39 protein-coding genes and 1 rRNA gene (1 of these 40 running past the window's edge) are annotated in these 57,671 nt (G+C 63.8%); 32 read left to right on the top strand and 8 right to left on the bottom strand.

All coding sequences use genetic code 11. The annotated features are described in order from the left end of the window. Both katE and HXS65_RS07840 read left to right on the top strand, forming a co-directional pair. A protein-coding gene (gene katE, locus HXS65_RS07845) for a catalase HPII (RefSeq protein WP_176493618.1) crosses the window boundary here: on the top strand, positions 1-1,336 show its 3' portion. 908 nt of this gene lie to the left of the window's left edge; the window shows 1,336 of its 2,244 coding nt (coding positions 909-2,244); its start codon lies off the left edge, out of view; it ends in the stop codon at positions 1,334-1,336. 450 nt (positions 1,337-1,786) lie between these two features. Then, positions 1,787-3,313 carry a catalase gene (locus HXS65_RS07840; protein WP_176493617.1) on the top strand — a complete coding sequence of 509 codons (1,527 nt, stop codon included), beginning with the start codon at positions 1,787-1,789 and terminating at the stop codon, positions 3,311-3,313. A 125-nt stretch (positions 3,314-3,438) separates the two neighbouring features. On the opposite strand, the gene HXS65_RS07835 is transcribed toward HXS65_RS07840, so the two are convergent. Further along, complete coding sequence (locus HXS65_RS07835; protein WP_176493616.1) at positions 3,439-5,613, bottom strand: S9 family peptidase; 2,175 nt, start codon at positions 5,611-5,613, stop codon at positions 3,439-3,441. A 242-nt stretch (positions 5,614-5,855) separates the two neighbouring features. Between HXS65_RS07835 and HXS65_RS07830 the strand changes: the two genes are divergently transcribed. The 3 genes from HXS65_RS07830 to HXS65_RS07820 all read left to right on the top strand — a co-directional run bounded on the left by HXS65_RS07830 (position 5,856) and on the right by HXS65_RS07820 (position 9,440). Next, the gene (locus HXS65_RS07830) at positions 5,856-6,374 is read left to right on the top strand and encodes a hypothetical protein (RefSeq protein ID WP_084209296.1); all 519 of its coding nucleotides are present in this window, start codon (positions 5,856-5,858) and stop codon (positions 6,372-6,374) included. Between the two features lie 266 nt (positions 6,375-6,640). Next, entirely contained in the window at positions 6,641-8,560 is a 1,920-nt protein-coding gene (locus HXS65_RS07825; RefSeq protein WP_176493615.1) for a vWA domain-containing protein, read from the top strand. Further along, positions 8,553-9,440 (top strand): class II glutamine amidotransferase, encoded by an 888-nt coding sequence (locus HXS65_RS07820; RefSeq protein ID WP_077379264.1) that lies wholly within the window; start codon positions 8,553-8,555, stop codon positions 9,438-9,440. The genes HXS65_RS07825 and HXS65_RS07820 overlap by 8 nt, the downstream gene beginning before the upstream one ends. A 120-nt stretch (positions 9,441-9,560) precedes the next feature. Here HXS65_RS07820 and cysK read toward each other — a convergent pair whose 3' ends face one another. Continuing rightward, positions 9,561-10,526, bottom strand: a complete 966-nt coding sequence (gene cysK, locus HXS65_RS07815) for a cysteine synthase A (RefSeq protein ID WP_077379423.1) — start codon at positions 10,524-10,526, stop codon at positions 9,561-9,563. Positions 10,527-10,996: 470 nt separating this feature from the next. Here cysK and HXS65_RS07810 point away from each other — a divergent pair, with 470 nt between their 5' ends. The 6 genes from HXS65_RS07810 (at position 10,997) to HXS65_RS07785 (ending at position 21,371) form a co-directional block, all read left to right on the top strand. Next, the gene (locus HXS65_RS07810) at positions 10,997-12,745 is read left to right on the top strand and encodes an AMP-binding protein (protein ID WP_077379266.1); all 1,749 of its coding nucleotides are present in this window, start codon (positions 10,997-10,999) and stop codon (positions 12,743-12,745) included. 221 nt (positions 12,746-12,966) lie between these two features. Then, positions 12,967-17,133, top strand: coding sequence for an ATP-dependent RNA helicase HrpA (gene hrpA, locus HXS65_RS07805; protein WP_176493614.1), 4,167 nt, complete (start codon positions 12,967-12,969; stop codon positions 17,131-17,133). Between the two features lie 289 nt (positions 17,134-17,422). Then, positions 17,423-18,667, top strand: a complete 1,245-nt coding sequence (locus HXS65_RS07800) for a beta-ketoacyl-ACP synthase III (RefSeq protein ID WP_176493613.1) — start codon at positions 17,423-17,425, stop codon at positions 18,665-18,667. A 142-nt stretch (positions 18,668-18,809) separates the two neighbouring features. Continuing rightward, positions 18,810-19,565 carry a VacJ family lipoprotein gene (locus HXS65_RS07795; RefSeq protein ID WP_240499592.1) on the top strand — a complete coding sequence of 252 codons (756 nt, stop codon included), beginning with the start codon at positions 18,810-18,812 and terminating at the stop codon, positions 19,563-19,565. Positions 19,566-19,672: 107 nt separating this feature from the next. Next, positions 19,673-20,824: a PP2C family protein-serine/threonine phosphatase gene (locus tag HXS65_RS07790; RefSeq protein ID WP_084209291.1), complete on the top strand. Its 1,152-nt coding sequence runs from the start codon at positions 19,673-19,675 to the stop codon at positions 20,822-20,824. Then, positions 20,817-21,371 (top strand): STAS domain-containing protein, encoded by a 555-nt coding sequence (locus HXS65_RS07785; RefSeq protein ID WP_084209290.1) that lies wholly within the window; start codon positions 20,817-20,819, stop codon positions 21,369-21,371. Before HXS65_RS07790 ends, HXS65_RS07785 begins: the two co-directional genes overlap by 8 nt. 116 nt (positions 21,372-21,487) lie before the next feature. Here the strand turns inward: HXS65_RS07785 and tal are convergent, their stop codons facing one another. Further along, complete coding sequence (gene tal, locus HXS65_RS07780) at positions 21,488-22,426, bottom strand: transaldolase (RefSeq protein WP_077379279.1); 939 nt, start codon at positions 22,424-22,426, stop codon at positions 21,488-21,490. A gap of 422 nt (positions 22,427-22,848) precedes the next feature. Here tal and HXS65_RS07775 point away from each other — a divergent pair, with 422 nt between their 5' ends. From HXS65_RS07775 to pstB, 5 genes are all read left to right on the top strand, one after another. Next, positions 22,849-24,066: a Bcr/CflA family multidrug efflux MFS transporter gene (locus HXS65_RS07775; RefSeq protein ID WP_176493612.1), complete on the top strand. Its 1,218-nt coding sequence runs from the start codon at positions 22,849-22,851 to the stop codon at positions 24,064-24,066. 124 nt (positions 24,067-24,190) lie between these two features. Then, the gene (locus tag HXS65_RS07770) at positions 24,191-25,207 is read left to right on the top strand and encodes a substrate-binding domain-containing protein (protein ID WP_176493611.1); all 1,017 of its coding nucleotides are present in this window, start codon (positions 24,191-24,193) and stop codon (positions 25,205-25,207) included. A 129-nt stretch (positions 25,208-25,336) separates the two neighbouring features. Further along, positions 25,337-26,593 (top strand): phosphate ABC transporter permease subunit PstC, encoded by a 1,257-nt coding sequence (gene pstC / locus HXS65_RS07765; RefSeq protein ID WP_176493610.1) that lies wholly within the window; start codon positions 25,337-25,339, stop codon positions 26,591-26,593. Between the two features lie 14 nt (positions 26,594-26,607). Next, positions 26,608-27,774: a phosphate ABC transporter permease PstA gene (gene pstA / locus HXS65_RS07760; RefSeq protein ID WP_077379289.1), complete on the top strand. Its 1,167-nt coding sequence runs from the start codon at positions 26,608-26,610 to the stop codon at positions 27,772-27,774. A gap of 113 nt (positions 27,775-27,887) precedes the next feature. After that, positions 27,888-28,691: a phosphate ABC transporter ATP-binding protein PstB gene (pstB, locus tag HXS65_RS07755; protein ID WP_077379425.1), complete on the top strand. Its 804-nt coding sequence runs from the start codon at positions 27,888-27,890 to the stop codon at positions 28,689-28,691. A 139-nt stretch (positions 28,692-28,830) separates the two neighbouring features. Here the strand turns inward: pstB and HXS65_RS07750 are convergent, their stop codons facing one another. Beyond that, positions 28,831-30,051, bottom strand: coding sequence for an acetyl-CoA C-acyltransferase (locus HXS65_RS07750; protein WP_084209289.1), 1,221 nt, complete (start codon positions 30,049-30,051; stop codon positions 28,831-28,833). A gap of 117 nt (positions 30,052-30,168) precedes the next feature. Here HXS65_RS07750 and HXS65_RS07745 point away from each other — a divergent pair, with 117 nt between their 5' ends. The 5 genes from HXS65_RS07745 (at position 30,169) to HXS65_RS07725 (ending at position 37,324) form a co-directional block, all read left to right on the top strand. Further along, a complete protein-coding gene (locus HXS65_RS07745) occupies positions 30,169-30,771 on the top strand; it encodes a TetR/AcrR family transcriptional regulator (RefSeq protein ID WP_054555392.1) in 603 nt (200 codons plus the stop codon). 285 nt (positions 30,772-31,056) lie between these two features. Beyond that, complete coding sequence (locus HXS65_RS07740) at positions 31,057-32,715, top strand: AMP-binding protein (protein WP_141392257.1); 1,659 nt, start codon at positions 31,057-31,059, stop codon at positions 32,713-32,715. A 100-nt stretch (positions 32,716-32,815) separates the two neighbouring features. Continuing rightward, the gene (locus tag HXS65_RS07735; RefSeq protein WP_176493609.1) at positions 32,816-33,580 is read left to right on the top strand and encodes an SDR family NAD(P)-dependent oxidoreductase; all 765 of its coding nucleotides are present in this window, start codon (positions 32,816-32,818) and stop codon (positions 33,578-33,580) included. Positions 33,581-33,903: 323 nt separating this feature from the next. Next, positions 33,904-35,715: an acyl-CoA dehydrogenase C-terminal domain-containing protein gene (locus tag HXS65_RS07730; RefSeq protein WP_176493608.1), complete on the top strand. Its 1,812-nt coding sequence runs from the start codon at positions 33,904-33,906 to the stop codon at positions 35,713-35,715. Between the two features lie 376 nt (positions 35,716-36,091). Continuing rightward, positions 36,092-37,324, top strand: a complete 1,233-nt coding sequence (locus HXS65_RS07725; RefSeq protein WP_254696415.1) for an AI-2E family transporter — start codon at positions 36,092-36,094, stop codon at positions 37,322-37,324. A gap of 158 nt (positions 37,325-37,482) precedes the next feature. Here HXS65_RS07725 and trxA read toward each other — a convergent pair whose 3' ends face one another. Together trxA and HXS65_RS07715 are read right to left on the bottom strand one after the other, a co-directional pair. Then, positions 37,483-37,806, bottom strand: coding sequence for a thioredoxin (gene trxA, locus HXS65_RS07720; RefSeq protein WP_043333971.1), 324 nt, complete (start codon positions 37,804-37,806; stop codon positions 37,483-37,485). A gap of 251 nt (positions 37,807-38,057) precedes the next feature. After that, a complete protein-coding gene (locus HXS65_RS07715) occupies positions 38,058-38,834 on the bottom strand; it encodes a sulfite exporter TauE/SafE family protein (protein WP_077379302.1) in 777 nt (258 codons plus the stop codon). 176 nt (positions 38,835-39,010) lie between these two features. Between HXS65_RS07715 and cysB the strand changes: the two genes are divergently transcribed. Next, positions 39,011-39,982, top strand: coding sequence for an HTH-type transcriptional regulator CysB (gene cysB, locus HXS65_RS07710; protein WP_077379304.1), 972 nt, complete (start codon positions 39,011-39,013; stop codon positions 39,980-39,982). 112 nt (positions 39,983-40,094) lie between these two features. On the opposite strand, the gene HXS65_RS07705 is transcribed toward cysB, so the two are convergent. Together HXS65_RS07705 and pabB are read right to left on the bottom strand one after the other, a co-directional pair. After that, positions 40,095-40,721, bottom strand: a complete 627-nt coding sequence (locus HXS65_RS07705; RefSeq protein WP_077379306.1) for a phosphoadenosine phosphosulfate reductase family protein — start codon at positions 40,719-40,721, stop codon at positions 40,095-40,097. A gap of 215 nt (positions 40,722-40,936) precedes the next feature. Continuing rightward, positions 40,937-42,388, bottom strand: coding sequence for an aminodeoxychorismate synthase component I (gene pabB / locus HXS65_RS07700; protein WP_176493607.1), 1,452 nt, complete (start codon positions 42,386-42,388; stop codon positions 40,937-40,939). Between the two features lie 241 nt (positions 42,389-42,629). On the opposite strand from pabB, the gene HXS65_RS07695 reads away from it, so the two are divergent. The 10 genes from HXS65_RS07695 to HXS65_RS07650 all read left to right on the top strand — a co-directional run bounded on the left by HXS65_RS07695 (position 42,630) and on the right by HXS65_RS07650 (position 57,621). Further along, positions 42,630-43,502: an alpha/beta fold hydrolase gene (locus HXS65_RS07695; RefSeq protein WP_176493606.1), complete on the top strand. Its 873-nt coding sequence runs from the start codon at positions 42,630-42,632 to the stop codon at positions 43,500-43,502. A 371-nt stretch (positions 43,503-43,873) separates the two neighbouring features. After that, the gene (locus tag HXS65_RS07690) at positions 43,874-44,653 is read left to right on the top strand and encodes a GntR family transcriptional regulator (protein WP_084209281.1); all 780 of its coding nucleotides are present in this window, start codon (positions 43,874-43,876) and stop codon (positions 44,651-44,653) included. A gap of 73 nt (positions 44,654-44,726) precedes the next feature. Next, positions 44,727-45,638 (top strand): methylisocitrate lyase, encoded by a 912-nt coding sequence (prpB, locus tag HXS65_RS07685; RefSeq protein ID WP_077379313.1) that lies wholly within the window; start codon positions 44,727-44,729, stop codon positions 45,636-45,638. Between the two features lie 182 nt (positions 45,639-45,820). Beyond that, positions 45,821-46,978: a 2-methylcitrate synthase gene (prpC, locus tag HXS65_RS07680; RefSeq protein WP_077379315.1), complete on the top strand. Its 1,158-nt coding sequence runs from the start codon at positions 45,821-45,823 to the stop codon at positions 46,976-46,978. 67 nt (positions 46,979-47,045) lie between these two features. After that, positions 47,046-49,748 (top strand): Fe/S-dependent 2-methylisocitrate dehydratase AcnD, encoded by a 2,703-nt coding sequence (gene acnD / locus HXS65_RS07675; RefSeq protein WP_176493738.1) that lies wholly within the window; start codon positions 47,046-47,048, stop codon positions 49,746-49,748. Then, positions 49,745-51,013 (top strand): 2-methylaconitate cis-trans isomerase PrpF, encoded by a 1,269-nt coding sequence (gene prpF / locus HXS65_RS07670; RefSeq protein ID WP_176493605.1) that lies wholly within the window; start codon positions 49,745-49,747, stop codon positions 51,011-51,013. The genes acnD and prpF overlap by 4 nt, the downstream gene beginning before the upstream one ends. Before the next feature lie 203 nt (positions 51,014-51,216). Continuing rightward, positions 51,217-52,836 (top strand): bifunctional 2-methylcitrate dehydratase/aconitate hydratase, encoded by a 1,620-nt coding sequence (locus HXS65_RS07665; protein ID WP_176493604.1) that lies wholly within the window; start codon positions 51,217-51,219, stop codon positions 52,834-52,836. 189 nt (positions 52,837-53,025) lie between these two features. Continuing rightward, the gene (locus HXS65_RS07660) at positions 53,026-53,619 is read left to right on the top strand and encodes a LemA family protein (RefSeq protein ID WP_176493603.1); all 594 of its coding nucleotides are present in this window, start codon (positions 53,026-53,028) and stop codon (positions 53,617-53,619) included. 70 nt (positions 53,620-53,689) lie between these two features. Further along, positions 53,690-55,585 (top strand): M48 family metallopeptidase, encoded by a 1,896-nt coding sequence (locus HXS65_RS07655; RefSeq protein ID WP_176493602.1) that lies wholly within the window; start codon positions 53,690-53,692, stop codon positions 55,583-55,585. A 495-nt stretch (positions 55,586-56,080) separates the two neighbouring features. Then, positions 56,081-57,621 (top strand): 16S ribosomal RNA (locus HXS65_RS07650). The last annotated feature ends 50 nt before the right edge of the window (positions 57,622-57,671 follow it).

Genomic DNA, 57,671 nt, shown 5'->3' with positions numbered 1-57,671 from the left:
GCTGTGGGGACGTGACCCGGACTTCAATCGCCGCATGATGTGGGATGACATCAAGAACGGTGCGCCGCTGGAGTGGGAACTGGGCATCCAGGTGGTGGAAGAGAAGGATGAACACAGCTTCGATTTCGATATCCTCGACCCGACCAAGCTGATCCCCGAATCGCTGGTGCCGGTGGTGCCGATCGGCAAGATGGTGCTGGATCGCAATCCGGACAACTACTTCGCCGAGACCGAGCAGGTGGCCTTCAATCCGGCCAACATCGTGCCGGGTATCGACTTCTCCAATGACCCGCTGCTGCAGGGGCGTCTGTTCTCCTATCTGGATACCCAGATGCTGCGTCTTGGTGGACCGAACTTCCACGAGATCCCCATCAATCAGCCGGTGTGTCCGTTCCACAACAACCAGCGCGATGCCCAGCATCGTCAGACCATCAACACCGGGCAGGCGTCCTACGAGCCGAACTCCATCGATGGTGGCTGGCCCTCCGAGACGCCGCCTGCGGATGAACATGGCGGCTACGAGCCACATCATGAGCGCATCGAGGCGCACAAGGTGCGTGCGCGCAGTGCCTCCTTCGGGGATCACTACTCCCAGGCCACCCTGTTCTGGAACAGCCAGACCGAGGTGGAGAAGGAGCACATCATCGCGGCCTACACCTTCGAGCTCTCCAAGGTCGAACGCCCGTGGATCCGAGAGCGGGTGATCACCGAGATCCTGCCCAACATCGATCTGGAGCTGGCGCGTCGTGTCGGTGAGAACCACGGTATCGAGGCGCCCACCACCCAGCCGGCGCCGAAAGGGGAGCTGGGCACCAGTCAGATCGAGAGCGACCCGGCGCTGAGCCTGATGGCGCGCATGCCCGACAGCATCGCGACCCGCAAGGTGGCGATTCTGGCGGCCGATGGCGTGACGATGGAAGATGTGCGCTCCATCCAGAAGCAGCTCAGCGATGAAGGTGCCGAAGGGCTGCTGATTGCGCCGAGCATGGCACCGATCAAGGCCAGCGATGGCAGCATGCTGGCGCCGGACGCGATGCTCAATGGTCTGCCGTCCGTGGCGGTGGATGGCGTGGTCGTGGCCGGTGGCGAGGGTAGCGTCAAGGCGCTGGCCGCATCAGGGCTCGGCCTCTACTACGTGCAGGAGGCTTACAAGCACCTCAAGCCCATCGTGGCGATCAGTGAAGGCAAGGAATTGCTGGCCGCCGCGCGCGTGCCGGTCGAGGAGGGCGTCATCCTGGTGGATGATGTGCTCGCCGCCAGCCTGCCACTGCGTGATGCCCTGATGGCTCACCGTGTGTGGTCGCGTGATGCGCGTGCCAATCAGATGCCAGCATGAGGCGCTGACGCCCCAAAAGGCATGATGTGACCCACCAAGCCCCCTGACCTTTGAAGGTCAGGGGGCTTTTTCATGGTCATGATGCAGTCATTTGTGGACGTGAAGATGGGGTGGCGGTGAAAGGTGTAAACAAGGTTGGTGATGCCGTTGAATTGAGTGCCGTCCTGCGGTTCACGCCGCTGAGAGTGGCTGATAGGCTCGGTGATAGGGGCTGATTATCGAAGGCATGCTGGTAATTGATTATCGCTAGAAGCACCAGGTGCGTAAGGTAAGCAGGCATCAAGGGGCCACAAGCCAGCACATGCCGGGCAGGCATCGGCCCCGACCCGATTCGACAATGGGCTGCAGGCTTTCACATCAAGCAGCGCATGAAAATGTGACATCAGCAGCATCTGGCCTTGCCAGTCGAGTTTGATAGCGCTTTTTTCTACCTGACAGGAGAACGTCAACATGTCCCAGACTCCACGCTATACCACTGGTAACGGCGCCCCGGTGCCTCACGATGACATCAGCCAGACAGCGGGCCCGAATGGCTCACTGACCTTCGACAACTGGCGTCTTTTCGAGAAGCTGGCGCACTTCAACCGTGAGCGCATTCCGGAGCGTGTCGTCCACGCCCGCGGCGTTGCCGCCTACGGCACCTTCACCCTGACCCGTGACCTGTCTGACCTGACCATTGCCCGCTTCCTGCAGGGCGTCGGCAAGCAGACCCCGATGCTGGCACGTTTCTCCACCGTGGCCGGTGGTCAGGACAGCGGCGACAACACTCGTGACGTGCGCGGCTTCTCCCTGAAGTTCTACACCGAGGAAGGCAACTGGGACATGGTCGGCAACAACACGCCGGTGTTCTTCATCCGCGAGCCATCCAAGTTCCCTGACTTCATCCACACCCAGAAGAAAGACCCGCGCACCAACATGGTCGACTGGCAGAACCGCTGGGAGTTCTGGGCCAACCATCCGCAGGCGCTGCATCAGGTCACCATCCTGATGTCCGACCGCGGTATCCCGAAGTCGTTGACCACCATGAACGGCTACAGCTCGCATACGCTGAGCCTGTGGAACGACAAGGGCGAGCGTGTCTGGGTCAAGTGGCACTTCAAGACCGACCAGGGCCACGAGACACTGACCGATGACGAAGCGGCACAGGTCGCACCGGACTTCCACCAGCACGACATGTTCACCCGCCTCGAGCGTGGCGAGCGTCCGAGCTGGACCGTCAACCTCCAGGTGATGACTGAGCAGCAGGCGCGCGACTACCACATCAACCCCTTCGATCTGACCAAGGTGTGGCCGCACGGTGACTTCCCGCTGATGGAAGTCGGCAAGATGGAACTCAATCGCAACCCGGAGAACTACTTCGCGGAGGTCGAGCAGTCCGTCTTCTCACCGTCCAACTTCGTGCCGGGTATCGGCGCCTCCCCGGACCGCGTGCTGCAGGCACGTCTGTGGGCCTACGCCGATGCACACCGCTATCGCGTCGGTGCCAACGCCGAGCAGCTGCCGGTCAACCGTCCGGTCTGCCCGGTCAACCACTACCAGCGTGATGGCGTGATGGCGGGCATGTGCCCGGTCACCGGTCACGGTGGCGGTCCGCTGGGCGGCCAGGTCGGCCAGGGCGTGCCGGGAGAGACGAAGGAAGGTGGCCAGTACTCGCGCACCAACTTCTACCCCAACGAGCGTGCCGAGCAGGGCGCCCCGGTGCCGGACGCCACTGTCGCCGAGCCGCCGATGCCGCTGGAGCAGAACGCCTGGATGGGCTATCACGACAACAGCGATGAGGACAACTACAGCCAGGCCGGCAATCTCTACCGCCTGTTCGATGAAGGTCAGAAGTCGCGCATCACGGACGTCATCGCCGGCACCATGGTGGGTGTCAGCCACGTCGTGCAGGACAAGATGATCGCGCACTTCCGCCAGGCGGATTCCGACTACGGCGAGCGTGTCGCGACCAAGCTGGCCAGACTCGATCCGCGCTGAGTCAGTCATGTTGCACCCTTCGTCAGGTCAGTCGTGACCCTTTGAGCTGACGAAAACCTCAAGGCCCCCGCCGGTTACCCGGCGGGGGCCTTGTCGTAGGTGAGTCGCAGAGCGCCGTGCGAGCGTCAGCCGTTGCTGCGGGCGGTCGTTTCGCTGCCTGCTTTCTCACACACGCCCAGTGCCCACAGCAGGAAGGCATCCTGCCGGGCGTTGTCACGCCAGGCCTTGAAGCGTCCCGAGGCACCGCCATGACCGGAACTCATGTCGGTGCGCAGCAGCACCGGATGCGGCGTGCAGTCCATCTGGCGCAGGCGGGCATACAGCTTGGCCGGTTCCCAATAGGGCACGCGGGTATCGTGCCAGCTGCCCTGCAGGAACAGCGGCGGGTAGGGTGCGGCGCTCAGGTTGTCCAGCGGGGAATAGGCGCGGATGCGACGCCGCGCCTCGCTCTCGTGCGGGTTGCCCCATTCGGTGTATTCCGCGGTGGTCAGCGGCAGCTCCGGATTTTCCATGGTGCGCAGCACGTCCACGAAGGGCACATCGAGCACCGCGGCGCAGAAGGCCTCGGGGCGCTTGTTGAGGCTGGCTCCGACCAGCAGGCCACCGGCGCTGGCACCGTAGGCGGCAATGCGCTCCGCGGCCCCGACGCCTTGCTCGACCAGCGCATCCCGTGCGGCGAGGAAGTCATTGAAGCTGTTTTCCTTGTGCTCCAGCTTGCCGGCCAGATACCAGGGCTCGCCACGATCCCCACCGCCGCGCACGTGGGCGACGGCAAAGGCAACACCACGGCTGAGAAGCTCCAGCCGCGCGATGGAGAACCAGGGGTCCAGTGTCTCGCCGTAGGCACCATAGCCATAGAGCAGTACCGGCAGCGGGGCGTGGGGGATACCCTCGCCATCACACAGGCCACGGCGCATCACCACCGAGACGGGCACCTGCTCGCCATCGTCGGAGGTGGCCCACAGACGACGGCTGATCAACTGCTCTGGCGCGAGATCGCCATGCACGGTCTGGCGCTTGAGCAAGGTGCGCTCACCCGTGTCAAGATCCAGCTCGATCCAGCTCGGCGGCGTGGTGAAGCTTTCCTCACGGATGCGCAGGCGGCGAGCGTCGAAGTGCGGGCAGTCGCCCAGCCCCTGGCTCAGCGGTTGCTCCGGCATCGCCAGGCGTTCGTCGCGGCAGATCGTTTGCGTAGGCGCCGTGTCCTCGAATTCGATCACGCGCAGCCAGGCCTGGGCCTGACGGTGATCGCGTTCATCGACCATCAGGCCCCAGGAAAACGCCTCCACGCCTTCCAGCGTCACGTCGTCGCGAGTGGTGATCAGCGGCTGCCAGTCGCCGGGGGCATGCTCGGCGGCGATATCCAGCTGGAAATGCGGCGCCTCCTTGTTGTGCAGCACATAGAAGTGGCCGGGGCGGTGATCGATGCCATATTCGACGCCGGTCTCGCGTGCGCGCACCAGCGTCATCTCGCCCAGTGGTGCCGCGGCCGGCAGCAGCCAGGATTCACTGGTGTCCTTGGACGCGGTTTCCAGTACCAGCCAGTCCCGTGAACGGGTCTTGCCCATGCCGACCCAGAATTCGCTGTCTTCCTCACGGTAGAGCAGCGTCTCGGCACGGCTCTCGATGTCCAGACACCAGATCTCGAAGGGGCGCTGGGTGCTGTCATAGCGCGTGAACAGCAGGTGCTGACCGTCCTCGGCCCACACCAGGTCCGGCCCGATATCCTCCAGCAGACATTCATCGTCCTGCCCTGCAGGCCGGGCCCGGCCAGGCTGGGCCTCGCCAGGCCGGGACTCGCCACGCACTGGCGTGCGCGCGTCGCGGTCAGCCGCGCTCAGTGTTGCAAGCCGCAGGCTGAACACCTCGTCGCCGCTGGTGTCCAGAGTCCATGCCAGTCGTTGCTCATCGGGCGAAATGGCCATGTCGCCCAGTTCGACGAAATCGTGATGGCGCGACAGGGCCTGCAGGTCCAGCAGACATTCATGGCGCGAGCGATCCGTGGGGTCCGCCTCCAACGGATGGCGCCACCAGACGGGATACTCCGCGTCAGCGGCGGTCTCGCTCCAGTAGACGTGATGGTCGAGGGCTTCCGGCAGACTGGAAACGGCGAGTTCGCGACGGGCCAGATGTCCGGTGTAGAGGGCGTCAGTCAGTGACTCGAGTGGCGTGAACCAGGTATCGCTCTCGGCATTGGCAGCCTCGAGAAAGGCCTTTACCTCTGGTGTGTCGCGCGCTTCAAGCCAGTGCCAGTGGGGGTCTTCGGCACGATAATGACGCTGGACGGGGCTGTCGGACATGGCTACCTCTTGAATGTCGTGTGCCCGAGTGTGTCGGGCGGGCTTGGAGTGTAACATTGAGCCTGTCCCACAGCGTTCGCAAGCCCTTGCCGCGAGCGGCATGTCGCGTCCCTGGTTGGCGATGAGCCGTGTCTGACGTCATGCGGTGAGCGGCCCCCCTGAGTGGGGAGGATGTGATGGCTGGCCTTATATCGAAGACCTGACACAGGTCTCGCCAGGAAGTTCTGACAGGAGTGAAGGGCATGTTGATTTCGGATTCTCTGCCGCAGATGTGGCTGATCTATCTTGGCCTGGCGGCAGTGGTCTTGGTGACCGGGTATCTGGCGGTTCGCGCCTTGCCGCGCTTCATACGCTGGATCGTGGTGGGAGCGGTGGCCGGCATGATCGCGGTGCCGACCGGTTTCCACGTGACGGCCAGCGTGCCGGAAGATTCCTATGGTGGTACGGCGCCAGCCATCGTGGCCTTCGCGGTGAGTCTGATCCAGAAGGATGGCAGCGGCATGGCCTCGGCCTTCGCCATGCTGGTACTGGGCATCGGAGCGGGCGTCGCGGCCGGTCTCGGCATCTGGTGGCTGGGACGTGGCCGTGAGCAGCGTCGGCGTGAAATGGCCCGCTCGCGTCAGCGTCGCGCGTCAAGTGCCGACGAAGAAGAGAACGACGACCTGCACGGAGAGGGCCTGCGTGCCGAGCGTCGTGACACGTCCGCCGGTGGCGCCACACGCTCGCGCGCCGCGCGGGATCGTCAGGAACCTTCTCTCTGATCAACGCTGCCCGGGCTTGCCCATGGGTGGAACAAGGATCTGCAATGGCTCGTGATGTGAATGCCTCGTCCCTCGCTCGTCCCGTCGTTCGGCGCGCCCGCCGGCGCCCGTCAGATCCCCGCGCGTGGCGCCGGGGGCTGGCCGGTCTGACCATCTCGCTGCTGAGCGCTTTCTCAGGGCTGGGGGCCACCGCGGCATGGGCCGAAGAGTCAGCCTCTGCCCCCAAGGTCGCGGCTTCAGCGAGCGGGAGACAGGAAGGCGCAGAGATGTCGCCCGGCGAGGTGTCGCCCAGCGAGGTGTCGCCCAGCGAGGTGTCACCCAGCGAAGTGTCGCCCAGCGAGGCGACAGCGCCGGGCAAGACACCGGATCTGCGCATGGCCATCGATGTCTCGGGCAGCATGAAGCACAACGACCCGGCCAATCTGCGCGCCAGTGCGCTGGATCTGCTGGTGACGCTGTTGCCGGAGCGCTCGCATGCCGGGGTATGGGGCTTCGGTGAGCAGGTGCAGTCACTGCTGGCGCTGGGGGCGGTGGATGCCGGCTGGAAGCGGTCTGCCCGCGGACTCGAGAGCCGTCTCGACGACTACGAGCAGTACACGGATCTGGAGGCGGGCCTGCGCGCCGCTGCTCAGGGAAATGATGCCGGCGTGGGTGGTGATGCACCGCGTCAGATCATCCTGCTCTCCGATGGCATGGTCGACCTGCGTGAGCCGAGCACCCGCAAGGCCGCCGCGGACAGCGCCTCGCGTCAGCGCATCACGGATGAGCTGACGCCGCAGCTTGCCGCCCACGACATCACGGTGCATACGGTGGCGCTGTCGCGCAATGCCGATGTGGATCTGCTTCAGCAGATCGCGGACGGTACCGGCGGCCTGGCGACGGTCGCCGAGAGCCCGGAAGACCTGTTGCGTGCCTTCCTCGCGGCGCTGGATCGCATCGTGCCCGGTGAGCAGGTACCGCTGAACGACAAGCGCTTCGTGATCGATGACAGCGTGCAGGAATTCACCGCCCTGGTCTTCCACGGCCCCGATGATCGCTCGCCGGTGCTGATTTCGCCGCAGGGCCAGCGTTACCGTCTCGCCGACCAGGCGTCACTGCCGGAAGGGGTGCGCTGGGAGCACCAGCCGCGTTATGACCTGATCACCGTGACGGATCCCCAGACCGGCAAGTGGCAGCTCGAGGGTGAGGTGGGGGCCGATAGCCGCATCACGATCGTCTCGGAACTGGCATTGGTCTCACGGCCCCTGCCTGCCACGCTCTATCGGGGTTTCGACTACTCGCTGACCGCATCGCTGGTCGATGGCGCGCGCGCCGTCAATGATGAGGACTTCCTGGCGACGCTGGATGGCAATGCACGTCTGGTGCCGGAGCAGGATGTGCAGGAGGGAGAAGGCGCGGCGGAGGATGTCACCACCGCGCAGCAGCGAGGCCTTGAGCGTGACGGCGCCGACTTCCATGTCGACATGCCGGCCCCCGACCAGCTCGGTGGCGCCCGCCTGACCCTGACCGTGATGGGCTATCGCGACAATGCCTCCTTCGCGCGCCAGCTCAGTCAGCGTACCAGCGTGGTGGACCCGCTGCTGGTCGAGCCCGTCGGCGCTGACCCGCGTACCGGCAAGTCGCCTGACGCGCTGGAAGTCAGTGCGCGTCATCCGCTGCTCAATACCGCCAACACGCGTCTGGTCGCGACGCTGCATGGGGAGGCCCTGAGCGTGGCGGAGGATGGCGAGCGGCAATGGCGCATCGACCTGCCGCCCCTGGACTCGGACGTCCAGGCGGATGTGCAGATCAGCGCGCGTCTCGCGCTCGACGGAGCTCCGCCGGTGCTGGACCTCGCGCCCTATACCCTCAATGCGGACGCGGCGCGTCGGGCGGCCAATCTGGATCGCACGCCCATCGAAGGGGAGCGCTTCGGTGAGATCGAGGGGCTGGATCAGGCCGGGGAAGATGCGCCGGAAGACCTCAACGCCCTGTTGATGAAGGGCCGTCTGCCCATCGACAAGGTACCGGCGTTGATCGGCCAGTGGTTCGAGGGCGCTTCCGACTTCGCGCGCCAGGAAGCCGGCTCTGCCCGGAGCCGCATGATCGCCTATGCCGTGGCCGGCGCATTCGGCCTGCTGATGCTGATCCTGCTGGTGCGCCGCATGACACGCAAACCGACCCGACGGGAGGAACCCCATGTGTGAGCTGCTTGGCATGAGTGCCAATGTTCCGACCGATATCTGCTTCAGCTTCGCGGGCTTTCTGCAACGCGGGGGTGGCACCGGCCCGCACCGCGATGGCTGGGGTATCGCCTTCTATGAAGAGGGTGGCTATCGCGAATTCCGTGACCCGCACCCTTCAGTGGATTCGCCCATCGCGCGGATGATTCTCGACTATCCCATCAAGTCACAGATGGTGATCAGTCATATCCGCCAGGCCAATGTCGGCCAGGTGACGTTGGCCAATACCCACCCGTTCACGCGGGAGCTGTGGGGGCGCCAGTGGTGCTATGCCCACAATGGGCAGCTGGCGGACTGGCAGACGCTTCCCTTGCCGTACTATCGCCCCGTGGGCAGCACGGACAGCGAGCACGCTGCCTGTTTCCTGCTCGGCGAGATCCGCCGTGCCTTCCCGGAACCGCCCTCTCGCTGTGAGGACCTGTGGCGTCACCTGCATGCCCAATGCGAGCGTCTGCGCGCGCTGGGGGTCTTCAATCTGCTGCTCTCCGATGGCGTGCATCTCTACGCCTACTGCTCCACCAAGCTTGCGCACATCACGCGCCGAGCGCCCTTCGGGCAGGCGAGCCTCACCGATTTCGAGATGAGCGTCGACTTCCAGCAGCACACCACCGATGCGGATGTGGTGTCGGTGATCGCCACCGACCCGCTGACCGACAACGAGCAATGGCAGCGGCTGCTGCCCGGGCAGCTGGTCGTGTTTCGGGAAGGTGAGCTGGTCGCCAGTCTTGGCGGTGAGTTGCCGCTGAGTCAGGAAGAGCAGGGGCAGGCCGAGAGCGGGGCGGTCGATCGCACCGCCACCGCGCGTCGCAAGCCGGACTGGCTGGCCTCGGACCTGAGTTGCTGATGCCTGAGCGCTAGAAAAGTCGTTCGATCGCCAGACACACGAAGGGCCGCAATCGCGGCCCTTCGTGTGTCTGGCTTCCCGGTCTTCACTGACGTTTGCGGTCAGCGGCAGGCATCAGATTCAGCCTTCGACATCATCGAACATGCCGGCGAACATCGGCGAGGACAGGTAGCGTTCGCCACTGTCCGGCAGGATGACGACGATGGACTTGTCGGCGTAGGCCGGGTCTTCGGCCAGGCGCAGTGCCGCGGTCATCGCCGCACCACAGGAGATGCCGCACATGATGCCTTCTTCCTGCATGATGCGACGTGCCATGGCCATGGCGTCTTCGCTGACCACCGACTCGACGCGGTCGATCAGCGTCAGATCCAGGTTATCGGGGATGAAGTTGGCACCGATCCCCTGGATCTTGTGTGGTGCCGGGGTGATGGGCTCGCCCTTGAGGCGCTGGGCAATGATGGCCGATTCCGCCGGCTCTACCGCCACGGCTTCCAGCGTCTGGCCACGCACCGTCTTGAAGTAGCGTGCGATACCGCTGATGGTACCGCCGGTGCCGACCCCCGCGACCAGCACGTCCATGTCGCCATCCAGCGCATCCCAGAGCTCAGGGCCGGTGGTTTCCTCATGGATGCGCGGGTTGGCCGGATTGGAGAACTGCTGCGGCAGGAAGTAGCGCTCCGGCTCGGCCTTCTTGAGTTCGCAGGCCTTGTCGATGGCGCCCTGCATGCCCTTGGCGGGGTCGGTCAGCACCAGATTGGCACCCAGTGACTTCAGCACCTTGCGGCGCTCCATGCTCATGGAGGACGGCATGGTCAGGGTGACGGGGTAGCCACGCGCCGCACCGACGAAGGCCAGCGCGATACCGGTATTGCCGGAGGTCGGCTCGACGATCTCCATGCCCGGCTTGAGCTCACCGCGCGCTTCCGCATCCCACACCATGCTGGCACCGATCCGGCATTTGACGGAGAAGGCCGGGTTGCGGGCTTCCACCTTGGCGTACAGGCGCGGGTGGCGGCTGAGGCGGTTGATCTTGACCAGCGGTGTATTGCCGATGGCCTGTGAGTTGTCCTGGTAGATCTTTGCCATGGGGAAATCTCTCTGATCGATGAACAGTGACATGAATGACGAGAAACAGACGCCGGGCATGCGGCTGCCACTGGCGTTCTGTGTGGATGGGCTTCAGAGTAAGAGGTAGCGCGTCGCGATTCAAAGGCCTTGAGAGCATAACGACATGTCAGCGTCGTCAGGGCCCCATGTGATGCATGCCGTCATGGCCGACAGCAGTCGATTTCCGCAATGTGAACGATGGTTTCAATCGATCGTTTTACAATCTCGAGGCGGCTGGTTAAGGTAGCCTGACAGCATGAGAGGGTGGGGTGGTGTGCCATCTCGGCATCCCCCGTCATTTCCTGTGTGTCCGTCCAGCTGCGGACACCACGTCCCGATAACAACAAGTGTTGCGATCACTCGCGAGGGCTGTCGTCAAGCAGCCGCCAGCGGTCTCCACCGCCTCTCGGGGAATGCACCAGACGAACGATGCCATGGAGCCAAGTGCCATGCGTGATGCCAATCCTGCCGCCCCTGCGGCAGCCCATGATCCGCACCAGTCAGGCTCGGCAGAGGCCGCCGATTCCCTGATTCTCAGCGGTGAGCCGTTGTCCGGTCTCGAGGAGTACCCCTCGATTCTGGAGGTCTTCGAGGCCAGCTGCGCCAACTATGCCGAGCGTCCGGCCTTCAGCTGCATGGACAAGACGCTGAGTTACGCCGATGTGGATCGCCTGTCGCGCGACTTCGCCGCCTGGCTTGAGCATGAGACCGGCCTTGAGCCCGGGGATCGCATCGCCATCCAGCTGCCGAACCTGCTGCAGTTCCCGGTGGCCGTGTTCGGGGCGCTGCGCGCCGGTCTGGTGGTGGTCAACACCAACCCGCTCTACACCGAGCGTGAGATGCAGCACCAGTTCCATGACTCCGGCGCACGCGCCATCGTGATTCTGGCCAACATGGCAGACAAGCTCGAGAAGGTGCTCAAGCGCACGTCCATCGAGGAGGTCATCATCACCGAGATCGGTGACCTGCATGATTTCCCCAAGCGCCCGTTGATCAACCTGGCCGTACGCTACGTCAAGAAGATGGTGCCGAAGTACCATCTGCCCGACGCCCACTCGCTGCGCAGCGTGCTCAAGCGCGGCGCGGGGCTCTCGCACACGCGTGTAACGCGAGAGGCTGACGACATCGCGGCACTCCAGTACACCGGCGGGACCACCGGGGTCGCCAAGGGCACCATGCTGACGCACCGCAATCTGGTAGCCAACATGCTGCAGGCGCGCGGTGTGATCAGTGATGTGCTCAATGAAGGCCAGGAGGTGCTGATCGCGCCGCTGCCGGTCTATCACATCTATACCTTCACGGTGAATTGCCTCTACAGCATGGAGAGCGGCAACCACAGCGTGCTGATCACCAATCCCCGTGACATCGATGGCTTCATCAAGACGCTGGCCAGGACACCGTTCACCGCCTTCGTCGGCCTCAATACGCTGTTCTCGGCGCTGTGCCAGCGCGATGATTTTAAGGCGCTGGACTTCTCGAGCCTCAAGCTGACCATCTCCGGCGGCATGGCCCTGACGCGCAGCGCGGCTGAACGCTGGGAAGCCGTCACCGGCTGCCCGATCGCCGAGGGCTACGGCATGACCGAGACCTCGCCCATCGTCAGCTTCAACCCCCCGCGTGAGCTGCAGCTGGGGACCATCGGCAAGCCGGTGCCCGGCACCGAACTCAAGGTGGTGGATGCCGAGGGCGTGACGCTGGGGCGTGACGCGCCGGGCGAGCTGTGCGTGCGCGGTCCCCAGGTGATGAAGGGCTATTGGCAGCGTGATGACGCCACGCGTGAGGCGATGGATGACGAGGGCTTCATCCGCACGGGCGATATCGCGGTCATCCAGCCGGATGGCTTCGTGCGCATCGTCGATCGCAAGAAGGACATGATCATCGTCTCCGGGTTCAACGTCTTCCCCAACGAGATCGAGGACGTGGTCAGCGGGCATCCGGATATCGTCGAGGCCGCGGCGGTCGGTGTGCCGGACGAGCAGAGCGGTGAGGCGATCAAGCTGTTTGTCGTGTCCAGCAACCCGGATCTGGATCGCGACAGCCTGCGCAGCTGGTGCAAGGAGCAGCTGACCGGCTACAAGGTGCCGCGTTTCGTCGAATTCCGCGATGAGCTGCCCAAGACCAACGTGGGCAAGGTGCTGCGCCGTGAACTGCGTGACAGCGACGACGAAGGAGGCAATACCCCGGTGCGCGAGACCTGAATCCCGGCGTTGAGACGGACCGCCGGCATGAGCGGGCGGCCACCAAGGTTGGGCGTGGCTACGCGCGGGGCTACAATGGACGGCCCGTCACTCGTTGGCGGGCCGTTTCGTCATTCAGGTCTCGTGGCTCGCTGCCCTGTGCAGTCGGGCGAGAGGCTGAGTTCCCGAGAGTATCCGGCTGCGCGCGTGGCGTGTGGTCGCTGGTTGAGAAGAGGCAGTCCTTGAGCGACACCGCTACCGCACCGTCCGAACATGCGCGTCTTGAAGCCCTTGCGGCTCGCCTCGAACGCGCCCTGAGCCGTGATCAGCGCGAGCTGGGCAAGCGCCTGGCTGGCCTGCGTCGGCGTCTCAAGGAAGGCAAGCCGGTCGATCGTGCCATCAACGATATCGAGAGCCGCCTCGAGGCGAGCATCGCCCAGCGTGCCGCGCGCGAGACGGCGCTGGCGCGCTGGCAGACACCGGCCGCACTCAACTATCCGCCGGAACTGCCGGTGGTGGAACGTCGCGAGGACATCCTCGCCGCGCTCGCCGAGCATCAGATCGTGGTGGTCGCCGGTGAGACCGGCTCGGGCAAGACCACCCAGCTGCCCAAGCTGTGTCTGGAGATGGGGCTGGGGCGCAATGGTCTGATCGGCCACACCCAGCCACGCCGTCTGGCGGCGCGCTCGGTGGCGGCGCGTCTGGCCGAGGAACTCGAGACGACCCTCGGCGAGACAGTCGGCTATCAGGTGCGCTTCAACGACACCACCGGCCCCTCGACGCTGATCAAGCTGATGACCGACGGTATCCTGCTGGCGGAAACCCAGCATGATCCGGACCTGAGCCGCTACGAGGCGATCATCATCGATGAGGCCCACGAGCGCAGTCTGAACATCGACTTCCTGCTCGGCTATCTCAAGCGCCTCACCGCGCGCCGTCCGGATCTCAAGATCATCATCACCTCGGCGACCATCGACGTGGAGCGCTTCAGTCAGCACTTCGCGGCCCAGGATGGCACGCCGGCACCCATCGTCTCGGTCAGCGGGCGCAACTTCCCGGTCGAGACCCAGTACCTGCCGCTGGTGCGCGATGCCGAGGATGAGGAAGACCTCAGCCTGCAGGAAGGCATCCTGCGCGCGGTGGAGGAGCTGTCGCTGATCGAGCGCGAGAAGGGCTGGATGCAGGGCCCGCGTGACGTGCTGATCTTCCTGCCCGGCGAGCGCGAGATCCGCGCCACCGCGGATACCCTGCGTCGCGCCCAGCTGCGCGATACCGAGGTATTGCCGCTGTACGCGCGGCTCTCGAACGAAGAGCAGAATCGCGTCTTCCAGCCGCATCGTGGCCGGCGCATCGTGCTGGCCACCAACGTCGCCGAGACCTCGCTGACCGTGCCGGGCATCCGCTACGTGATCGACCCGGGGCTGGTGCGCATCAGTCGTTACAGCTATCGCTCCAAGATCCAGCGACTGCCGGTGGAACCGATCAGTCAGGCCAGCGCCAATCAGCGCAAGGGCCGCTGCGGGCGTATCGCCGAAGGCCTGTGTATCCGTCTCTACAGCGAGGAGGATTTCCTCGCGCGCCCGGAATACACCGAGCCGGAAATTCAGCGCACCAATCTGGCCTCGGTCATTCTGTCGATGCTGTCGCTCAAGCTGGGCGACATCGAGAAGTTTCCCTTCGTCGATGCGCCGGATTCGCGCTTCGTCACCGATGGTTTCCGCCTGCTGCGCGAACTGGGGGCGGTGGATGAGCACAACCGCCTGAGTCGTGATGGTCGCACCCTGGCACGTCTGCCCATCGACCCGCGTCTGGCGCGCATGGTGCTGGAAGGCGCCTCGCGCGGCTGTCTGCGTGAAGTGCTGATCATCGTCAGTGCACTGTCGATCCAGGACCCGCGCGAGCGTCCCGCCGACAAGCGCCAGCAGGCGGATCAGATTCACCACGAGTGGGGCGATGACAGCTCCGATTTCGTCAGCTGGCTGAATCTGTGGGAAGGCTTCGAGCTGGCGCGTGACGCCTTGGGTGCCAACCCGCTGCGTCGCTGGTGCAAGGCGCGCTTCCTCAACTATCTGCGTCTGCGCGAGTGGCATGACACCTTCCGTCAGCTCAAGCAGCTGACGCGGGATCTCGGGCTGGAGATGACCAGCAGCCAGCATGCGCGTGACGCCGAGGCACAGGCCGAGGTCACCGCGCGGGTGCTGGCGTCTCCGGGCCAGGGCCGTCGTCCGTCGGTGGCTATTGATCATGAAGCCCTGCATCGTGCGCTGTTGACCGGGCTGCTCTCCAATCTCGGCCTCAAGCAGGAAAATCGCGAGTATCTCGGGGCGCGCAACCGGCGCTTCTTCGTGCACCCGGGCTCCGGTGTGGCCAAGAAGTCGCCCAAGTGGGTGATGGCGGCCGAGATGGTCGAGACCACCAGGCTATACGCGCGACAGGTCGCGGCGATCAAGCCCGAGTGGGTCGAGCCGCTGGCCGAGCATCTGGTCAAGCGCAGCTACAGCGAGCCGCACTGGGAGATGAAGCGTGCCCAGGTGGTCGCCAGTGAGCAGGTCACGCTGTTCGGCCTGCCCATCGTCACCGCGCGCAAGGTGCATTACGGCCCGCTGGCGCCACAGGAATCCCGCGAGCTGTTCATCCGCCGGGCGCTGGTCGAGGGTGAATTCCAGACCCGCGCGCCATTCTTCGCCCACAATCGTGGCCTGATGGAGGAAGTCGGGGAGCTTGAGGATCGTGCGCGCCGGCGTGACATTCTCGTCGATGAGGAGACGCTGTTCGCCTTCTATGCCGAGCGGATTCCGGAAGGCATCTACAACGGGCGCGGCTTCGACAAGTGGCGCAAGGATGCCGAGCGCGACAATCCGAATGTCCTGCATCTGGATCTCGATGACCTGATGGCGCGCGATGCCGAGGAAGTCACCGCTGCACGCTATCCCGAGCAGCTGCATCACAATGGCGTCGCCTACCCGCTGAGCTATCACTTCGCGCCCGGCGCGGTGGATGACGGCGTGACCATGACGGTCCCGGCGGCGATGCTCTCCCAGCTGCCGCGCTATCGCATCGAATGGCTGGTGCCGGGGCTGCTGCGGGACAAGGCCATCGGCCTGATGAAATCGCTGCCCAAGCAGTATCGCAAGCAGGTGGTGCCGATTCCCAACTGGGTCGATGCCGCGCTTGAGGCGTTGACCCCGGATGACGTGCCGTTGACCGACGCGCTGGCCGAGTTCATGCGCGTCAAGACTGGCCTGCGCCTGCCGTCGGATGCCTGGGCGCCGGAGACGCTGGAGCCGCACCTGAACATGAACCTGCGCATCGTCGATCAGGACGGCAAGGTGCTGGGGGAGGGGCGTGATCTTGAAGTGCTCGAGGCGCGTTTCAAGGACTCGGCGGCCGCCGCGGCACGCGCCATGGCCAGTCGCAGCCGCGATGCCGACAGTGAAGTGCTGGAAGACCTGCCGGAGGCGCCGATCGCGACCTCCCACAGCACCACCCAGGCAGGCATTCGGGTCGAGGCCTATCCGGCGCTGGTGGTGAAGCCGTCGGTGCCCGCCGAGGGCGGCATGAGTGCCAAGGAACGCAAGCTGGCACGCAAGACCGGCAGAAACAGTGCACCGTCAAGTCACTCGCCCGCGAATGCTGCCGCCTCAAGCGAGCAGCAGCTGAGCGTGGAGCTGTTCGATCATCCGGCCAAGGCCGCCGCCGCGCATCGTGATGGCATCACGCGTCTGGCGATGGCGCGCCTGCCGGACCAGGTGCGCTATCTGGACCGGGAGTTCAAGGCACTGGAGCGCTGCGCGCTGCTGTTCGCCAAGGTCGGCACGCGTCGCCAGCTGGCGGATGACTTCCTCTACAGCGTCTTCGAGCAGGTGATGGCCGTCGAGCCGCTGCCGCGTTCGCGCGGTGAGTTGCAGGCGCGTCTGGATGACAAGCGGGCCGAGCTGGTGCCCCACGCCGAAGCACTGATCAAGCCGTTGGAGGCTGCGCTCACGCAGCATCTGGAGCTTTCCAAGCGCCTCAAGGGCAAGATCGACTTCTCGATGGCGCTGGTGGTGGCAGACCTCAAGGCCCAGCAGGCCCGCCTGGTGCACCCGGGCTTCCTCCAGGAGGCGGGTGCCTGGCTGCATCAGCTGCCACGCTATGTGGAGGCGATGCTGATCCGTCTCGACAAGGCCCCGCGTGAGCGCATGCGTGATCAACGTGACATGGAGGCGGTCAAGAGCTTCGAGACACGCCTTGATGCCCGCCTGAGCAAGGCCCGCGAGCAGGGCCTGCCCGATGCGGAGCTGGAGGAGTTCGGCTGGTGGCTGCAGGAGCTGCGCGTCTCATTGTTCGCTCAGCAGCTCGGCACGCTGGAGACCGTCTCCCCCAAGCGGCTGGAGAAGCGCTGGCAGGAATTGATGGCGCGGCGCTGAGTCGAGCCGCCATCCGCTTGCGTGACTGCTGCGTGGAGGCGTGATGCTCGCGTATGGCTCAAGCTGCATACAGAGAAAGCTGTTTAAGAGACGGCTGTTATCATGGGACGGATGCCAGGTTCAGGCGTCCGCCTGGCGCGAGACAGCGTACACTGAAGACAAGGGGGTGACGCTGTCTCGCTGCCGGCGCGGACCTGGAGGCTCGGCATCCGCCGCATGGGATGTCAGCCGCGACGTCACCCGATCAATCGGTGGTCTCCGACGAGAGGCCACTGTCAGGAGTGGATGCATGCCCAACAACGACAATCAGCACGCTGCCGACCCTCGCGCCACCACGGCGGAGCGCCAGCTGGACGCCACTGGCAATCACCGCGTGCTGATCACCGGCACCGGCCTCTACACGCCGGAACATGCCGTCAGCAACGAGGCGCTGGTCGCCTCCTTCAATGCCTGGGTGGCGGCGGACAACGCCGCCAATGCCGAGGCCATCGCTCGGGGCGAGCGCGAGCCGCGTACCGAGTCCAGCGCTGAATTCATCGTCAAGGCCTCGGGTATCCACAGCCGCTACGTGCTGGATGCCGAGGGCATTCTCGACCCTGAGCGCATGCGCCCGCGGCTGCCCGCGCGCGACAATGATCAACCCTCGGTGCAGTGCGAGATGGGCGTGGCGGCCGCGCGTGAGGCGCTGGCCGCGGCGGGCGTGAAGGCCGAGGAACTTGATCTGGTCATCGTGGCCTGCTCCAATCTCGAGCGCCCCTATCCGGCCGTGGCGGTGGAGCTGCAGGCGGCGCTAGAGGCCGGTGGCTATGCCTTCGACATGAACGTGGCGTGCAGCTCCGCCACCTTCGGGATCGAGACCGCAGCCAACGCCATCCGCAGTGGCAGCGCGCAGCGGGTGTTGATGGTCAATCCCGAGATCTGTAGTGCGCATCTGAATTTCCGTGATCGTGACAGTCACTTCATCTTCGGCGATGCCTGCACGGCCGTGGTGCTGGAAGCGGCGGATGTCGCCACGCGCACCGATGGCTTCGAGGTGCTCGGTACGCGACTGGTGACCCGTTTCTCCAACGCGATACGCAACAATTTCGGCTTCCTCAATCGCACCGCGGTGCTTGAGGATGATGTGGCATCTGCCACGACGCTGGACAGCGCCACGCACCGTGAACAGGCCGATGACAAGCTGTTCATCCAGGAAGGTCGGCGCGTCTTCCGCGAAGTCTGCCCGATGGTGGCCGAGCTGATCACCACGCATCTGGGCGAGATCGAGGCCGATGGCGGTGATCTTGATCGCATGTGGCTGCACCAGGCCAATCGCCACATGAACGACATGATCGCTCGTCGTGTGCTGGGACGTGACCCGTCGAGCGAGGAAGCGCCGATCATTCTCGACCGCTACGCCAATACCAGCTCGGCGGGGTCGGTGATCGCCTTCCATCTGCATCATGCGGATCTGTCCGCTGGCAGCCTGGGTGTGCTTTGCTCCTTCGGCGCCGGCTACAGTGCGGGAAGCGTGCTGCTGAAACGCTGTGGATGATACGCGCTGATGGCGTGCTTGAGCGGATGGCGCACTGGCTCCTGGCGTGAGCGGAACGTATAAAGAAGACCGGACCTGACAGCCATGGATGTGGCAAGGACCGCTGCAGGATTCCAACAGACTTACAGGTGATGCGATGCACATGATCAAGACTTCCCTGCCGGCACTGCTGGCCATGTCTCTGCTGGCCGGTTGTGCCAGTACAGGTGACAGCGAGCCGAATCCCCAGGACCCGTGGGAGGGCTTCAACCGCAACGTCTACACCTTCAATGACACCCTGGATCGCTATGCGCTCAAGCCGGTGGCTCAGGGCTACGATTACGTGACGCCGGAGCTGGTTCAGGATGGCGTGGGCAACTTCTTCTCCAACCTCGGGGAAGTGCGCACCATGTTCAACTCGGTGCTGCAGTGGAAGTGGGCGAATGCCGGGATTTCCACGGGGCGCCTGCTGCTCAATTCCACCGTCGGTATCGGCGGGCTGTTCGATCCGGCCAGCGAGCTTGGCTGGACGGTCGACGAGGAAGATTTCGGTCAAACACTTGCCGTGTGGGGCGCCGGCCAGGGGCCTTACCTCATGTTGCCGCTGTTCGGTCCGAGCACGCTGCGTGACACTGCCGGCATGCCGGTGGATTACTTCAATGATCCGATCAACTACCTCGAGGAAGACAAGGTGCGCTATGGCCTGAAAGCACTGGATCTCGTCGATACCCGTGCCGGTCTGCTCGAGCAGGAGAAGTTGATTCAGGGAGATCGCTACAGCTTCATCCGCGATGCCTATCTGCAGCGTCGCAACTTCGAGATCAACGATGGCAAGCTCGGGGATGATCCCTTCGCCAGCGACAGTTTCGATGATGCGGATCTCGATGGTGCCTTTGCACCGGAAGATGACAGCCAGTAAGGGCTGCCGAGTGTCCTGGCGGCACGTCGAGGCACGCGGATAGCGCGATGGCGAGGCGCCAGGGTCTGGCAGTGGATTGCGGCACGGGACGGGCATGAGAGGTTGGCATGGCGGATGAGCAAGGCAAGCGTCTGTTGATCGGTCTGATCGATCTGGTCGGTTCGCGGCGTGATGCGCTGGCGACGCTGTTGACGGATGAGCGTTGTGCAGTGGCGGCCTGTGACAGCATTGCAACGCTGCCCAGTGGGGTCGCGGTGGTGGTGGCGCATGTCGAGGCCGTGGCCAGTCAGGAGTGGGCGCGTCTCGCCGAGTGCCTGCCCACGGTGGTCGTGGCCGAGAGTCGTGGCGATGAATGCCTGTTGCCCGCGGTGGAGGCGGGGCTGGTGGATTATCTGATCGCCCCGCGTGAGCATGGCTCGGTGTTGCGCAGTCTGCTCAAGCGGGCGGCGGAGCATCACCAGCTCGCGCATGAACACGCCAAGGCCCGCGCGCGCCTCGAGGAGCTCAATGAGCATCTCGAGACGCATCTGGCGATGCTGCGTCAGGACCAGCTGGCCGGTGGGCAGATCCAGCAACGCTTGTTGCCGGAAAGTGGGCAGAGAATCAATGGCATCCGCTATGACTATTGCCTGTCGCCCTCGTTGTATCTGTCGGGAGATTTTCTCGAGTATCAGGCGATCGATGAGCGTTTCAGTCTGTTCTATTTCGCCGATGTCTCCGGGCATGGGGCGTCTTCGGCCTTCGTGACGGTGCTGCTCAAGCTATTGTTCGCGCGTGCGATTCGCCACTGGGAGGAACATACGCCGGAAACCTTCGGTCCTGAATGGCTGGCGTTGCTCAACCGTGAGCTGCTGGACAGTGGCATCGGCAAGCACGCGACCGTGCTGTGCGGCGTGATTGACCGTGAAGCGGCCACGCTGCATTACACCCTGGGGGCCCAGCTGCCGATGCCGGTCCTGGTGACTCCGGAGGGTGGGATTCAGGTACTGGAAGGCAGCGGGCGCCCGGTAGGCCTCTTCCCAGGCACCCGCTATCCGGCGTATCGTGTGGCGCTTCCCGCGCGTTTCCGCCTGTGGCTGGCCAGTGATGGTGTGCTGGAGTGCCTGCCGGGCGAGGCGCTGGAGGAACGAACTCAAGCACTGCATCAACGGATACTGAGCAGTGAGGATGTGCAGGGATTGCGCCGCGGTCTGGCACTGGATGGTGAGCTGCCGGATGACCTTACCCTGATGACGCTGACAGGATTCCATGATGGATGAAGGACGTATCCAGGCCGTGTTCGATGACGGCCTGTTCGTGCTCAAGCTGTCGGGTGACGTACGCCTGACACTGTGTGCCACGCTGGACCAGCAGGTTCAACGCGTGGCAGCGGTCGATGGTCTGGAAAGCGTGATCATCGATCTGCGCGAAGCCACCAACATTGACTCCACTGCACTGGGCTTTCTGGCCAAGCTGGCACTGGCCGTGCGGGATCGTCTGATCCTGCCGGCCCAGGTGGTAGCGGCTCACCCTGATGTGATGACCATGCTCAAGGTCATGGGGTTCGATGAGGTGGCCAGTGTCGTGGATGCCAGTCAGCTGGCGGAGGCGGAGCAGGCCGAGCTGGACAGCTCGGGCTGTGATGACGCCACGGCGGAGGTGCCGGTCGAGGGTGGGGCAGAGGCCTCGGCGAGTCAGGAGCAGGCACTGCGCGGGCGTATTCTCGAGGCGCATCGTCTGTTGATGTGTCTCAATGGCCACAATCGCCTGCAGTTCCAGCCCTTGATCGAGCTTCTGGAAAGCGAGGAGCAGCGCCAGCCGCATTGACGATGCGGGGTATCGCCTGAACGCAAGAGCGCCTGCCGTGATTCACGGCAGGCGCTCTTCGTTGCTGCGCCAGAAACACGCCCTTGCTCGACAAGGGCGTGTTCTCGACGTCATGCTCAGTGGCTGCGTAGTTCGGCCAGCAGTGACTCGAGCTTGCGCTGATCCGCCATGAACTTGCGGATGCCTTCGCCCAGCTTCTCGGTGGCCATGGCATCTTCGTTCATGTCCCAGCGGAAGTTGGACTCGGTCAGCACTTCCGGCACGTTGCGCTCGGCATCGGCGGCCTGCAGGCGACGCGCCAGCGGGCCCGTGCTTTCGGCCAGCTCACCCAGCAGCGCCGGAGAGATGGTCAGGCGGTCGCAACCGGCCAGGGCTTCGATTTCCCCGGTGTTGCGGAAGCTGGCGCCCATCACGATGGTCTTGTAGCCGTGACCCTTGTAGTGCTCGTAGATGGCCTTGACGGACTTCACGCCCGGGTCGTTGTCGCCGCTGAAATCGGCATCCGGCTGGTTGGCCTTGTGCCAGTCGAGGATACGGCCGACGAAGGGCGATATCAGCGTCACGCCGGCATCGGCGCAGGCCTGGGCCTGGGCGAAGCTGAACAGCAGCGTCAGGTTGGTACGGATGCCTTCACGCTCGAGCTTCTCAGCGGCGCGAATGCCTTCCCAGGTGGAGGCGGTCTTGATCAGGATGCGCTCCTGACCGACGCCATTGGCGGCGTAGCGCTCGATGATGCGATGCGCGCGACGGATGGTCTCGTCGGCATCGAAGGACAGGCGGGCGCTGACTTCGGTGGAGACATAGCCCGGTACCAGACCGGCGATCTCGGTGCCGATATCCACGGCCACGGCGTCCACGGCATCGTCGATGTCGGTGGCCTTGCGCGCGACCTCGGTCAGGCGCTCGCGACGCGACGGGTCCTGGGCGGCCTGCAGGATCAGCGACGGGTTGGTGGTAGCATCTGTGGGCGCGAAGCGACGAATCGCCTCGAGGTCACCGGTGTCGGCGACAACGGTGGTCATGTCCTTGAGTTGGGAGAGCTTGTCCTGTGCCATGCAAGAGTTTCCTGTACTGAGCGCGGGTCGTCCGATGACGACCTTCATGAAAAGGTAAGACGTGAAGGTCTGGGCTACGAAGCGGGAACGACATGGCCAGAGCCTCGACGATGATACTCCATCGGCCGTACCGCGGGGATGTCGTCGCTGTCGGTGTGAACATGATCACATGGATGTGACAACTTCTTCACGTTCGTTACCTCAACTGTATCAATTGTATGGCGGCGCGCCCACTGTCGCGGTCTACCGGCAGACGTGTCCGCTCATGCCTGCGACAGGCTGGCACCGAGGTGTCGGGGACCCAAGGAAGGTGAGGGAGCCGGTGAGCGGGCCGGCACCTGGGTCCATGACGTGCCGCATCGTGAAGGATTCTTCAGCAGGCGCATGATCGCGCCGTTATCGTGAAACTCTCGGGAGGGGATGTGGACAAGCGTCAAACCCGTCAGCTGGCCTTGCTGGTCGCTGCCAACACCGCACTGGCCCCCTTGGCCATCGATGCCTATCTGCCGGCATTGCCGGCCATGGCGGAAGCGCTCGACACCAGCGTCCATCATACGGAGCTGTCGCTGTCGATCTTCCTGCTCGGCTTCTCGCTGGGGCAGTTGATCTTCGGGCCGCTGTCGGACCGCATCGGCCGCAAGCCGGTGTTGCTCTCCGGGATCTTCGTCTTCCTGCTGGCGAGTCTGGCGATCACCCAGGTCGACAGTCTCGAAGGCCTCTATGCGTTGCGATTCGTGCAGGCGCTGGGCGGCGGGGCCTCGGTGGTGAATTCCTCGGCGATCGTGCGTGACTGCTTCAGCGGGCGCGAGGCGGCCAAGGTGCTCTCGACCGTCGCGGTGATCATGATGCTGGCACCGCTGATCGCCCCGGCGATCGGCAGTCTGCTGCTGGGCTTGGCGGGCTGGTGGCTGATCTTCGCCTTCCTGGCCGCCTATGCCGCCTTCCTGCTGGTCGTGCTGCCTTTCCGGCTGCCGGAGACACGCCGCCATCGCGAAGCGGATGAGCCTCCGGCCAGCATCGCGCAGGTCGCTCGCGATTACGTCAGCGTGATGCGCCATGGCCCGGCGATGGGCTATGCCATTACCCAGGCGATGGGCTTCGGTGGCATGTTCGCCTTCATCACCGCCTCCCCGTATGTCTACATGGAGCACTTCGGTGTCACCGCCTCCTGGTACCCGGCGCTGTTCGGGGCCAACATCCTGTTCATGTTCACCGCCAATCGCCTCAACGTGCGCCTGCTGTCACGCATGTCGCCTCCACGGCTGCTGCGCATCGGGATCGGTATCCAGCTGCTCGCGGCCTGTCTGCTGGTGCTGGCATTGGCGCTGGGGCTGGATCATCTGGCGCTGATGGCACCCTTGTTGATGCTCTTCGTCGGGGCCAACGGCATGGTCGCTCCCAATGCGATTTCTTCCGCGCTCGAGTACTTCCCCCGTATCAGCGCCACCGCCAATGCCCTGATCGGCAGCCTGCAATTCGCCAGTGGTGCCTTGATCGGCATGCTGATCGCAGGGCTGGCGATGGACAGCCTGTGGCCGATGATCCTCGGCATGCTGGGCACGGCGCTGGTCAGCAATATCCTGCTGCGCGTGCTGGCGGGGCGTCGCGCCCTGGCGCGTCATGCCGCCCCCTCGGACTGAGGGTCATTGATCACACGGCGACTCGCGATGACTGTCACACGGTTGTCATGAATGCTTGGCAAAGTGCTCCTCGTAGACAAGAAGCCAACCTCAAGGCTCATTCTTTTCGCAAGGAGTTTCAGGCATGAAGGCGTTCCTCAAGTCAGGTCTCGCAGTCGCTGTTCTCGCCGCATCCGTCGGTGCAGCAGAAGCCCGTGAACAGCTGCGCATCGTCGGCTCTTCCACGGTCTATCCGTTCTCCAGCTATGTGGCGGAAGAGCTGGGTGCCACCAGCGACTTCCCGACGCCGGTCATCGAGTCCACCGGTTCCGGTGGCGGCATGAAGCTGTTCTGTGAAGGGGTCGGGGACAGCACGCCGGACATCACCAACGCTTCCCGCCGCATGAAGACGTCCGAGTTCGAGCGCTGCGAAGAGAATGGCGTGACCGACATCACCGAAGCGATGATCGGCTTCGATGGCATCGCCTTCGCTCAGGCGGTCGGTGATGGCGACATCAACCTGACGCGTGAGCAGATCACCCTGGCGGTCGCCGCTCAGGTGCCGGTCGATGGCAAGCTGGTCGACAACCCCTACACCAAGTGGTCCGAGATCGATTCCTCCCTGCCGGATCGCAAGATCACCGTCTATGGTCCGCCTTCCACTTCCGGTACGCGTGATGCCTTCGAAGAGCTGGTGATGGAAGTCTCCACCGAAGAGATGGAAGGCTACGGCGGTGAGGGTTACACCAACATCCGTCAGGACGGCCACTACATCGCGGCGGGTGAGAACGACAACCTGATCATCCAGAAACTGGTCGAGAACACCGATGCCTTCGGTATCTTCGGCTACTCCTTCCTGGAAGAGAACGCCGACAAGGTCGTCGGTGCCTCCATCGATGGCGTCCTGCCGGAAGCCGATGCCATCTCCTCCGGTGAGTACCCGGTGTCCCGCTCGCTGTTCTACTACGTGAAGAACCAGCACAAGGATGACGTGCCGGCGCAGCAGGCCTACAACGACCTGTTCATGAGCGAGAAGATGATCGGTGAGCTGGGCTACCTGAAGGGCATCGGCCTGATTCCCTTGCCCAAGGAGGAGCGTGAAGCCCTGCGTGAGCAGGTGAAGAACCGCACCAAGCTGACCCTGGCTGACCTAAAGAAGTAACTGACGCAGCTGACCCACGACGCGGCCGGTTGCCATTGGCAGCCGGCCCGTTTGCATGACGGTCCGCAGGGATATCGGACAGGCAAGTTGCCTTCACTTTGCGGATAACGCGACTCCGGGACTCGAAAGATGCAGACTCAGCAGATCTTTCTCTTCTTCATTGGCATCGTGGCGCTGTCTGGCCTGATTGCCTTCTTCGTCGGCCGAGGCAAGGCGCAGAAGGTGCGTGCCAGCGGGGCAGAGATGTACGCCCAGCCGGATCAATACGGTTGGTTCACCGCCATCTCCTGTGCCGGCCCGGCACTGCTGGTCGGACTGGCCGCCGTACTGGCGATCGCCACGGCCGGGGTATCCATCGAGGGCGCCGAGCTGCTGGCTGCCAGCCTCGTCGTCGCAGGTGTCGGCATGCTCATCGGTCTGGCGCTGGTGAAGCCTGATTTTCACGCGCGCAATGCGATCGAGACATTGATTCGTTATGTGCTGATCGGGGCGGCGATGATCTCCATCGTCACGACGTTCGGCATTCTGGCTTCCATCATCTTCGAAGCCATCCGCTTCTTCCAGATGGAAAGCTTCTGGACCTTCATCACCGGCACCACCTGGGACCCGGGCAACAGCTTCCAGCTGGCAGCCGGCCGTGGCGAGGGCGTCGAGAGCACCGCCAACTTCGGGGCGGTTCCGCTGTTCGCCGGTACCTTCATGATCACCCTGATCGCCATGCTGGTGGCCATTCCCATCGGCCTGCTGGCAGCGGTCTACATGTCGGAATTCGCCCCGGAGCGCGTGCGAACCGTGGCCAAGCCGGTGCTGGAAGTGCTCGCCGGCATCCCGACCGTCGTCTATGGCTTCTTCGCCGCCATCACCGTGGCACCGCTGATCGTCGACATCTTCTCGCCGCTGGGTATCGAGGCGTCCTACAACAATGCTCTGGCGCCGGGACTGGTCATGGGCATCATGATCATTCCCTTCATCTCCTCACTGTCGGATGACGTCATCACCTCCGTGCCGGACACCATGCGTCAGGGGTCTCTGGCGCTGGGCATGACCCAGGGCGAGACCATCCGCAATGTCATCCTGCCGGCCGCGCTGCCGGGCATCATCTCGGCGTCACTGCTGGCCGTGTCGCGTGCGCTGGGCGAGACGATGATCGTGGTGATGGCGGCGGGCATGCGTCCGAATCTGACCGCCAATCCGCTGGAAGACATGACCACCGTGACGGTGCGTATCGTTGCCGCGCTGACGGGAGACCAGGAATTCGCGAGTGCCGAGACATTGTCCGCCTTCGCGCTGGGTCTGGTGCTGTTCGTCGTCACCTTGCTGCTGAACATGGTCTCGGTGGTTCTCATCCGCCGCTTCCGTGAGAAGTACAGCGCCAACAATCTGTGAGGCCGAGACAAGACATGAGCCATTCCTTCGACGATATCTCGGCCCAGCTCAAGGGCCGTCATCGCCGCACTCAGCGCCTGAAGTACATGTCCATGGCGGCGCTGGCCCTGGCGGCAACCTTCCTGGTGGTGTTCATCGGCGACATGCTGATGCGCGGCTATCCGGCCTTCCAGCAGGCGGAGCTCAAGGTACCGGTCACCTACAGCGAGCAGTCACGCGAGATTCCGCTCGCGGCGGTGGAAGAGGATGTGCGTGAGCTGGTCAGCCGCGGCTGGCTGCGTCAGCTGCCACGCGAGATGAAGGCCAACCCGGAGCTGCTGGGCCAGACCCTCGAGACCTGGGTGATCGCGGACGACCGGGTGGATCAGTACCTCAAGGGCCATAAGGCGCATCTCAAGCCCAAGCAGATCGCCGTACTGGATCGCATGGTCGAGAACGGCACGGCCGAGCTCAAGTTCAACATCAACTTCTTCACCACCGGTGATTCCAAGATGCCGGAATATGCCGGTATCTGGTCGGCGGCGATGGGCACGATCCTGACGTTGCTGGTCACTCTGGCCTTCGCCTTCCCGGTCGGCGTGCTGACCGCGGTCTACCTGGAGGAGTTCGCGCCGGACAATCGCCTCACCCAGGCGATCGAGATCAACATCAACAATCTGGCGGCGGTGCCGTCGATCCTGTTCGGTCTGCTGGGCCTGGCGATCTTCATCAACTTCTTCGGCATGCCGCGCTCGTCCCCGCTGGTCGGTGGTCTGACGCTGGGGCTGATGACGCTGCCGGTGATCATCATCACCACCCGCTCCGCGTTGCGCAGCGTGCCGGACACCATTCGTCAGGCAGCCTTCGGCGTTGGCTGCTCGCGCTGGCAGGTCGTGCGGGATCACGTTCTGCCGCTGTCATTGCCGGGTATCCTGACGGGTTCCATCATCGGTCTGGCGCAGGCGATGGGGGAAACCGCTCCCTTGATCATCGTCGGCATGGTGGCCTTCATTCCGGATGCACCGACCTCCATCACCCAGGCGGCCACCGTGCTGCCGGCCCAGATCTTCACCTGGGCAGGTGAGCCGGAACAGGCCTACGTCGAGCGGACTGCGGCGGGCATCCTGGTGCTGCTGTCAGTGCTGATCTTCCTCAACGCCGCAGCCGTCATGCTGCGCAAGAAATTCGAGCGTCGCTGGTAGGTCGGTGGATCACGTCCCGCCGAGGCGGGACGCACGACATGACCAGACCCACGACTGAACAAGGAATACGAGACATGAACAGCACCGTCGCCACCCCCGCCAAGCCTGTCGCCATGGCACGCCCCGGCACACCGATCGTGACCAACGAAGAGGCCAATCATGAGCTGGCCATCCGTGTGGAAGACCTCAACCTGTGGTACGGCGAGAAGCAGGCGCTGAAGAACATCAACATCGACATCTTCCAGAAGAATGTCACCGCGTTGATCGGGCCGTCCGGGTGCGGCAAGTCGACCTTCCTGCGCTGCCTGAATCGCATGAATGACCTGATCCGCAGCGTGCGCATCGAGGGTCTGGTCGAGATGGACGGGCGTGACGTCAATGCCCGCAACATGGATGAAGTGGCATTGCGTCGCCGTGTCGGCATGGTGTTCCAGAAGCCGAACCCGTTCCCCAAGTCCATCTATGACAACATCGCCTATGCGCCGACCATGCATGATCTGGTCAGCCGTCGTGCCGACAAGGACGATCTGGTCGAGAGCGCGCTGCGTGATGCCGGCCTGTGGGAAGAGGTGAAGGACATTCTGGATCAGCCGGGTACCTCGCTGTCCGGTGGTCAGCAGCAGCGCCTGTGCATCGCGCGTGCGATCGCGGTCAAGCCGGACGTCATCCTGATGGATGAGCCGACCTCGGCGCTGGACCCGATTTCCACCGCGACAATCGAAGACCTGATGGACAAGCTGAAGACCCAGTTCTCCATCGTGACCGTGACCCACAACATGCAGCAGGCGGCGCGTGTCGCCGATTACACCGCCTTCTTCCACATGGGCGAGCTGATCGAGTACAACGACACCAAGACGATGTTCTCCAATCCGCACACCAAGAAGGCCGAGGACTACATCACCGGTCGCTACGGCTGAGGACTGGCGCCATCTCGGCGCGAATGGTTCCCGAAGATGGCAGAAGGCCCGGATCATGGATCCGGGCCTTCTGTCGTGTCTGGCGCTTGTCATGTCAGACGTGCTGGAACGCGAGGTTGGCTCAGCCCCCGTTCCCGGCTCAGCCTTCCAGCTCGACGGCGATCGCGGTGGCCTCACCGCCGCCGATGCACAGTGCCGCGATGCCGCGCTTCTTGCCGCGCCGTTCCAGCGCATTGATCAGGGTGACGATGATGCGTGATCCGGTGGAGCCCACCGGGTGACCCTGGGCGCAGGCTCCCCCGAAGACATTGACCTTGTCGTGCGGGATGTCGTGGGCATCCATCGCCAGCAGTGTCACCACGGCGAAGGCCTCGTTGATCTCGAACAGATCGACATCCTCGGTGGTCCACTCCAGTCGCTTCATCAGCGAATCGATGGCCCCGATGGGGGCCAGCGTGAATTCGCTGGGGTGCTGGGAGTGGGTGCTGTGACCGAGGATACGGGCCTTGACGGCCAGGCCACGACGCTCGGCCTCATCACGTCGGGTCAGCACCAGGGCCGAGGCACCGTCAGAGATGGAGCTGGCATTGGCGGCAGTGATGGTGCCGTCCTTGGCAAATACCGGACGCAGCGTGGGAATCTTGTCGAGGTTGGCCTGGAAGGGTTGTTCATCCTGCTCGACGAGACTCTCGCCCTTGCGACTCTTGACCGTCACCGGCGCGATTTCCGGGGCGATGTCGCCGGCCTCGGTGGCGGCCATGGCGCGCTTGAGTGATTCGATGGCGAAGTCATCCATGCGCTGACGATCGTAGCCACGCGCATCGGCCACTTCCTGGGCGAACACGCCCATCAGCTTGCCGGTCTCGGCGTCTTCCAGGCCATCGAAGAACATGTGGTCCTTCAGTTCTCCATGTCCGAGGCGATAGCCGCCGCGTGCCTGGGTGAGCAGGTGCGGGGCATTGGACATCGATTCCATGCCACCCGCCAGCATGATGCGGTTGGTGCCGGCACGGATCAGGTCGTGCGCGAGCATGGTAGCTTTCATGCCGGAACCGCACAGCTTGTTGATGGTGGTCGCGCCGATGTTGTCCGGGACTCCGGCCTGGCGCATGGCCTGACGTGCCGGGCCTTGCTTGACGCCTGCCGGCAGTACGCAGCCGAAGATGCCCTCATCGATATCGGCGGGTGTCAGGCCTGAGCGTTCGATGGCGGCCTTGATGGCCACGGCGGCGAGCTGCGGTGCGCTGAGGCTGGAAAGCGAGCCCTGCAATCCGCCCATCGGCGTGCGCGCCCCGGACAGGATCACGATGTCGTCAGCGGCGGTGGTGGGGCTTGGCGTGGTGCGGGAAGCGGTCGTCATGACGGTCTCCAGTGTCTTGTTATTGGAAGATCACCTGTGGCGTTCGGCGTTGTGATCACTGCGTGGCTGTGCTTTGATCCATTCAATCCCATAAACCAAGCAAGCGCTAGTTATACGATGAATGTAGCCACCGCCTCACCCCGTCGCAAGGAGCTGGTCCGTATCGCTGCCCGTCTGTTCGTGGAGGAGGGCTTCGATCGCACCACCGTTCGCATGTTGGCCCAGGAAATGGGCATCAAGTCCGGCAGCCTGTTCCATCACTTCGCTGACAAGCAGGAAATCCTGTGCGCGGTGATCGAGGAGGGCATGTTCAGCGCACTGGCCATCGCGCGTGAGCATCTCGCGCGGCTGGAAGCCGGCTCAGCCCCCGCATCACGGCATCAGCAGGCGCGAGAGCGCTTGCTGGCATTGGCGCGGGCGCATCTGGAAACCCTGCTGACGGACCGCAATGCGCATGTCGTGGCGCTCTACGAATGGCGTCGCCTCGAGCAAGCCTCGCGGGAGCATCTCGTGCATCTGCGTGACGAGTATGAAGCCCTGTGGCGCGACGCCATCGAGGCGGCCGTCGCCGCGGGACTGCTCAAGGGAGACGCTCTGCTTCTGCGCCAGTTCATGCTGGGGGCGCTCAACTGGAGCGTACGCTGGTACCGTCCCGAGGGTGAGCGTTCCCCGGATGAGCTGGCCGAGGCGCTGGTCGACAGCCTGTGTCGTCTTCCCTGAGCGAGCGTCCGTTACCCGGCGTCTGCTACACAGCGTCCGTTACACGGCGTCTGCAACTTTCGGCCAGTCGAGCGCCACAATGCTTGCCGCACGACAGGCTTGTCGCTAACTTGACGTTTACGTTAACTGTAGATGACTGACGCCCAGCCATCTCGATCCGCCCCGGAGCGCCACTCAGGAGCCAGTCACGCCATGACGCCAAGCGATACAACAACAAACCGCACGTCACGCGCCGCCTCTGCTGCATATGTCGCTACATCTGACGAACCTGCGAATTCATCCGCCATGCAACCGGCTGCCAGCCAGACGCTGAGCGAGTATCTGGAACATTTCGACATCGACGCGTTGCGCGATGAACTCCTGACGTCCTCCGGGCAAGGGCACATGGGCAATGCCTTTGACGCCTGCATCGGTCGGCACCTGCGCGCCGGGCAGGGCGAGCGCATCGCTCTGGTCCACGAGGATGAGCATGGCAAGGTACGCACGCTCAGCTACGCCGAACTGGATCTCGAGAGTGCTCGGATGGCCACGGCGCTGGCTGCGCAGGGCGTCGGACCCGGCGAGCGCGTGGCCTGCATGCTGTCGCGTACGCCTGAGCTTCTGATCGCGCTGGCCGCCACCTGGCGATTGGGCGCCATCTATCAGCCGCTGTTCACGGCCTTCGGAACGGATGCGCTCGCCTACCGTCTGTCGCGCGCCGAGACCAGTGTCGTGATTACCGAGTCCGGTCAGCGTGCCAAGTTCAGGGCGCTTGCGAGCCATCCACCGATCATCTGCGTGCGCGGGGAGGGGGAGGCACTGGATGAGGGGGATCTGGACTGGCAGGCCCTGATGCAAAGCGAGCCCCTGGCGCAACCGCCCGTACAATTGCCGAGTGATGCGCCCTTCCTGCAGATGTTCACCTCCGGCACGGTCGGCAAGCCCAAGGGGGTGGCGGTGGCACTGAATGCGCTGCCGGCCTTCTGGCTCTATCAGCGGCTGGCAGTGGATCTGCGCCCCGGCGAGCGCTTCTGGAACATGGCCGACCCCGGCTGGGCCTACGGGCTTTACTACGGGATCACGGCACCTCTGTTGCTGGGTGCCACCACCTACTTCATGCAAGCTCCCTTCAGCGCGCAGGGCGGGCTGGACTTCCTGCAGCGCCACGCCATCGACAACTTCGCGGCGGCGCCCACGGCCTATCGGATGCTCAAGGCCTCCGGGCTCGGGGAGGGGGCCTTCGAGCGCCTGACGCTGCGCGTGGCGAGCTCGGCCGGCGAGCCGCTCAATACCGAGGTGGTGGGCTGGGTCTCCCGTGAGCTTGGCTGCACGGTGATGGATCACTACGGTCAGACCGAAGTCGGCATGGTCTGCTGCAATCATCATGCTCTGGCGCATGAGGTGGTCATCGGCAGCGTCGGCTTTCCCTTGCCCGGCTATCGCCTGGCCGTGCTGGACGCCGAATATCGGGAGCTTGCGCCCGGTGAACCGGGCGTGCTGGCGGTGGATATCGCCAATTCCCCCGCCTATTTCTTCTCCGGCTATACCTGGCAGGAGAAACAGCCCTGTGTCGAAGGCTATTACCTGACCGGGGATGTAGTCGTCGCGGAGCCTGATGGTCGCTTCACCTTCGCCGGCCGTGACGACGACATCATCACCACCTCGGGTTATCGGGTCGGCCCGGCGGATGTCGAGAACGCCATCCTTGCCCATCCCGCCGTCGCGGAATCCGCGGCGGTCGGTAAGCCGGATGACCTGCGCGGCGAGATCATCAAGGCCTACGTGGTGCTGCGCGACGGACATGTCGGGGATGAAGCCCTCGCCGAGGCAATACGCAGCGAAGTACGCCAGCGGCTATCAGGCCACAGCTATCCCCGCGAGATCAGCTTCGTGGACCACCTGCCCAAGACACCCTCGGGCAAGATCCAGCGATTCCTGCTGCGCGCCGAAGCTCGCGAGGAGTGAGACCCGCGGCTGCCGCTTCGCCCCTTGCGGGCTGCCGCAGGATGATCGTCATTGAACGACCCGGCAGCGGATGCGCCGGGTGCCATCTGGAGAGTCATGCATGAAGATTGCCGAGCACTGCTTCCTGATCACGGGTGCCGCCTCCGGCCTGGGGGCTGCCACAGCGGACCGTCTGGTGGCCGCCGGTGGACGCGTCGTACTGGCTGACATCTCCGAGGCCGTACGCGAGCATGCCGTGGCACTCGGTGCGTCGGCACGCTTCTGCCATTGCGATATCACCGATTCCGCGAGCGTGAGCGCGGCGCTGGATGTCGCCGAGCAGAGCTTCGGAGCCCTTCATGGCGTAATCCACTGCGCGGGCGTGGTGAGCGTCGCCAAGCTGGTGGATCGCGAGGGGGAACCGGCGCCGCTGGAAGGGTTCGAGAAGACCCTGGCCATCAATCTGAGCGGTACCTTCAACGTGGCGCGTCTCGCGGCGGCCCGCATGGCGCGCAATGTGGCCGAGGGGGAAGACGGAGAGCGCGGCATCATTCTCAATACCGCTTCGGTCGCGGCCTTCGATGGTCAGATAGGGCAATGTGCTTACAGTGCTTCCAAGGCCGGGGTGGCAGGCATGACCCTGCCGATGGCGCGCGAACTGGCGCGTCACGGCATTCGCGTGATGGCGATTGCCCCTGGCGTGTTCGAGACACCGATGATGGCAGGCATTCCGGAGCCTGCTCGCGAGGCGCTGTGCGAGGCCGTTCCGTTTCCCAAGCGCCTGGGGCGGCCCGATGAATTCGCTCGCCTGGCCGAACACATCATCACCAACGGCATGCTCAATGGGGAAGTGATCCGTCTCGACGGCAGCATCCGCATGGCCTGAGCCTGCCGTCTCGCGATCACGCACGACGACCTGAAAGCAAGAAATCTCTGGGGGAGATATTGCTCGACCACATGAGTGGTCGGGCTTTTTTGTGTCCGCGTGCCACCAATGTCTCACGGCCACGATCAAACGATCGCTTGACTGACGATCGGGGTGGCGCTAATTTCAAACGAATGTTTGATAGTGGTCGGGTCGATCCCGCGAAAGGATCCCGCTGCCACGCCCCCATTCATGTGCATAGCCACCATTTCCCGCTTTCAGATGCTCGGAAGTGGCTGTGTCAGGTCATCGCCGCCGCGTCGCGACGGCACAAGGAGTACAGCATGTCCGACTATCAGGCGCCCTTGCGCGATATTCGCTTCGTGATGAATGAGCTGCTCGACTACCCCGCGCATTACGCCCGCCTGCCGGGTGGCGAAGATGCCAGTGATGACATCGTCAGCGCGATTCTCGAGGAAGGGGCACGCTTTGCCAACGAGGTGCTGACGCCGCTCAACCAGTCGGGCGATCTCGAGGGCTGTACCTTCGAGGGGGGAGAGGTGAAGGCGCCGCGTGGCTTCAAGGCCGCCTATCAGCAGTATGTCGAGGGCGGTTGGCCGAGTCTGGCAGCCTCACCGGAGCACGGTGGCCAGGGCCTGCCGCCGTCTCTGGCGATGATGCTCTCGGAAATGGTCGCCTCCGCCAACCTCTCGTGGGGCATGTATCCGGGGTTGTCACATGGCGCGATGAACGCCCTTGAGCACCATGGCAGCGAGGTGCTCAAGCAGACCTATCTGACCAAGCTGGTCGAAGGCCGCTGGACCGGCACCATGTGCCTGACCGAACCGCACTGTGGCACGGATCTGGGGCTGATCAAGACCCGCGCCGTGCCACTGGATGACGCCGATGGCAGCAAGGGGTACGCCATCAGCGGTACCAAGATCTTCATCTCCGCCGGTGAACACGATCTCTCGGAGAACATCGTGCATCTGGTGCTGGCCAAGTTGCCGGACGCGCCGGAAGGCTCACGCGGCATCTCGCTGTTCGTGGTGCCGAAGTTCCTGCCGGATGCCAGTGGCGAGGCCGGAGAGCGCAACGGTGTCAGCTGTGGCTCCATCGAGCACAAGATGGGCATTCACGGCAACGCGACCTGCGTGATGAACTTCGACTCCGCCACAGGTTTCTTGGTCGGCCCGCCGCACAAGGGGCTGGCCTGCATGTTCACCATGATGAATGCCGCGCGGCTTGGCGTGGGCATCCAGGGCGTGGCGCTGGCCGAGGCCAGCTTCCAGAATGCGCTGAGCTATGCGCGGGACCGTCTGCAGATGCGAGCTCTCTCGGGGACCAAGGCACCGGAGAAGGCAGCCGACCCGATCATCGTGCACCCGGACGTACGGCGCATGCTGCTGACCCAGAAGGCCATCGCCGAGGGCGGACGAATGCTGGTGATGTACGCCGCCCAGCTCAATGATCTTGTCGAGAATGCGCCGGACAGCGCAGAGAAGACTCGTGCCGACACGCTGTTGGGCCTGCTGACGCCCATCGTCAAGGCCTTCCTGACCGAGACCGGCTTCGAGGCGACCAACCATGGGGTGCAGGTGTTCGGTGGCCACGGCTTCATCCAGGAGTGGGGCATGGAGCAGTTCGTGCGCGATGCCCGCATCACGCTGCTCTATGAAGGCACCACCGGTATCCAGGCGCTGGACCTGCTGGGACGCAAGATCCTGATGAGCCAGGGCGAGTCGCTCAAGGTCTTCACCAAGGAGATCCACAAGTTCTGTCAGGCCAGCGAAGGCAGCGAATTTGCCTCGCCACTTGCGGAGCTCAACCGCGAATGGGGTGAGCTGACCATGGCGGTCGGCATGGGGGCGATGCAGGACCGCGAGGCGGTCGGTGCTGCCAGTGTCGATTATCTGATGTATGCCGGTTACGTCACGCTGGGCTACCTGTGGGCGCGTGCCGGTGAGACCGCCAGGGCAGCGCTGGCATCTGGCACGGGAGACGCGACCTTCTACCAGGCCAAGCTGGATACCGCACGCTTCTACTTCCAGCGCATCCTGCCGCGTACCCAGGGGCACGCCGCGATGATTCGTGCCGGCGGCGAGACGCTGATGGCACCTGCGGTGGAGGGCTTCGGCAGCGGGTTCGAGATCTGATCTCACGTCCACACGCTGAATTCGGTCTGTTTGTCAGGCAATCATGTGCCTCCAGTCAGTGCGCTCTGACTCGGATTTCTCGGGGAGACTTCGGTCTCCCCTTTTTTGTGGCGGGTCATTCATGCACGGGGTCGCGCCGGTCTGCAGAACATTCTCTTCTCTTTGTGTCCCGCGCTTGGCTTGTGACGGTCAGACGCCCAAGATAGTCGCAGTGACAGCCTGTCCCGCCCAGTGCGCGGGAGATGACATGCGGGACTCAATTTGCAGTAACTGACAGGATAGGTGGCGCAGGATGCAGGCTAACGATACCCCTGAAGAGGCCGCGCAGGAGTCAGGGCGGTCCTCCCGCTCTGAGCAGGCCTCATCGAGGCCCGAAGTGCCGAGCAGTGAGGGCGGCGACGACGCGCATGACATGATGGTGGGTGAGCCTAGCGGTGTCAGCGAGGGCACTTCCGCCGAGGAGGCCGTGGCACGCATGCAGGTGCCGCGAGACGAGCGTCAGCAGGAAGCGCTGGAGCTTTCCGGGCGTTCTCGCCATGTCCCCAAGGTCCGCAAGGCACTGGAGATCCATCCGCTGTTGGTCGGCATGGCCGCGCTGGTGGTGATCATCGGTGGCCTCAAGATGGCGGCAGACCTGGTGGTCCCCCTGCTGATGGCGGTGTTTGTCGCGGCGGTCTGCGATGCGCCGGTGCGCTGGCTGGCCCGACACGGCATCGGCCAGCGTTTCGGGGTGCCCATCGTCATCCTGACGGTCTGCATCCTGTTTTCCTCGCTGGCGGCCTTGCTGGTCTCACGCTTCACCCTGTTCAGCGATGAGATGCCCAAGCTGGAGGAAAGTCTGCGGGAGCAGTATCAGAGCATGCTGGAATGGCTGGCAGGCCACGGCGTCTCCATCGCGCCGGCGCGCTTCAGTGAGCTGGTGGATCCGGCATCGCTGACGCAATGGGTGCCCAACCTGCTCACCGGGCTGGGCGGTCTGCTGTCTTCCAGTGTCATCATCGTGCTGACGGCCACCTTCCTGTTGTACGAAGCCCTGTCGCTGCGCGACAAGCTGATCACCACTCTGCGCAGCCCGCATGTCAGCCTGCGCCGCTTTACGCTGTTCTCGTTGACGCTGCGACGTTATCTGGCGGTCAAGACGTTGATCAGTCTGGTGACCGGTGCGCTGGTCGGCATCAGCTGTCTGGCACTGGATGTGGAGTTCGCCTTCCTGTGGGCCACGCTGGCCTTCTGCCTCAACTACATTCCCAACATCGGGTCGGCGCTGGCCGCGGTGCCGGCAGTATTGCTGACGCTGGTGATGCCGGAGGGTGGGGCGGTCAAGGCGTTGATGCTGGGCGGCTGCTACCTGGCGATCAATTTCATTCTCGGCAACATGATCGAGCCGCGCGTGATGGGGCGGACGCTGGGGCTGTCGACACTGGCCGCCTTCCTGTCACTGGTGGTGTGGGGCTGGGTGTTCGGCCCGGTGGGGATGCTGTTGTCGGTGCCGATCACCATGACGCTCAAGATCGCTTTCGACTCGCACCCGGGCACGCGCTGGGCGGCACGCCTGCTGGGACCCTCCGCCAGACGCATTCGACGTCGCCGACGCATGGCGGAGGAATAGCGCGTCGGCAAGGCGTGTCTTCGCGGGCTCGATGAGCCCGCGCCCCCTGAATGCAGAAGGGAATGCAGAAGGCCCCGTCACGTTGAGCGTGACGGGGCCTTCAGGTGTTTATCTCGTGCCTGGTGACTGCCGGGGCAGCCACCTTCGAGCGGACCGGTTTAGAGGTTCTGCTCGATGAACTGGCTCAGTTGTCCCTTGGACTGGGCACCGACCAGCGAGGCGACCTTGGCGCCGGACTTGAACAGGATCACGGTCGGCACGCCACGCACGCCTTGCTCGGCGGCGATTTCCGGTGCGTCATCGACATTGACGTTGACGATCTTCAGGCCTTCGCCCTTCTCGTTGGCGACTTCCTCGACGACCGGCGCCATCATCTTGCACGGGCCACACCAGGGCGCCCAGAACTTCAGCAGTACCGGGGCTTCAGCGTTGAGAACTTCCTGTTCGAAGTTGGCGCCGGTGACATCGACGTGATTGGACATCTTGTTTCTCCAGGGGATTCGTTTCGCTGTCTGCGGCATTGCCGGACATGCAGGCTGCGTCCGATGGTAGCGCCACTTTCCATCACTGACAAATGGGCATTGTCCATCGACTCAATAGCACGGGGTTATGATCGTTGGTATTTTTATAGCTGTTTTATTGGTTGGAGGGAATAGCCACGCAGCAGGCAATCACGATTGCCTGCTGCGACATTGGTCTGGATTACGCGTGCAGCAGCAAAGGAAGGGCGGGGTCAGAAGAAGGCGTAGCGGATGCCAAGCCCCAGCAGCAGGGTGGTGAGCAGCCCCTGCAACAGGCTGCCGGGCATGTGGCGCGTCAGGCGTGCGCCAAGGCTGATGGCAGGCAGGGAGCCGACCAGCAATGCGCCGAGCAGCAGGAAATCGACATTGCCCAGCCATAGATGCCCCAGGCCTGCGACCAGTGTCAGTGGCACGGCGTGGGCGATATCGGTGCCGACGATGCGTGCGGTACTCAGAAGCGGGAACAGCATGATCAGCACGGCCGCCCCGAAGGCACCGGCGCCGACGGAGGACAGGGTGACGCATACGCCCAGCACGATGCCCGACAGCACGGTCAGCGGTGCCGCATGCCGCACGATGAAGCTTTCCGGACTGATCAGGCCCAACAGACGTTTCTTGAACAGCAGCACGCCGGCGGTGAGGATCAACATCACGCCCAGCATGCCCTTGATCAGGCCTGCGTAGGCGGTGGGGTCCGTGAAGAAGGCATGCAGCACGCCGATGGTCACCAGCGCGGCGGGGATGGAGCCCAGGGCCAGGCGACGGGTGATGGTCCAGTCCACATGCCCCTGGCGATGGTGCGCGAAGGCACCGCCGGCCTTGGTGATGGCGGCGTAAAGCAGATCGGTACCGACCGCGACATGCGGCGGAAAGCCGAACATCAATAGCAGCGGTGTCATCAGTGAGCCACCGCCCACGCCGGTGACACCGACCGCAAAGCCCACTCCGGCGCCTGCCAGTACGTATAGCAGCAGCTGTGTGACATCCATCCCTTGTCTACCCCTTGTCAGGTTACTGCCGTCAATCTACTCTTGACTGTATATTCCCGAAAGGAATCATTGTTCATGATTTTATCGCCCGATCATCTTAGCAGGGTGAACGGCCATGTCCGGGCCACTGTCGCGCTCTCCCGCGTCGACGGGGCTTCTCAGGAGAGTGAAGTCGCATGAAACTCCAGCAGTTGCGTTACATCTGGGAAGTGACCCGACACAATCTGAACGTGTCAGCGACCGCTCAGAGCCTCTATACCTCACAGCCGGGGATCTCCAAGCAGATTCGTCTGCTGGAGGATGAGCTGGGCGTCGAGATCTTCGCGCGCAGTGGCAAGCATCTGACGCGGGTGACGCCGGCGGGTGAGTCGATCGTCGAGCTGGCAAGCCAGGTGCTGCGCACGGTGGAGAACATCAAGCATGTCGCGCAGGAGCACAGCGATGATCGCCGTGGCAGTCTGGCGATCGCCACCACCCACACCCAGGCACGCTATGCCCTGCCGCCGGTGATCGCCGATTTCACGCGCAAGTACCCGGATGTCGCGTTGCACATGCAGCAGGGCACCCCGAAGCAGATCGCCAACATGGTCAGTGAGGGGCAGGCCGATTTCGCCATCTGCACCGAGTCGCTGGAGCTGTTCAACGACCTCATCCTGCTGCCGTGCTACCGCTGGAATCGCTGCGTGCTGGTGCCGAAGGATCACCCGCTGGCCAATGGCGAGGAGCTGACCCTCGAGACACTGGCCAGCTATGCGCTGGTCACCTACACCTATGGCTTCACCGGGCGCAGTCAGCTGGATGATGCCTTCAAGTCACATGGCCTGGCGCCCAATGTCGTGCTGACCGCCTCGGATGCCGATGTCATCAAGACCTATGTGCGCCTGGGCATGGGCATCGGCATCGTCGCGCACATGGCGGTGGACGAGGTGGCGGACGAGGACCTGGTGGCGCTGGATGCGACGCATCTCTTCGACAGCTCGACGACCAAGATCGGCATTCGTCGCGGCACCTTCATGCGCAGCTACATGTTCGAATTCGTCGAACGCTTCGCGCCGCACCTGACACGCGATCGTGTCGAGGCGGCACTGGCCGCCGGCCCGCGTCATGAGCACGAGATCTTCCACGATATCGAGCTGCCGGTGCGCTGAGTGCCGGTGGGCTGAGTGCCGGTGGGCTGAGTGCCGCTCGCCTGACCTGCCATTGCGCAAATGAAAACGCCCGCCTCCTGAGAGGCGGGCGTTTTGCGTGTGGCCGACAGGATCAATGCGCCAGGTGCAGGCCACACTCACGGTTGTCTTCCGCCTTGGTCGGGTCGACGTAGTCGAACTCGTTGGGCAGGTCGTGGGCGACCAGATACTCGTGCATCTGCTTGGAGGACCAGTGGAGCACCGGTGCGACCTTGATCAGGCCATCGCCGTTCAGCGAGACCGGCTGCATGCCGGCACGGAAGGCGGTGTCACTGGCGCGCACGGCGGTGAACCACATCTCGGGGTTCAGCTCACGCAGGGCACGCTCGAAGGGCTCGAGCTTCACTTCACGGGTGAAGGCCTCGTGGCGCGGGTCATCGATATGCGGCGTGAGGCCATCGACGGCTTCACGGTGCGCGCGGGTACGCTGCGGCAGATAGATGATGCGATTCAGATTCAGCTTGCGCGTCACCTCATCGGCGAAACGATAGGTGGCATCGGTGTTGTAGCCGTTGTCCATCCACACGATGGGGATGTCAGGACGGAAGCGCGTCACCATGTGCAGGATCACCGCCTCGAAGGGGCGGAAGTTGGTGGTGCAGATGGCGTGCTTGTCCAGCGACAGGGCCCAGCGAGTCAGGGCTTCGGGGTCGTTGCCGAATTCGGCATTGATGCGGGCGAGATCGAAGGTATCGGACATGAGGAGTCTCCAGAACGAGGGCACGTCCGATGGAGCGGGGCGCAGGGCTGATCAATGGCCAGGAAAAGCCATCAGCAGAGGCGGGTAGCGCTCAAGGAGACGTGCAGGAATGCGCCTACCCTATCAAAGGCGGGCACTGCTTCCCCAATACGAATTCGTTCGATCGTTATATGCCATCGAGTTATGGCGCTCATGACGGCTTATAACGCCGCCTGTCAGCCGAGCGCTTCCATCAGTCGCTGGATCTTGGCCAGGCTTTCGCGGTATTCGGCCTCTTCCTCGGAATCGGCGACCAGGCCGCCGCCGCCCCACAGGTGCACCTGGCCCTCGGCGATCACCGCCGTGCGGATCGCGATGGAGGTATCCATGTGCCCGCGGATGTCCAGGTAGCCGAGGCTGCCGCAATAGGCGCTGCGGCGAACCGGCTCCAGCTCCTCGATGATCTGCATGGCGCGTATCTTGGGCGCGCCGGTGATGGAGCCACCGGGGAAGGCGGCGCCGAGCAGATCCAGCGCATCGCGCCCTTCCTCCAGCGTGCTGGTGATGGTGCTGACGGAATGGTGCACGTTGGCGTAGCTCTCCAGCGCGCACAGCGATGGCACCTTGACGCTGCCGGGCGCGGAGACACGCCCCAGATCATTGCGCAGCAGGTCGACGATCATCACGTTCTCGGCGCGGTCCTTGGGACTGGCCAGCAGCTCGGCGGCCAGTCGGGCGTCCTCTTCTGGTGTCGCGCCACGTGCGCGGGTGCCCTTGATCGGCTTGGTCTCGACCGCGCGGTGATTGACCTCGACGAAGCGCTCCGGCGAGACGGAGACGATGGCCATCTCCTCGCCCTTGGCGTCCTGCCAGCTCAGATAACCCGCATAGGGCGTCGGCGTGGCCTGACGCAGGCGCAGGTAGGCATCCCAGCTGTCGCCACTGCAGTCGGCGGAGAAGCGCTGGGTCAGGTTGATCTGGTAGCAGTCACCAGCGTGCAGATACTCCATCACCTGGCGGAAGCGTTCGCCGTAGCCCGCGCGATCCAGCAGCGGCGCGAAGGGGGTGTCGAGGGCGAAGTCGGCGCGGCTCGGCGCCGGTTGCTCCAGCCACTCAAGCACCTGCCTGCGCCGTTGGGGCGAGGCGATCAGCCAGCTCTGCTGACGCTGATGATCACTGATCAATGCCCAGTCGTAGAGACCGAGCCGCGACCAGGGCAGGGCGATGTCGTCCTCGGCCGTGGCGGGCAATGTCTCGAGTGCGCGCCCGAAGTCATAGCTCCAGTAACCCAGCAGACCAGCGATGAACGGCAGGTCCTCGGCGCTCAGATCATGCTGGGCGAGCTCTTCGCCTGCCAGCGTCTGCGGCAGCAGGGTCAACAGCTGGCGCTGGGCCTCGATCACCGGCAGGCGGGCGAGGCGCTCCAATGCTTCACTGAACTGGCTCAGGTCACGCATCGTCTCCGGCAGTGGGCCGGTGAGCTTGCCGCCATGCGCGCCTTGCTCCAGCACGGCCAGCGGGTCGCTGCTGATGATATCGAAGCGACCGCCGGCCAGTGAAGGCTGGCCGCTGTCGAGCAGCACGGCGTCGGGGCGCGTACGCAGGCGTGCGAAGCGCGACAGTGTGGAGGCCTCGTCCTCGGCGGCGAGGGCGTAGGGCAGGGCAGTGATTTCGAGCGAGATGGTCATGACAGCTTCCGTTGGCGGACAGGGCATTCTAGGCATCCAGACGCGTTTTGTCCGCCCATGCGTGCGGATTCCGATGAGGGGCTGTCCTTGTTGGCTTGCCGTTCTCCCGAGCGCTGATTAAGGTGCCTGCCTCTGAACGCCCTGCGCTGTCATCGACGACTGTCCCGACGCGTGTGCTGACGTTCGCCCAGTCCTCTTGCCCAGTCGCTTGCCCAGCCCTGGCACCCTACCGGAGCCCTGCATGCATCCCGAGTTCGAACATGGCCAACATCTGCTGTCACGTCCTGACCAGAACATCTTCTGGCAGCGTCTGACGCGTCGTGAATCAAATGGTGGGCGTCGCTTGCTGATGCTGCACGGCGCCGGAGTGGCAGGCACGCTGACCTGGGCACCGCTGGTCGGGCATCTCACGGCCCATGACGAGCTGATCATTCCTGACCTGCGCGGCATGGGGCAGACGGTGGCACCCGATGGCGGTGAACCTCCCTTCACCCTCGAGCAGGTGGTCGAGGATGTGATGGCCTTGATCGAGACGCAGCGCATCACGCATTTCGACCTGATCGGCTACAGCTTTGGCGGGCTGGTCGCCATGCGTCTCGTCCAGCGTCTGCGCGCCGAGCGCCCGGAGGTGAAGGTCGGCGACATCAGCCTGCTGGAACCGGCACTGCTGGAGCGCGAATGCCACGCCACCATGATCCAGGTGCGCGATGGCTACGCCGAGGCGGCGCATGCGATGCGCGAGGCGGCAAGCCCCGAGGCGGGGATCACCGCGTTCCTCGACCTCATTTCCCCGCATCGCACGCGCAACCCGCGTGCCGAGCGCATGATGGTGGCGCGCCTGGCGCATCGTCATCTGGGCTTCGCCAATGCCCTGGACTGTGTCACGCATGCCGTGCGCGAGATTGACCGCGAGGCTCTGCTGGCTGACGTGCTGGCGGCAGGCGGCGAGGTACGCAGCATGGTCGGTGGCAAGAGCCCCACGACCCTGCGTGACTATCATGCGCTGCTGGCCGAACGTCATCCGGGCTGGCAATCGCTGGAAATCCCCGGCACCGATCATTCGCTGCCCTTCCAGAAACCCCGCCGTATCGGCGCGGAGCTCAGCTTCGGCTAAATCTGAAGGATTGTCGACAAGCCTGCCGATGAAAGGGCGAGTCCCCGAGAGTCGAACGCCCCGTCAGCTTGCGCTGGCGGGGCGTTTTTCGTGCCGTTCATCGTGCCTTGCCGTGCCGCCAGACGGTGCTGGCGGGTTGGCTTGCATGACGAGGTTCAGGGCAGTTCAGCCTTGTTCTGACAGCAGTTTTTCCAGCAGGGTAGCCGTGTCTAACGCCAAAGGTGTAGAAGATTTGGCGGATTGCATCTTGACCCACACAGGCGCGCTGGCTAGTCTGGCATTCAGTGAATGATTGTCGACAATGGTGCTGAAAGTCCCTCATCGCCATTGTCCTGTCTCAGCCCCTTGTCCAGCCGGATTGCCTGACCGCCATGACCACCGATGCCTTTCACAATGCCACCACCGCTCGAAGCCTCGCGCGCGGCGCCACTGCCGAGCAGGCAGGCCACACCGCCTCCGCGACGGCAGCGACCCCCGAGGTGCGCACCCTGGCCGAGCGCGTCTTCCACCAGCTGCAGGACGCCATCGTGCGCGGTGAGCTGGCACCGGGCAGCAAGATCACCGAGCCGGGGCTGGCGCAGGCCTACGGGATCTCGCGCGGACCGCTGCGCGAGGCCATGCGCCGCCTCGAGGTCCATCGTCTGATCGAGCGCGTGCCCCACGTCGGCGCGCGGGTGGTCAAGCTCTCGATGACCGAGCTGCTGGAGCTGTTCGATGTGCGTGAGGCACTGGAAAGCATGGCCGCCCGTCTGGCCGCACGCCACATGACACAGGAAGAGGTCGCGCGGCTGCGCAGCGTGCTCAAGACCCACGAACAGCAGTCGGACCTCAAGACCGGTACCGCCTACTTCCAGAAGGAAGGCGACCTCGATTTCCACTATCAGATCGTGCTCGGCAGCCACAACCACATGCTGATGACGATTCTCTGTGATGACCTCTATTACCTTGTGCGCATGTATCGCACCCAGTTCAGCGCCAGTGGATCACGCCCGCAGAAGGCCTTCGTCGAGCATCATCGCATCGTCGATGCCATCGAGTCCGGCGATGAGGAACTGGCGGAGTTGCTGATGCGCCGCCATGTCAGCGCCTCGCGGGAGAACGTCGCCCGCCGCTATGCCGCCACGCTCAAGCAGGAGCAGGGCGAAGAGTGAGCTGACGCACCGCTCACGACTTGAACCGACCGAACAATTCCAACCCCGTCATGGGCCCAGCCCGGGAGATGTCATGTCACGCCATCTGAGTTCCACCGCCCTGCCAAGCCCCGGTGCCCGCTTCCGCGCGGCGCTGGAGGCCAATCGTCCGCTGCCCATCGTCGGCACCATCAATGCCTACACCGCCATTATGGCCGAGCGCGTCGGGCATCAGGCGATCTACCTGTCCGGTGGCGGCGTGGCCAACGCCTCCTACGGTCTGCCGGATCTGGGCATGACCAGCATGAATGACGTGCTGGAAGATGCGCGTCGCATTACCGCCGCCAGTGAACTGCCGCTGCTGGTGGACATCGATACCGGCTGGGGTGGCGCCTTCAACATCGCGCGCACCATTCAGGAGATGGAGCGTGCCGGCGTGGCGGCCGTGCACCTGGAGGACCAGGTCGCCCAGAAGCGTTGTGGACACCGCCCCAACAAGGCGATCGTCTCCAGCCAGGAGATGGTCGATCGCATCAAGGCCGCTGCCGATGCGCGTCGTGATGACAGCTTCTATCTGATCGCGCGCACCGATGCCTTCCAGAAGGAAGGGCTCGAAGCCGCCGTCGCACGTGCCAACGCCTGTGTCGAAGCCGGTGCCGACGCCATCTTCGCCGAGGCGGTGCATACCCTCGAGGACTACCGTGCCTTCTGTGAGGGCGTCGACGCGCCGATCCTGGCCAACATCACCGAATTCGGCGCCACGCCGCTGTTCAACCAGCGCGAGCTGGGCGATGTCGGCTGCCGGATGGTGCTCTATCCGCTGTCTGCCTTCCGCGCCATGAACGCCGCCGCCCTCAAGGTCTACCAGAACATCCACGACAAGGGTGATCAGAAGGATGTCGTCGACGACATGCAGACCCGCATGGAGCTCTACGACTTCCTCGATTACCACACCTTCGAGCAGAAGCTGGACACCCTGTTCGAGGCCGAAAGCCGCAAGGATTGATGCCAGACGCTCGAGACGGACGCCATGTCTTGCTTCTGGAGGTCATCGGCTTCACGGGCCGGCACTTCCGGCCCGACCGTTTCTCCCTCGCTGGCAGACGCCTGGCCGGCGAGGGGCTTGACGCTTTATGCCCTACAAGAAAAAGAACAACTCAATGACGTCACTGCCAAGGAGATCGCGCCATGTCAGATACCATCGCCAACCCGACCACCGCTACTTCGAGCACCAGCGCCCCCAGTGGTCTTCGCGGCCAGAGTGCCGGTGAGACGGCGCTGTGCACCGTCGGCAAGTCCGGTTCCGGTCTGCGCTATCGCGGTTACGACCTGGAAGACCTCGCCAGTCACGCAGCCTTCGAGGAAGTTGCCTATCTGCTTCTCAAGGGCAAGTTGCCCAATCAGGCGGAGCTGGATGCCTACATTGCGCGCCTCAAGGGGTTGCGGGGTCTGCCGGACGCCTTGAAGGCGGTGCTTGAGCAGATTCCGGCCAGCGCTCACCCGATGGACGTGATGCGTACCGGGTGTTCGATGCTCGGCAATCTGGAGACGGAAGAGAGCTTCGAGGAGCAGTCCGATCAGGCCGACCGCATGCTGGCCGTGTTCCCGTCGATCATCAATTACTGGTATCGCTTCAGTCATGATGGCGTGCGCATCGACACCGAGACCGATGATGACTCCATCGGCGCGCACTTCCTGCACCTATTGCATGGCGAAGCCCCCAGCGAGTTGCATGCTGCGGTGATGAATACCTCGCTGATCCTCTATGCCGAGCACGAATTCAATGCCTCGACCTTCACCGCACGTGTCTGCGCCTCGACGCTGTCTGACCTGCACTCCTGCGTGACGGCAGCCATCGGCTCGCTGCGCGGACCGCTGCATGGCGGTGCCAACGAGGCGGCGATGGCGATGATCGAGCACTGGCGCTCACCGGAGGAGGCCGAGCGCGAGATTCTCGGCATGCTGGAACGCCGCGAGAAGATCATGGGCTTCGGCCACGCCATCTACCGTGAGCGTGACCCGCGCAATGCCATCATCAAGGAGTGGTCTCGCAAGCTGGCGGACGATGTGGGCGATACGCAGCTCTACGCCGTCTCCGAGCGCGTCGAAGCCGTGATGTGGCGCGAGAAGAAGCTGTTCTGCAACGCCGACTTCTTCCACGCCAGCGCCTATCACTTCATGGGCATTCCCACCAAGCTGTTCACGCCGATCTTCGTCTGTTCACGCCTGACCGGCTGGGCGGCACATGTCTTCGAGCAACGCGCCAACAATCGCATCATCCGCCCGAGCGCCGATTACACTGGCCCGGAGCACTGCGACTGGCTGCCCATCGAGCAGCGCGACTGACCCTTTCCTCGGCCAGTCAGCGTGCTGGCCGATCGTTTTCCTGATCGCCTGATGAGTCCGGATGCCCATGAATACCGAGTATCGCAAACCCCTGCCTGGCACGGCGTCACCGGGTACCCCGGTCGACTACTTCGATGCGCGTGCCGCCGTGGAAGACATCGCCCCCGGCGCCTACGCCGGTCTGCCCTATACCTCACGCGTACTGGCCGAGAACCTGGTGCGCCGCTGCCCGCCGGATCAGCTGCGTGACAGCCTCGTGCAATTGATCGAGCGTCGGCGTGATCTCGATTTCCCGTGGTACCCCGCGCGCGTCGTGTGTCATGACATCCTCGGTCAGACCGCGCTGGTGGATCTGGCCGGCCTGCGTGATGCCATCGCCGAGCGCGGCGGAGACCCGGCCAAGGTCAATCCGGTGGTGCCGACCCAGTTGATCGTCGACCACTCGCTGGCGGTGGAGCACGCCGGCTTCGACAAGGACGCCTTCGCCAAGAACCGCGCCATCGAGGAGCGTCGCAACGAGGACCGCTTCCACTTCATCGACTGGACCCGTCAGGCCTTCGAGAATATCGACGTGATCCCGCCGGGCAACGGCATCATGCACCAGATCAATCTGGAGCGGATGTCGCCGGTGATCGAGTCGCGCGCCGATGAAAAGGGCCATCAGGTCGCCTTCCCGGATACCCTGGTGGGCACCGACAGCCACACGCCACATGTCGATGCGCTGGGCGTGATCGCCGTCGGCGTCGGTGGGCTGGAGGCCGAGAGCGTGATGCTGGGGCGTGCCTCCTACATGCGCCTGCCCGACATCATCGGCGTGCGCCTCACCGGGCGCCCGCAGCCGGGCATCACCGCCACCGATATCGTGCTGGCGTTGACCGAATTCCTGCGCGCCGAGAAGGTCGTCTCCTCCTATCTGGAATTCTTCGGCGAAGGCGCGGCCAGCCTGACGCTGGGTGATCGCGCCACCATCTCCAACATGACGCCGGAGTACGGCGCCACGGCGGCGATGTTCTACATCGACCATCAGACGCTGGATTACCTGACCCTGACCGGCCGCGAGCCGGAGAACATCGCGCTGGTCGAGCGTTACGCACGCGAGACTGGCCTGTGGGCAGATGAGAGCGGCCATATCGAGGGCGCGGTGGAATATGAGCGCGAGCTGACCTTCGATCTGTCCTCGGTGGTGCGCACCCTGGCGGGGCCCTCCAATCCGCACAGTCGCGTGCCGACCAGCGAGCTGGCCGCGCGCGGCATCTCCGGCGTGGTCGAGCATGAGCAGGACGAGGACGGGCGTGACCTGATGCCGGATGGCGCGGTGATCATCGCCGCCATCACCAGCTGCACCAACACTTCGAATCCGCGCAACGTCATCGCCGCAGGGTTGCTGGCTCGGCGCGCCAATGCGCTGGGACTGACGCGCAAGCCGTGGGTCAAGACCTCGCTGGCGCCGGGCTCCAAGGCGGTGCAGCTGTATCTGGAAGAAGCGGAACTGCTGCCGGAACTCGAGCAGCTCGGCTTCGGCATCGTCGGCTTCGCCTGCACCACCTGCAACGGCATGAGCGGTGCCCTGGACCCGGCGATCCAGCAGGAAATCATCGAGCGCGATCTCTATTCCACCGCGGTGCTGTCCGGCAATCGCAACTTCGATGGCCGTATCCACCCCTACGCCAAGCAGGCCTTCCTGGCCTCGCCGCCGCTGGTGGTCGCCTACGCCATCGCCGGCACCATCCGCTTCGATATCGAGAAGGACGTGCTGGGGCATGCGCCGGACGGCTCGCCGATCATGCTCAAGGACCTGTGGCCGAGCGACGAGGAGATCGACGCCATCGTCGGCTCCAGCGTCAAGCCGGACCACTTCCGTCAGGTCTATATCCCGATGTTCGAGGCCAGAGACGACCGCGATGCCTCCACCAGTCCCCTGTATGACTGGCGCGAGATGAGCACCTACATCCGTCGTCCGCCGTACTGGGAAGGCGGCCTGGCCAGCGCGCCGACGCTCACCGGCATGCGGGCACTGGCGGTGCTGGGGGACAACATCACCACCGATCACCTGTCGCCCTCCAATGCCATCATGGCCAGCAGTGCGGCGGGCGAGTATCTGGCCGCGATGGGCCTGCCGGAGGAGGACTTCAATTCCTACGCCACCCACCGTGGGGACCACCTCACTGCACAGCGGGCCACTTTCGCCAATCCCAAGCTGATCAATGAGATGGCGGTGGTGGAAGGGGCGGACGGCAAGCGCGAGGTCAAGCAGGGCTCGCTCACGCGTCTGGAGCCGGAAGGCAAGGTAGTGCGCATGTGGGAGGCCATCGAGACCTACATGCAGCGCAAGCAGCCCTTGATCATCATCGCGGGTGCGGATTACGGCCAGGGCTCGTCGCGTGACTGGGCGGCCAAGGGCGTGCGGCTGGCGGGGGTCGAGGCCATCGTCGCGGAAGGCTTCGAGCGTATCCACCGCACCAATCTGGTCGGCATGGGCGTGATGCCGTTGCAGTTCGCCGCCGGTACCACACGCAAGACGCTGGCGCTGGATGGCAGCGAGATCTACGCCGTCGAGGGCGAACCGGCCCCGGGGGCAGCGCTCACGCTGGTGATCGAGCGCACCGCCGGCGACAAGGCAGGCCAGGTCGAACGCGTGCCGGTCACCTGTCGCCTCGATACCCGTGAGGAGGTCTCCATCTACTCCGCGGGCGGTGTGCTGCAGCGCTTCGCTGAAGACTTCCTCAGCTCACAGGCACCGGGCGAGACGGCGGCGGAGGTATCGGCATGAGCCAGCAGGCACAGCTCAGGATTCCCGCCACCTATCTGCGTGGCGGCACCAGCAAGGGCGTGTTCTTCCTGCGCGATGAACTGCCGGAAGCGGCGCAGGTGCCGGGTCCGATGCGTGACGCCCTGTTGCTGCGCGTGATCGGCAGCCCCGACCCCTACGCCAAGCAGATCGACGGCATGGGGGGCGCGACCTCCAGCACCAGCAAGACGGTGATCATCAGTCGCAGCGAACAGCCGGATCACGACGTCGACTACCTGTTCGGCCAGGTCTCCATCGACTCGCCCTTCGTCGACTGGAGCGGCAACTGCGGCAACCTCTCGGCGGCGGTCGGGCCCTTCGCCATCGAGAAGGGCCTGGTGCCGGCCGAGCGCCTGCCGCGTGACGGCATCGCCGAGGTGCGCATCTGGCAGGCCAACATCGCCAAGACCATCATCGCGCGGGTGCCGATGTGCGAAGGGCGCGTCCAGGAAACCGGCGACTTCGCCCTGGATGGCGTGACCTTCCCGGCCGCCGAAGTGGCGGTCGCCTTCCGCGATCCCGCCGCGGGTGAGGGCAGCATGTTCCCCACCGGCAATGTGGTCGATGCGCTGGAGGTGCCGGAATCGGTGGCCGCTGGCGGGCAGATCCAGGCGACCCTGATCAACGCCGGCATCCCGACCATCTTCGTCAATGCACGCGACCTCGGCTATCAGGGCACCGAGCTGCAGGAGGCGATCAACTCGGACGCCGAGGCGCTTGCGCGCCTCGAGACATTGCGCGCCCACGGCGCACTGCGCATGGGACTGATCAATGATCTCGCTGAGGCGGCCACGCGGCAACACACCCCCAAGGTCGCCTTCGTGGCGCCGCCGGTGGATCACGTCGTCTCCAGCGGCCGGGAGATCAAGGCAGGCGAGATCGATGTGCTGATTCGCGCCGTGTCGATGGGCAAGCTGCACCACGCCATGATGGGCACCGCGGCTGTCGCCATTGCCGCGGCTGCTGCGGTACCCGGCACGCTGGTCAATCTTGCCGCCGCTGGCGGAGCCGAGGCTGAGTCTGGGGCCGGGCAGACTGGCGCGGCGCGTGACTCGGTGTGCTTCGGACACCCCTCCGGCACGCTCAGGGTCGGCGCGAGTGCCCATCGGCAGACAGAGGCAGGCCAGGTCAGTGATGGCCAGCAAGGCGAGGGCGAGTGGACCGTCAGTGAAGCCGTGATGAGTCGCAGCGCGCGTATCCTGATGGAAGGCTGGGTGCGGGTGCCGGCGGAGACCTTGATGCGCTAGCGCCGGCATTGGCAGGCGATGGTCTACTGTCAATATATCCCTCTTGATATCCCTCCTGCGGCATCTCGATGAAAGCCGGCCTGGCATGCATGTGCAGAGGGCCGGCTTTCGCGTCTCTGTGGTATGTGTGCAGGTAGTGGGGTAAGTACAGGTGTGACGGGAGTCGCATGCGGGCAAAGACGATCCACGACAGGAGGTCATGTATGAGCACGCCATCCTCTGAACAGACGGATGAAAGCCGTCTCAGCGCCACTCAAGCCAGTACAAGTCAGGCCAGCGCCAATCAGCGCCCGGACTATGACCCGGAGCTTCAGCAGATCGCCGACTATGTGCTGGGGTATTGCAACGATCCCCCTGTCGCGAATACGGATGCGGATGTGGATTCGAATGTGGACGGTCTGGCCGGCAAGCACGAGCGCTCAGGTCCCTCGGCAGAGGCGATGGACACCGCTCGTCTGTGTCTGATGGATACTCTCGGCTGCGGCATCCTGGCGCTGCGCTTCCCGGAATGCACCAAGCATCTCGGGCCGCTGGTGGCCGAGACGCTGGTGCCGCATGGCGCGCGCGTGCCCGGCACCTCCTTCAGTCTCGATCCCGTCAAGGCGGCATGGGACATCGGCTGCACCATCCGCTGGCTGGATTACAACGACACCTGGCTGGCGGCGGAGTGGGGGCATCCCTCGGACAATCTCGGCGGCATTCTGGCGGTGGCGGACCATCTCTCGCGCCAGCGTGTTGCGCTGGGCAAGCCGCCCCTGGTGATGCGCGATGTGCTGGAGAGCATGGTGATGGCGCACGAGATCCAGGGTGTGCTGGCGCTGGACAACAGCTTCAACCGCGTCGGTCTCGACCATGTCATGCTGGTCAAGGTGGCGACCACCGCGGTGACGGCGCGCTTGATGGGGGCGAATCGTGAGCAGTTGCTGTCGGCGCTGTCGCACGCCTTCGTCGATGGCCAGAGCCTGCGCACCTATCGGCATGCGCCCAACGCGGGCTCGCGCAAGAGCTGGGCGGCGGGAGACGCCACCTCACGCGGCGTGCGGCTGGCGGACATCGCCCTGCGTGGCGAGATGGGCGTCCCCGGCGCCCTCAGCGCGCCGCAGTGGGGCTTCAATGATGTCTCCTTCAGTCACGGCAACCGCGATCTCGCCCTCAAGCCTGAAGGCGAGCGACGTCTGACGCTGGCGCGCCCTCTGGGCAGCCATGTGATGGAGAACGTGCTCTTCAAGGTCTCCTTCCCGGCCGAATTCCATGCCCAGACCGCCGCAGAGGCCGCCATCCAGCTCCATCCTGAGGTGCGCGGCCGGCTCGAGGAGATCGAGCGCATCGAGATCACCACCCACGAATCGGCGATCCGCATCATCTCCAAGCAGGGCGCGCTCGCCAATGCGGCGGACCGCGATCACTGCCTGCAATACATGGTCGCGGTGCCGCTGATCTTCGGGGAGTTGAACGCGGATCACTATGAAGATGGCTTCCATGCCGCTCACCCGGAGATCGACCGGCTGCGTGACAGGATGGTCGTCAAGGAAGAGGCGCGCTTCACCCGCGAGTATCTGGAAGCCGACAAGCGCTCGATCGCCAATGCCCTGCGGGTGGTCTTTTGCGATGGCAGTGCCACCGAGCAGGTAACGGTGGAATACCCGCTGGGACATCGCCGGCGGCGTGAAGCGTCGCTCGTTCCGCTCGAGGACAAGTGTCGGGCCAATCTGGCCACCTGCTTCCCGCCCTCGCGGTGCGAGACCTTGATGGCGTTGCTGGGCGATCGCGAGCGACTCGACGCACTGCCCGTGCACGAGTTCATGGCGCATTGGGTGCCGTGAGGCTGCCAGCCGCATGATGTCCCGTTGGCAATCAGTCATCCAATTGACTGGTGCCGTCATCCGGTATGGGTAAACTGGAAGCGGATTGCACAGGACGATCGACTGGGGCGCTTGCAAAGACTCGCCGAAGAGCGGGGCAACGCCTGCCGAGTCTTCATTGCAGAGGCTTCATTACAAGGGGACGCATTCATGAAAACATTTCTGCTGCTGGGCGGAATCGCGCTGATCGTCATCTACGTGATCTCGATCTACAACAAGCTGGTCAGTCTGAAGGCGCGCTTCGAGAATGCCTTCGCGCAGATAGAGGTACAGCTCAAACGGCGCTACGACCTGATTCCCAATCTGGTCGAGACGGCCAAGGGCTATCTGAGCCATGAGCGTGGCACCCTGGAAGAAGTGATCAATGCCCGCAACAAGGCAATGGCCGCCTTGAATGTCGCAGCGGCGCACCCCGGCAGCATGGACAAGCTGGCCAGTCTGGCCGGCGCCGAGCAGGGGCTGGCGGCGAGTCTGGGCAAGCTGGATGTGGTGGTCGAGGCCTATCCGGAGCTCAAGGCCGACCAGACCATGAGCGACCTGATGGAAGAGCTGACCGCCACCGAGAACCGCGTCGCCTTCGCGCGTCAGGCCTACAACGATGCCGTCACCGACTACAACGTCTATCGCCAGAGCTTCCCGCAGGTGATGTTCGCACCGACCTTCGGTCATCGCAGTGATGCAGGCCTGTTGGCCTTCGATGACAGCGTGAAGATTCGTCAGGCCCCCGATGTCAGCTTCTCATGAGCCGACCGACGGATGCTTCTCTCGCAGCGGTCTTGAGCTGTGATCCTGACAGGATAGATGGCGAGCGCGAATGAATTTCTATCACGAGCAGGACAGTGCGCGTCGTCGAACGCGGCTATTGCTGCTGGCCTTCACGGCCATGTCGCTGGTGGTGTCTCTTGCCGCCGGCGCCGTGGTGCATGTCGCGATCAGCAGTTTCCTGGGGCGCCCGGCCACCACGACGTTTGAATATGTCTGGCCGGTGGCGAGCATCATCTTCCTGTGCAATGCACTGGTCGCGGCGCGTGAGCTGCGGCGTCTGCAGCAGGGCGGTGCGATGGTGGCCGCACGCCTGGGTGGCAAGCTGGTGGATGTCGAGACGCAGGACTCGAGCGAGCGACGGGCACTGAATGTGGTGGAAGAGATGGCGATTGCCGCCAACCTGCCCACGCCGCAGCTGTTCCTGCTTCCGCATGAGGCGATGATCAATGCCTTCGCGGCGGGCTATCGGCCACAGGATGCGGTGATCGCGCTGAGTCGCGGGGCGTTGGAGCAGCTGGATCGCAACGAGCTGCAGGGCGTGGTCGCTCACGAGTTCGCCCATATCGCCAATGGCGATATCCGCCTCAACCTGCGCCTGGCGAGTGCAGTCCACGGCCTGGTGTTTCTCTCCGAGGCGGGGCGCTTCCTGATGGGGGCAGGGCGCATCGGCTTCGTGTTGGGCAGAGCGCGCTCCTCCGGTTCCGACAGGAAAGGCGGCATGCCACAGCTGATGCTGGTGGGTGTGGCGCTGTGGTTGCTCGGCAGTCTCGGCGGGCTGGGAGGGCGACTATTGCAGCGCGGGGTCGCTCGCTCACGCGAATATCTCGCCGATGCCAGTGCGGTGCGCCTGACCCGCTTCCCGGATGGCATCGCCTCGGCCCTCAAGCGTATCGGTGGCATGGGTTGGCAGGGGCGTATCCAGCATCCGCGCGCCATGACCTACAACCATCTCTTCTTCGTCGAAGCGCGCCCGCCATGGCTGACAGGCTGGTTCGACTCGCATCCTCCGCTGGATGAACGCATCAAGCGCTTGGAACCTCGCTGGGACCGGCAGTATCTGAGTGCGCGCCAGCAGCCGGTGCATACCTTCGAGCAGCAGGACCCCATCGGGGCAGACGTGCTTGGCGGGGTCATGGCGGGTATCGCCGGCGCGGCGGTCATGGGGGAGCTCTCGCGCTCACGAGGAGAACTCGAGAGCCTGACGCTGTCGAGGTTTCTCTGTCCGCAGCTGGTGGTGGCGATGATCGCCCCCTCGGAGCTGACCACACGCGGTGTCTGGCTCACCGAGCTTGAGCGTCAGCATGACTGGCTGGACGGCAAGCGGGCGCGTGAGGCACGGCGCAGGCTCGAGTCCTTGCCGCGGGTCGAGTGGATCCCCTTGCTCAACCGGTTGATACCGCGCTGGCGGGAAGCGGATGAGCGCGCGCATCGCATGCTCAAGGCGCAGACACCTCCGCAGGACATGTTCGTCTGGTGTCTATGGCAACTGCTGCTGGAATCACTGGACCCGCGGATCGATCGCAAGAGCGACTCACTGGCCCTGCAGCAATGCCAGCCGGCCTGTCAGCACTGGCTCGTGCTGATGGTTGGACTCATCGACGATGAAGCACTGCGCAAGGACATCTTCCTGGACGCCAGTGCGGAACTTGGTCTGGCGCTGGAGTATCCGCAGTCGCAGCCGGGTGGGGATAACCCTGCGCTGCGCTGCCGTCATCTCACGCATCTGGCGCACCTGCGTCCCATGGACAAGCAACGCTGGTTCGCGGCGCTTGCTCAGATAGTGCATGCCGATCAGACACTGGCCGATGAAGAGGTGGCCTTGCTGACACTCTTGGCGCGCGTCATGCAGCTGCCGGAAGCACGCCTGGAAGCCGCTCTCGAGACGCAGTCGCAGTCTCGTGGCGGATGGCGGGCGCAGCCGGTATCCCGGCCGGCGGAAGGATGACGCCTTGAGTGGCCACGTCCGTGACAGCGTGATGACAATCTCTTGAAAAAGCCCTTGTGCTCAGCCCGAATCGTGCGTAAAGTACGCATCCGCTGCCGGGGACGCATGGCGTTACCAGCGGTGAAAGAGGTTTGCAGGTGATTGTTTTGTTTGATGTTTTTGAAGTCCGCTTCCAAATCATCAATTGACAATCCCGGGCGATTCGCTAGAATACGCCGCACTCCTTACGGAACAGGTGATCGAGCAACGCTCCTCACCGCTGGATGATGCTTAGAGGCAGTCGACTGACTCATCATCAAGTGCTTGACTTCTCAAGCGTTCCGGATAGAATATGCCTCCTCGCTTAACAGCGACGCTCTTTAAAAATTTGATCAGGTAATTCGTGTGAGCGCTTGCCGATGAGTGGTGACAAGGTCACCAAATATCGGAGCAAGCCTCTCACGAGAAGTTTGACTCTGAACCAAGTTTGGTCTGCTTAACAGACTATCAAGCTTTCAACTGAAGAGTTTGATCATGGCTCAGATTGAACGCTGGCGGCAGGCTTAACACATGCAAGTCGAGCGGAAACGATTCTAGCTTGCTAGAAGGCGTCGAGCGGCGGACGGGTGAGTAATGCATGGGAATCTGCCCGATAGTGGGGGACAACCTGGGGAAACTCAGGCTAATACCGCATACGTCCTACGGGAGAAAGCAGGGGATCTTCGGACCTTGCGCTATCGGATGAGCCCATGTCGGATTAGCTTGTTGGTGAGGTAACGGCTCACCAAGGCGACGATCCGTAGCTGGTCTGAGAGGATGATCAGCCACACTGGGACTGAGACACGGCCCAGACTCCTACGGGAGGCAGCAGTGGGGAATATTGGACAATGGGCGAAAGCCTGATCCAGCCATGCCGCGTGTGTGAAGAAGGCCTTCGGGTTGTAAAGCACTTTCAGCGAGGAAGAACGCTTCGGGATTAATACTCCCGAGGAAAGACATCACTCGCAGAAGAAGCACCGGCTAACTCCGTGCCAGCAGCCGCGGTAATACGGAGGGTGCAAGCGTTAATCGGAATTACTGGGCGTAAAGCGCGCGTAGGTGGCTAAGTCAGCCAGGTGTGAAAGCCCCGGGCTCAACCTGGGAACGGCATCTGGAACTGCTTGGCTAGAGTGCAGGAGAGGAAGGTAGAATTCCCGGTGTAGCGGTGAAATGCGTAGAGATCGGGAGGAATACCAGTGGCGAAGGCGGCCTTCTGGACTGACACTGACACTGAGGTGCGAAAGCGTGGGTAGCAAACAGGATTAGATACCCTGGTAGTCCACGCCGTAAACGATGTCAACTAGCCGTTGGGTCCCTTGAGGACTTAGTGGCGCAGCTAACGCAATAAGTTGACCGCCTGGGGAGTACGGCCGCAAGGTTAAAACTCAAATGAATTGACGGGGGCCCGCACAAGCGGTGGAGCATGTGGTTTAATTCGATGCAACGCGAAGAACCTTACCTACCCTTGACATCCAGAGGACTTTCCAGAGATGGATTGGTGCCTTCGGGAACTCTGAGACAGGTGCTGCATGGCTGTCGTCAGCTCGTGTTGTGAAATGTTGGGTTAAGTCCCGTAACGAGCGCAACCCCTATCCTTATTTGCCAGCGAGTAATGTCGGGAACTCTAAGGAGACTGCCGGTGACAAACCGGAGGAAGGTGGGGACGACGTCAAGTCATCATGGCCCTTACGGGTAGGGCTACACACGTGCTACAATGGCAAGTACAAAGGGTTGCAATACGGCGACGTGGAGCCAATCCCATAAAGCTTGCCTCAGTCCGGATTGGAGTCTGCAACTCGACTCCATGAAGTCGGAATCGCTAGTAATCGTGGATCAGAATGCCACGGTGAATACGTTCCCGGGCCTTGTACACACCGCCCGTCACACCATGGGAGTGGACTGCACCAGAAGTGGTTAGCCTAACCTTCGGGAGGGCGATCACCACGGTGTGGTTCATGACTGGGGTGAAGTCGTAACAAGGTAGCCCTAGGGGAACCTGGGGCTGGATCACCTCCTTATCGACACTGTCTACTGCTCGCGGCAAGTGCTCACAACGAATTACCTGATC

The sequence above is a fragment of the Cobetia sp. 5-25-4-2 genome (genome assembly GCF_013374075.1).
Taxonomy (GTDB): Bacteria; Pseudomonadota; Gammaproteobacteria; order Pseudomonadales; family Halomonadaceae; genus Cobetia; species Cobetia marina.
This window is presented reverse-complemented; position numbering and strand designations above follow the sequence as displayed.

Excerpts from the sequence above, each read along its gene's own strand:
- tal (WP_077379279.1), bottom strand. The coding sequence starts at position 22,426 with ATGGCACAGGACAAGCTCTCCCAACTCAAGGACATGACCACCGTTGTC.
- HXS65_RS07690 (WP_084209281.1), top strand. The coding sequence starts at position 43,874 with ATGACCACCGATGCCTTTCACAATGCCACCACCGCTCGAAGCCTCGCG.
- HXS65_RS07740 (WP_141392257.1), top strand. The coding sequence starts at position 31,057 with ATGCAACCGGCTGCCAGCCAGACGCTGAGCGAGTATCTGGAACATTTC.
- prpB (WP_077379313.1), top strand. The coding sequence starts at position 44,727 with ATGTCACGCCATCTGAGTTCCACCGCCCTGCCAAGCCCCGGTGCCCGC.
- trxA (WP_043333971.1), bottom strand. The coding sequence starts at position 37,806 with ATGTCCAATCACGTCGATGTCACCGGCGCCAACTTCGAACAGGAAGTT.
- acnD (WP_176493738.1), top strand. The coding sequence starts at position 47,046 with ATGAATACCGAGTATCGCAAACCCCTGCCTGGCACGGCGTCACCGGGT.
- HXS65_RS07695 (WP_176493606.1), top strand. The coding sequence starts at position 42,630 with ATGCATCCCGAGTTCGAACATGGCCAACATCTGCTGTCACGTCCTGAC.
- HXS65_RS07770 (WP_176493611.1), top strand. The coding sequence starts at position 24,191 with ATGAAGGCGTTCCTCAAGTCAGGTCTCGCAGTCGCTGTTCTCGCCGCA.
- HXS65_RS07840 (WP_176493617.1), top strand. The coding sequence starts at position 1,787 with ATGTCCCAGACTCCACGCTATACCACTGGTAACGGCGCCCCGGTGCCT.
- HXS65_RS07820 (WP_077379264.1), top strand. The coding sequence starts at position 8,553 with ATGTGTGAGCTGCTTGGCATGAGTGCCAATGTTCCGACCGATATCTGC.
- HXS65_RS07735 (WP_176493609.1), top strand. The coding sequence starts at position 32,816 with ATGAAGATTGCCGAGCACTGCTTCCTGATCACGGGTGCCGCCTCCGGC.
- HXS65_RS07665 (WP_176493604.1), top strand. The coding sequence starts at position 51,217 with ATGAGCACGCCATCCTCTGAACAGACGGATGAAAGCCGTCTCAGCGCC.
- HXS65_RS07715 (WP_077379302.1), bottom strand. The coding sequence starts at position 38,834 with ATGGATGTCACACAGCTGCTGCTATACGTACTGGCAGGCGCCGGAGTG.
- HXS65_RS07795 (WP_240499592.1), top strand. The coding sequence starts at position 18,810 with ATGATCAAGACTTCCCTGCCGGCACTGCTGGCCATGTCTCTGCTGGCC.
- HXS65_RS07705 (WP_077379306.1), bottom strand. The coding sequence starts at position 40,721 with ATGTCCGATACCTTCGATCTCGCCCGCATCAATGCCGAATTCGGCAAC.
- cysB (WP_077379304.1), top strand. The coding sequence starts at position 39,011 with ATGAAACTCCAGCAGTTGCGTTACATCTGGGAAGTGACCCGACACAAT.
- pstA (WP_077379289.1), top strand. The coding sequence starts at position 26,608 with ATGAGCCATTCCTTCGACGATATCTCGGCCCAGCTCAAGGGCCGTCAT.
- cysK (WP_077379423.1), bottom strand. The coding sequence starts at position 10,526 with ATGGCAAAGATCTACCAGGACAACTCACAGGCCATCGGCAATACACCG.
- prpF (WP_176493605.1), top strand. The coding sequence starts at position 49,745 with ATGAGCCAGCAGGCACAGCTCAGGATTCCCGCCACCTATCTGCGTGGC.
- HXS65_RS07730 (WP_176493608.1), top strand. The coding sequence starts at position 33,904 with ATGTCCGACTATCAGGCGCCCTTGCGCGATATTCGCTTCGTGATGAAT.
- HXS65_RS07745 (WP_054555392.1), top strand. The coding sequence starts at position 30,169 with ATGAATGTAGCCACCGCCTCACCCCGTCGCAAGGAGCTGGTCCGTATC.
- HXS65_RS07835 (WP_176493616.1), bottom strand. The coding sequence starts at position 5,613 with ATGTCCGACAGCCCCGTCCAGCGTCATTATCGTGCCGAAGACCCCCAC.
- HXS65_RS07790 (WP_084209291.1), top strand. The coding sequence starts at position 19,673 with ATGGCGGATGAGCAAGGCAAGCGTCTGTTGATCGGTCTGATCGATCTG.
- prpC (WP_077379315.1), top strand. The coding sequence starts at position 45,821 with ATGTCAGATACCATCGCCAACCCGACCACCGCTACTTCGAGCACCAGC.
- HXS65_RS07750 (WP_084209289.1), bottom strand. The coding sequence starts at position 30,051 with ATGACGACCGCTTCCCGCACCACGCCAAGCCCCACCACCGCCGCTGAC.
- HXS65_RS07785 (WP_084209290.1), top strand. The coding sequence starts at position 20,817 with ATGGATGAAGGACGTATCCAGGCCGTGTTCGATGACGGCCTGTTCGTG.
- HXS65_RS07830 (WP_084209296.1), top strand. The coding sequence starts at position 5,856 with ATGTTGATTTCGGATTCTCTGCCGCAGATGTGGCTGATCTATCTTGGC.
- pstB (WP_077379425.1), top strand. The coding sequence starts at position 27,888 with ATGGCACGCCCCGGCACACCGATCGTGACCAACGAAGAGGCCAATCAT.
- HXS65_RS07655 (WP_176493602.1), top strand. The coding sequence starts at position 53,690 with ATGAATTTCTATCACGAGCAGGACAGTGCGCGTCGTCGAACGCGGCTA.
- HXS65_RS07825 (WP_176493615.1), top strand. The coding sequence starts at position 6,641 with ATGTCGCCCGGCGAGGTGTCGCCCAGCGAGGTGTCGCCCAGCGAGGTG.
- HXS65_RS07800 (WP_176493613.1), top strand. The coding sequence starts at position 17,423 with ATGCCCAACAACGACAATCAGCACGCTGCCGACCCTCGCGCCACCACG.
- pstC (WP_176493610.1), top strand. The coding sequence starts at position 25,337 with ATGCAGACTCAGCAGATCTTTCTCTTCTTCATTGGCATCGTGGCGCTG.
- HXS65_RS07810 (WP_077379266.1), top strand. The coding sequence starts at position 10,997 with ATGCGTGATGCCAATCCTGCCGCCCCTGCGGCAGCCCATGATCCGCAC.
- pabB (WP_176493607.1), bottom strand. The coding sequence starts at position 42,388 with ATGACCATCTCGCTCGAAATCACTGCCCTGCCCTACGCCCTCGCCGCC.
- HXS65_RS07660 (WP_176493603.1), top strand. The coding sequence starts at position 53,026 with ATGAAAACATTTCTGCTGCTGGGCGGAATCGCGCTGATCGTCATCTAC.